This is a genomic window from Myxococcota bacterium (assembly GCA_039030075.1).
Classification (GTDB): domain Bacteria; phylum Myxococcota_A; class UBA9160; order UBA9160; family SMWR01; genus JAHEJV01.
Genome location: JBCCEW010000024.1, coordinates 1 through 57,212, shown reverse-complemented (window position 1 = coordinate 57,212; position 57,212 = coordinate 1). Strand labels below are relative to the sequence as shown.

Below are 57,212 nucleotides of genomic sequence, written 5' to 3'. Positions count from 1 at the left end.
CGCGGATGCTCTCGTCCTGCTGCACCCGCTCGATCAGGAGCGGCACGACGTCGAGCGTGGGCTCGCCCTCCTTGCAGCGATCGCAGCTGATCGAATGCACCGCGAAGAGACGCACCGCGCTCTTCGGGTCGCGCAGCAGCGGGATCAGGGCGGGCAGCGAGTCGGGATCGGCGTGGTGGTCGAACCAGATCGCGCACCAGCGCCGCACCTGCCAATGCCCGTGGCGGAGGCCCGCCCGAACCGCGTCGCGGGCGGCGGGGCCGGCCGCGTTCAAGGCGTCGAAGGCGGCTTCGCGCTCGGCGTCGTGGGCGAGTCGGGCGACCAGGGCGCGGTAGTGGATCTGCGGGTCGTTCTCGGTCATGGCTCCTCCGGCGAGCCCGGCCGAAGGTGTGGCGTCCCGGCGCTCGCTCCGTGGGACAGACCTCCGGTCTTGCAGCGCACGCGCGCTGCGCGGAGATCCGATGGAGTGAGCGCGGGGAGTTCCCGCGGATCACAGTGCAGTGCGCAGGATCCTGCGCGAAGCCGCAGACGTCAAGCGCGCGTCACAGGGGTGGCCTCGCGAGGCTCTGGCGGCTTGCCTCGGGTCAGGCCGCCTCTTGCTGCCGCCGCGCCCCGCAGGCCCGCTTCTCGCGATCGGTGCAGGGGCAGCCGGTGCCCGTTCCGCCGCAGGAGCCCTTGAGCGCCTTCCCCTGCACCATCACGCCGATCGCCATGGCGAACATCAGCCCACCGATGAAGAGCGCAGTGACCAGGATCGTCGTCATGAGTCGTCTCCGGAGCGAGGATCGGGGAGCAAGAGCGGTTCGAAGGCGGGGGTCCAGCGCGCCTCGAAGGCGCCGTCCGTGGGATGCGCATCGGCACTCCCGGGGTCGGACCCGAGCCCGGGTTCCGGGTCCTGCTCCCGCACCAGGAAGTACGCCGCCAGCCCCTCGGACTCGGCGCGAGCATAGCCGGCCTCCGGCCCGAGGACATTGAGCGCGGTGGCCCAGGCATCGGCCCAGGCCGCGCTCGGGTGCACCACGGTGACCGACGCCAACGGGTGCGCGATCGGCGATCCGGTCCGCGGGTCGATCGTGTGCGAGAAGCGGCGCCCGGCGTCGTCGGTGAAGAAGTTGCGGTAGTCGCCGGAGGTGGCCATCGCCGCATCCGACAACGCGACGATCCGGTGCACCTGGCGCCCTTCCTCGCGGGGTTCTTCGATCGCCACCCGCCAGGGGCCGCCCCCGGGACGTTCCCCGGCCCCGCGCAGCTCCCCGCCGATCTCCACCAGAAAGTTGGCGTGTCCCCGCTCGGACACGGTCTGGGCCAGGAGATCCACGGCGTAGCCCTTCGCGACCGCCGACAGATCGACCCGCACGCCCGCGCGGCGCTTCTCGACGCTGCGCTCGACGGCGTCGAGGCGCAGCCAGTGGCGTCCCACGTCGCGGCGCAGGGACGCGAGCTGTTCGGCCTCGGGCGCCGTGGCCCGGCGCGGTCTCGCACCAAACCCCCAGGCGTCCACCAGCGGCCCTACCGTGACGTCGAAGGCGCCGCCCGAACGCACCGCGACCTCCTCGGAGATGGCGAAGACCGCGAAGGCCTCGGGCGAGAACACGAAGGGCGCGTCCGCGCCGAGGAGGTTGAAACGCGAGAGCTCCGAGTCGTCGCGCCACGTCGACATCTGGGCGTCCACGCGCGCCAGTGCGTTCTCGAGCGCCGCCTGGAGCGAACGCTGGCGCTCGGGAGCCAGCTCGCCCGCGAGCTTCACGCTCCAGGTGGTGCCGAGGGCTTCGCCGCCGAGTTCGACCCGCAGCGTCGTGACCGCCACCTGGTAGCGGTGCACCGACACGACCAGCAGCACCAGCAACAAGACAGGCACGAGCCAGCGCGCCCGTCCGGACAGCAGCGGCTTCGGCTCGCTCACGTCCGCCTCGGGTGGGGGTTCGCGAAAGCGCGGACGCTTCGGCTCAGCCGAAGTCGTCGAAGGCGATGTTCTCGGGCTCGACGCCCAGGTCTTCGAGCATCTTCTGCACCGCCTCGTTCATCATCGGCGGCCCGCAGAGGTAGTACTCGCAGTCCTCGGGTGCCGGGTGGTCCTTCAGGTAGTTGTCGAGCAGCACCTGGTGGATGAACCCGGTGTGACCCTCCCAGTTGTCTTCCTCGAGGGGCTCGGAGAGCGCGAGGTGCCACTGGAAGTTGTCGTTCTCGGACTGGATCGTGTCGAAGTCCTCGACGTAGAACGCCTCGCGCAGGCTCCGTGCGCCGTACCAGAACGACACCTTGCGGTCGGTGTGGATGCGCCGGAACTGATCGAAGATATGGGAGCGCATCGGCGCCATGCCGGCGCCGCCACCCACGAAGATCATCTCGTTGTCGGTTTCCTTGGCGAAGAACTCGCCGTAGGGGCCCGAGATCGTCACTTCGTCGCCCGGCTTCAGGCCGAAGATGTAGGACGACATGATGCCCGGCGGCACGTCGGGCTGCCGCGGCGGCGGCGACGCGATGCGCACGTTGAGCATGATGATGCCCTTCTCTTCCGGGTAGTTCGCCATCGAGTAGGCGCGCTCTTCGGCGCTCGTCACCTTCGAGACGTACTTCCACTGGTCGTACTTGTCCCAGTCTTCCCGGTAGTCGTCGCCGATCTCGTATTCCTTGTAGGCGATCTCGTGGGGCGGGCACTCGATCTGGATGTAGCCGCCGGCGCGGAACGGGACGTCTTCGCCCTCGGGAAGCTCGAGGATGAGCTCCTTGATGAAGGTGGCCACGTTGTCGTTCGAGCGGACCTTGCACTTCCACTTCTTGACGTCGAGGACCTCGGGCGGGACCTCGATCTTCATGTCCTGCTTCACCTTCACCTGACAGGAGAGGCGCACGCCCTCACGGGCTTCCCCGCGGCTGATGTGGGAGAGCTCGGTGGGCAGGATGGCGCCCCCGCCCTCGCAGACCTTGACCGTACAGACGCCGCAACTGCCCTTCCCGCCGCACGCCGAGGGCAGGAAGATCTGCTGGGCCGAGAGGGTCCCGAGCAGGGTGCTGCCGGCCCGGGTCTTGATCGCCTTCTCGGGATCGCCGTTGATGTCGATGGTCACCTCGCCCGACGGGACGAGCTGGGCCTTCGCCACCATCAGCACGAGGACCAACGCCACCACCACGAAGGTGAAGCCGAGCACGCCGAAGAGAATCGTTTCCATGGTGCCATCCTGAGGGGCGCCGAGCCCCGCAAACCCTGTACCTGCTTTAGAGCTGGATTCCCGAGAACGCCATGAAGCCGACGCTCATCAGACCCACGACGATGAAGGTGATGCCCAGGCCGCGCAGGGGCTCCGGGACGTCGCTGTACTTCAGCTTCTCGCGGATCGCGGCCAGCGCGATGATCGCGAGCGCCCAACCGACGCCCGAGCCGAGCCCGAACACCGCGGCCTCGCCGAAGGTGTAGTCGCGCTCCTGCATGAAGAGCGATGCGCCGAGGATCGCGCAGTTCACCGCGATCAGCGGCAGGAACACGCCGAGCGCGTTGTAGAGCGCTGGCGCGTAGCGATCGAGGGTCATCTCCACGATCTGCACCGTCGCCGCAATCGTCCCGATCAAGGTCAGGAACGACAGGAACGAGAGATCGAGATCGGGCAGTCCCGCCCAGGCGAGCGAGCCGGGCTGCAGGAGCGCCTCGACGAGGAGCTGATTCAGAGGGGTCGTGACCGCCAACACGAAGATGACGGCGATCCCGAGGCCTACGGCTGTTTCTACCTTCTTCGAGACGGCCAGGAAGGAGCACATCCCGAGGAAGTAGGCCAAGGCCATGTTCTCAACGAATGTGGCCTTCGTGGCCAGGCTCAAGTAGTGCTCCAACATGGAACTCCTCCTCCACCTGTTCGGGTTTGTAGCTGCGGATCACCCAGATGAAGACGCCGATCAGGAAGAACGCCGCCGGGGCGAGAACCATCAAGCCATTGGGGACATACCAACCGCCTTCGGTCACGGGCTTGAGAAGCGTGTATCCGAAGAACGTGCCTGAACCGAAGATCTCGCGGAACGCCGCGACCACCAGCAGGATCAGGCCGTAGCCCAGACCGTTGCCGAGACCGTCGATCACCGAGAGGGACGGCTTGTTCTGCATGGCGAAGGCCTCGGCCCGCCCCATGATGATGCAGTTGGTGATGATCAGGCCTACGAACACCGACAGCTGCTTGCTGATGTCGTAGACGAAGGCCTTGAGCACCTGGTCCGCGATGATCACCAATGAGGCGATGATCGTCAGCTGCACGATGATGCGGATGCTCGAAGGGATCAGATTCCGGATCAGGCTGACCGAGAGATTCGAGAAGACCAGCACGAAGATGACGGCGAGCGTCATCACGAAGGCCGTCTCCATCTTCGTCGTCACGGCCAGTGCCGAGCAGATCCCGAGCACCTGCAGGGCGATCGGGTTGTTGTTGAAGAGCGGGTCGAGAAGCGCGTCCCGACTTTCGGATGCCACTAGATTCCCCTTTCGGAGCGGTACTGCTCGAGATACGACCCGTAGCCCTCCCGCCCGAGCCAGAACGACACCAGGCCGCTCACGCCGCGGCTGGTGATGGTGGCGCCCGAGAGGCCGTCCACCTGGTAGGGATCCGCTTCGACCGGGCCCGCGGCGCCCTTCTTGACCTTGAGCGCCACCTGCCACTGCTCGTCGAAGGCCTTGCGGCCCTTCCACAGCGCCTTCCAGCGCGGGTTGTCGACTTCACCGCCCAGGCCCGGCGTCTCGCCGTGCTCGTAGAAGGTGATGCCGGCGACCGTCCGGGCGTCGGACTCGAGGGCGAGGAAGCCGTAGAGAGTCGACCACAGTCCCTTCCCTTCGACCGGGAAGACGAGCGTCTTGATCTGACCATCCTCACGGAGCAGGTAGACCAGTCCCTGTTCGGGGACGCGGCGCACCTTCGCCTGGTTCGGTGGCGCCTCGCGGCTCGTGTCCGGGTCGGCCGCAGCAGCGCGCTGATCGAAGAGCGCCGGATCGACGTCCTCGACGATGCTGCCGGTCGCCAGGTTCACCACGCGGGCTTCGATGCTGTCGCGGTAGAGCGTCTGGATCTCCTCGGTCTCCAGGCTGGCGCCCGGCTCCATCAGACCGACCAACTCGAGCACCTTCTTCTGCACGTCGAGCTGAGCGTTGAGCTCCTGACGGTCCTTCAGGGACACGGCTGCCGTGGCCACGAAGATCGAACAGACCCCGCAGACGGCCGCCGCGAAGCCCACGATGTAGCGGGAACTATGCTCCACTGCGCGCGAGCCTCCGTTGCACGTTCGCGTTCTTGACGACGTGGTCGCAGAGCGGGGCGAACATGTTCATGAACAGGATCGCCAGCATCATGCCCTCGGGATACGCCGGGTTGACCACCCGGATCAGGATCACGAGCACGCCGATCCCGAGCCCGTAGACGAACTTCCCCTGCGAGGTGAAAGCCGAGGACACCGGGTCGGTAGCCATGTAGACCATCCCGAAGGCCCAGCCGCCCAGCACCATGTGCCACCAGAAAGGCACCTCGAACATCGGGTTCGTGCTCGAGCCGATGCCATTCAGCATCGAGGCCATCACGATCGTACCGAGGGTCACGCCGGTGATCGTCTGCCAGGACCCGATCCGGGTGACCAGCAGGATCCCCATGCCCAACAGGGCACCGAACGCCGAGGTCTCTCCCATCGAACCCGGGACGAAGCCCCAGAAGGCATCGGCAAAGCTCGCGTTCTCGAGGGCGCCCGGCGTCACCGCCGCCTGGGCCAGCCAGGTGGCGCCGCTGAACGAGTCGACGCTCAGGAAGTCGGCGGCGATCCAGGGCGCGTCGCCGCTCATCCACGCCGGGTAGGCGAAGAAGAGGAAGGCGCGCGCGGTGAGCGCCGGATTCAGGAAGTTGGTGCCCGTCCCGCCGAAGACCTCCTTCCCGAAGATCAGGCCGAAGGCCATGCCGAGCACGACCATCCAGAGCGGGATGGTGGGCGGCAGGGTCAGGGGCAGGAGCATGCCGGTGACGAGGAAGCCCTCGTTCACTTCGTGGCCGCGGATGATCGCGCCGCCGATCTCGACCACGGCGCCCACGATCATGCCCGCGATCCAGACCGGCAGGAAGTAGAGCGCGCCGAAGATCACGCAGAGGATCGGATAGGTGTGGTCGAAGGAGAGTCCGAGGCCCTGGTAGATCGCCATGCGCCAGTCGTCGAGCGGCGCGGCCCCCTCCGAGATGGCGAGCATCGCCTGGTAGCCCGTGTTGTACATGGCGAACACGATGCAGGGCACGAGCGCGACGACGACGGTGATCATCATGCGCTTCAGGTCGAGGCCGTCGCGAACGTGAGGGGCCGTGCGAGTGACTTCCCCCGGCGTGAACATCGCCGTGTCGTGGGCTTCCCAGAGCGGGTAGAGCTTCTCCAACGGCCCGCCCTTCGCGAAGAGCGGGTCGGCTTTGTCGTGGAGATCGCGGAGGATCTTCATCAGCCTTCTTTCTCGATCATTTCGAGGTTCTTCCGGAGCAGCGGACCGTAGTCGGTCTTTCCGGGACACACGAAGGAGCAGAGCGCGAGATCTTCTTCCTCGAGCTCGAGAGCGCCGAGCTTTTCGGCCTCTTCGATGTCGCCCACCACCAGAGACCGCAGCAGGAAGGTCGGCAGGATGTCCATGGGCATCACCTGCTCGTACATCCCGATCGGCACCATCGTCCGCGGCGAGCCGTTCGTCGTGGTGGTGAAGTCGAACTTCTTCTTCATCATCCGCGAGAGGTAGATCGGGATCGATGAGAAGGCGTTCCAACCCGGCGTGAGCCAGCCCAGGAAGACGCGTTCGCGTCCCTCGGCCAGCACGGACACCTGGTTGTGGTAGCGCCCGAGGTATCCGAACACCTCGCCCGACGCCGTCTTCCCGCTCCAGACCGAGCCTGCGATCGTGCGGACGTCCTGGCCGTTGCCCTCGTCGCCCGCCAGGTCATCGACCGAGGCGCCGAGCCGGGCCTCCACGAGGCGCGGGTCGGCGACGACCGGGCCGCCGATCGAGACCACCCGGGTCACGTCCAGTTCCCCAGTGGCGAAGAGGTGACCGATCGCGATCACGTCCTGGTAGCCGATCTGCCAGACGCACTTCTCGCGGTTCACCGGATCGAGCGTGTGGATGTGCATACCCGCGTTGCCCGCCGGGTGGGGGCCCGTGAACCGCTCGACCGTGATCTTCTCGGGAACACCCTCGTCGGCGTCGGAGTTCGGGCCGATGCACAGGTAGGTCTTGCTCGGGCTGAGCTTTGCGACGATCTCGAGTCCGCGGAGGAAATCCTCGCGGCGCTTCTCGATCACCACGTCGGGCAGCGGCGCCAGCGGATTCGTGTCGATCGCCGTCACGAAGACCGAGTGCGGCACCTCGCTGGGGTTCGGCACCTTCGCGAAGGGCCGCCGACGCAGCGCCGTCCACTGGCCCGACTCGACCAGCAGCGCCACGATCGAATCGCGACTGTCGGCGGCGTTCGGCGAGTAGGAGGAGAAACTCTCCTGCTCGGGCACCAGGGGCCAGCCCTTGCGCTCGGCTTCCGAGAGCGCGATCACGACGGACTGGAGCGCGCGCTTCGCCCCGCGGTTCACCGCGATGACACGACCGGCTCCGGGTGCGGTGTGGAGCACGCCCGGTGTCTTGCGGTCTTCGAAGAGAACCTGGCCGCGTTTGACCGTGTCGCCTTCGTTGACCCGCATCGCGGGCTTCATGCCGGGGAAGTCGTCCGCCATCACCGCCACGCGGTCGACGGACGCCGACCCGCTGATCCGCTGGATCGGAGATCCGGAGATCGGCAGGTCGAGCCCTTTTTCGATTTCGTGAATGGCCATTGGCTTCGTGGGTGGCTCGTTGCTTGGGATGTCGCAGCGCGACGCACGGACCGCTTCCGTCTCGCGCGAAACGCGAACCGTCGGCGGTCCTACCCTAGTTGTCGCTGTCGCCTTCGCCCGACGATCCGCCGGATCGCGGCCAAGGCACCGTGTGCCTCCGCGCTCGGCGCGGGTTCTGGCTTCGGCTCGCCAGTCGGGACCCCGCAGCCGATCCCCCCGGAGGCGGCCAAAGATTAGGGGGCCGGATGCGCCCTCTCAAGGTCCCGACCCCGGAAAAAGCCCAGATCCGGCGCGGATTTGGGCGTATGCCTGCTCGCCCGTGAGCGCCCCAATGGCGGCCCGCCCGGCGACGGCACGGCTCAGTCGGTGTGGCGCGCCGCGGCAGCGCCCGCGCGCCGCCCCGAGAAGGTCGCGTCGCCGAGGGAAAGCCCGCTGTTGTAGCCGTGGGCCGGCACACCCGAGGCGTTGCGCCCCGCCGCATAGAGCCCGGGCACCACCGCACCATCGGCGTCCAGCACTTCCCCGGTCGGGCGGGTGTGCAGGCCACCCAGCGTGAAGGCCGACCAGAACGGATACTTCTCGAGGGTGAGGTCGAGCACCACGTAGGGCGGCTTCGCCAGCGGTTGGAGCCAGCGCGCCTCCTTGCGGAAGTCCGGATCCTGGCCCTGGCTCGCCGCCGCGTTGTAGCGCTCGAGGGTGTGCACGAGGCTGCCCTTCGGAAAGCAGCCCGCCTCGGCCTCGAGCTCCTCGAAGCTCTCGGCGACCGCGGCGATCTCGGTGGGCAGCTGGGGCTGCTCGTAGAGGCTGTCGTCGAGCACCAGCCAGACCCGGCCCTCCTGGCGCCACATGCCGATCTCGCCGAGCAGCGACTGGTAGAGGTCCTCGGCACAGAAGCGCTGGCCCGCCTCATTGACGAGCACGCCCTTCACGAACTGCCGGTTCCGAGAGAACGGGACGACGATGCAGGCGGCCTCCATGCGGATCGCGTCGCCGCCGACGCCCATCCCCATGCGGATCCCGCGGCCGTCGTCGCCGTCGCAGCCGAGCCGGAAACGCACCTTGCGGGTCACCGGGGCGTAGCGCTCGAGCATCGCCTTGTTGTGGATGTAGCCGCCGGCGGTCAGCACGACCCCGCGGCGGGCCCGGATGCAGTGCTCGGTGCCGTCCACCGTCGCCACCACGCCGACGACCCGCCCCTCGTGGTCCTGGATCAGCGGCTCGACCACAGCGTCGGTGACGATCTCGGCGCCCGAACCGGCCACGCGCCCGAGCAGGGTCTCCATCATCATCAGCCCGGCGTTCTCCCCCTCTTGCTGGGCGGTGTGTCCGCGCGGTGCCGGCTTCGCGATCTCGCAGAAAGGATGGGCGAGCTCGCTGCCCGTGTAGGAGAGCCCGTCGTCGGTATAGGGATCGGTGCCCTCCTCGACCGGGAGATAGGTGCTCTTGAAAGGGACCCCCTGGCTCGTCACCCAGTCGAAGTGCTCGACGCTGCCCTCGCAGTAGGTGCGCACCTTGTCGGCGTCGGCGCCCGGGCCACACGAGGCCATCAGGTACTTGTACATCTCCTCCGGGTCGTCCTCGAAGCCGCAGGCCTTCTGCAGCGCGGTGCCGCCGCCGAGATAGAGCTGACCACTGGCCTGGGCCGAGGTGCCCCCGCCCTTCCAGGCACGTTCGAGCACCACGACGTCCGCGTCGGCGGCGCGCGCCTCGAGCGCCGCGCAGGCGCCCGCGCCGCCGGCCCCCACTACGACGACGTCGGTCTCGCGGTGCCAATGCGTGACGTCGCTCGCGTCGCGGGCCTGCGCCGGGTTGCCGAGATCGGGAGCCTGCTTCGCCACGTCGCGTCCTCTTTGCCGTGCCGGACGTTCAGTCCTGGGTGTTCTTCGCCGCGCCGAGGAAGCTCGGCGCCTCGCCGCCGCCGTGCAGCAGCAGGTGGGTTCCACTGACGTAGCTCGCCAGCGGCGACGACAGGAAGACACAGGCGTCGCCGATCTCGACGGGCTCGGCGAGGCGTCCCAACGGCACGGTCGCGCCCACCGCCGCCACGCCCTCGGCGTCGCCGTAGTGCAGCTCGCTCTGCTCCGTGCGCACCATCCCGGCCGCCACCGCCACCACGCGCACCTTCGGCGCCCACTCGACGGCGAGGCTCTGGGACAGGGACAACAGGCCCGCCTTCGCCGCACCGTAGGCCGACGTTCCCGGCGAGGCACGCAGCCCACTCACGCTCGAGATGTTGAGGATCACGCCGCCCGTGTCCTGCTGCTGCATGGTCTGGTTCGCGCGCTGGGCAAAGTGGAGCGGGCCGATCAGGTTCAGGCGGATGATCGACTCGTGGAAGCGCGGCGACACGGTTGCGGCGTCGACAGCCGGAGCGCCACCCGCGTTGTTCACCAGCACGTCGAGCCGCCCGAAGCGCTCCTCGGCCTGGCGGGCGATGCCGTCGATGGCTTCGACCTCGCGGACGTCGCCGGCCACGAAATGGGCCTCGCGGCCGCCGGCCGCGGGCAATGACTCGGGTTCGTTGCGCCCGCAGACGAGCACCTCGGCGCCCGCCTCGAGATACCGCTCGGCAATGCCGCGGCCGACGCCGCGGGTGCCGCCGGTGACGATCGCGACCTTGCCGGCGAGATCGATCTCGATCGCCATCGCTAGACCAGCCCGAGAAACCCGGCGACGCGCTCGCGATGCCAGTCGGGCGTCCCGAGCATGGCCTCCGAGGCGCGTGCCCGCTTGAAGTAGAGGTGCGGGTCGTACTCCCATGTGAAGCCGACCCCGCCGTGGATCTGGATGCTCTCCGCCGCGCAGCGGTAGTAGGCCTCGCTGCAATACGCCTTCGCGAGGGACGCGGCCCGGGCGACGGTGGCGTCGTCGCCGTCGTCGATGACACAGCCCGCGTAGTACACCGCGGAACGAGCGGTCTCGACGAGCACCATCATGTCGGCGCACTTGTGCTTGATCGACTGGAAGGAGCCGATCGGGCGTCCGAACTGCTCGCGCTCCTTCGCGTAGGCGACCGAGAGATCCAGGCAGCGCTGAGCACCACCCACCTGCTCGGCGGCGAGCGCGATCGCCGCTCGGTCGAGCGCGCGGCGCAACGCCGGGGCGCCGGGTGCGGCGCCCCCGAGTCGGGCATCGCCCGCGACGCGCACGCCGTCGAAGCGCAGCTCGGCCTGGCGGCGCGTCATGTCCATGGTGGCGAGGGGCGTGCGCGTCAGGCCGCCGGCATCCCCCGGCACGACGAAGAGCCCGATGCCGTCGTCGCCCGCGGATCCCGGCGACCGGCCACTCACGACGATCCAATCGGCGTGGTGTCCGTCGACCACGTAGCGCTTCGTCCCGTCGAGCACGAAGTCGTCGCCGTCGGCGCGAGCCACGAGCGTGACCTCGTCGAACGCCTGGCCCGCTTCGGTGGTGGCCAGCGTGGCGCGTACCTCACCCTCGGCGAGGGGGCCGAGGTAGCGCGCCTGCTGCTCCGCAGTGCCCGCGGCGATCACCGCCTGGGCCGCGAGGCCGACGGTCGCGAAGTACGGCGAGCACAGCAGTGTCTCGCCCATCGCTTCGAGGAGCGCCACCAGTTCGACGGCGCCGAGGCCGATCCCGCCGGCTTCTTCGGGGACGATCACAGCCGGCCAGCCGAGCTCGGTGCCGATCCGCTTCCAGACGTCGGCGTCGTAGCCGAGGTCGCTCTCCATGGCCGCCCGGATCTGCTCGGAGCCCGAGTGATCCGCCAGAAAAGCCCGCGCCGAGGCGCGCAGCTCCTCCTGTTCTTCGGTGAACGCGAATCTCAAGTGCCGTAGACCTTCTGGGGCGCGACGGCCTTGCCGAGCAGGTCGTGCACGACCGAACCGACTTCGTCCGGCGCCCAGCGGTTGCCCTTGTCCTGTTCGGGGCCCTTCCGCCAGCCGTCGGCGACCGAGATCTTGCCACCCTCGAGCTCGAAGACCTGCCCGCTCACGTCCTTCGACTCGGCACTGCCGAGCCAGACCACGAGCGGGGACACGTTCTCGGGCGCCATCGCGTCGAAGCCGGAGTCGGGCTTCGCCATCATCTCGGCGAAGACCTCCTCGGTCATGCGCGTGCGCGCCGAGGGCGCGATCGCGTTCGAGGTGATCCCGTAGCGCCCGAGCTCGGCCGCCTGCACGAGCGTCAGCGCCGCGATCCCGGCCTTCGCCGCCGAGTAGGCACTCTGGCCCACGCTGCCCTGCAGCCCGGCGCCGGAGCTGGTGTTGATGATGCGTGCGTCGACGGCCTCACCGGCCTTCGACTGGTTGCGCCAGTACGCGCAGGCATTGCTCGTGACCGCGTAGTGCCCTCGCAGGTGCACGCGGATCACGGCGTCCCACTCCTCTTCGGAGGTGCTCACGAACATCCGGTCGCGCACGATGCCCGCATTGTTCACCACCGCGTCGAGACCACCGAAGGTGTCGATCGCCGTCTTCACCAGCTGTCCCGCCTGGGTGAAGTCGGCGACGTCCGAGCCTTCGATGACGGCTTCGCCGCCATTCGCGCGGATCGTCTCGACGACTTCCTCGGCCGGCCCCTGAGAGCCCCCGTCGCCCGCCAGCGAGACGCCGATGTCGTTCACCACGACCTTGGCGCCTTCGGCGGCGAAGGCCAGCGCGTGGGCTCGGCCGATGCCGCGCCCCGCCCCGGTTACGATGACCACGCGTCCGTCACAGATGCCCATTCAAAGAGTTCCTTCTTGGCTTCGTTCGGCTTCGCCTCACGGCGCGCCGCCTGCGGCGGCTTGCGGACCCTTCTCTACAGCCGCTCGAGGATCGTGACGTTCGCCTGGCCGCCGCCCTCGCACATGGTCTGCAGGCCATAGCGGCCGCCGGTGCGCTCGAGCTCGGAGAGCAGGGTCGTCATCAACCGCGTCCCCGTGGCACCGATCGGGTGACCCAGGGCGATCGCGCCACCGTTCGGGTTCACCTTGCTCATGTCGGGGCGTAGCTCCTTCTCCCAGGCCAACACCACCGACGCGAAGGCCTCGTTGATCTCGACGACGTCGATGTCGTTCATCGTGAGGCCCGTCTTCTCGAGGGCATGGCGGGTCGCCGGAATCGGGGCCGTCAACATGTAGATCGGATCGTCGGCCCGCACGCTCACGTGGTGCACCCGCGCGCGCGGCTTGAGGCCGTGATCCTTCACCGCCTGCTCCGACGCGACGAGCACGCAGGAGGCGCCGTCCGAGATCTGACTCGCGACCGCGGCGGTGAGCTTCTTCGAGCCCTCGAGCAACGGGAGCTTCCCCATCTTCTCCAGGGTCGTGCCGCGCCGCGGCCCCTCGTCGATGGACAGGTCCCCGAGCGGCGCGATCTCGCCCTCGAACCGGCCCTCGTCGATCGCGCGCAGGGCGCGCTCGTGGCTTTCGAGCGCGAAGCGCTCCATGTCTTCCCGGGAGAGGTCCCACTTGTCCGCGATCATCTCGGCGCCGCGGAACTGGGAGACCTCCTGGGTACCGAAGCGATCCACCCAACCCTTCGAACCCGAGAAGGGATCGCTGAAGCCGAGGGGCTCGGCGCAGGTCATCGCCGACGAGATCGGGATCATGCTCATGTTCTGCACGCCGCCCGCGACGACGAGATCGGTGGTGCCACTCATGACGCCCTGAGCCCCGAAGTGCACCGACTGCTGGGACGAACCGCACTGACGGTCGATCGTCACGCCCGGCACGTGTTCGGGCAGCCCGGCCGCGAGCCAGCAGCTGCGGGCGATGTCGCCGGCCTGGGGCCCGATCGTGTCGCAGCAGCCGAAGATCACGTCTTCGACCGCGCCCGGGTCGACCCCGGTCCGGTCCATCAGCGCCTGGATCGCGTGAGCACCGAGGTCGGCGGGGTGCACCGAAGCAAGCGCGCCGCCGCGCTTGCCGACGGGCGTTCGAACGGCGTCGATGATGTAGGCCTCGGCCATGGGGTTCTCCTTGGAGCGCGTCCGGCGCGCGTGAAACGGGAAACGAAGAGAGGGCTGCGGCCGACGCTTCGGCCTTAGCCGCCGAAGGTGCCGCCCGCACCGATCGGTGCGGCATCGCCCAGGGCGAATTCTGCCATCCTTTCGCGGTGTCGCCGCGACAAGCCAAAGCTCTGGGCGAGGGTCCAGGAGCGGCGCATCCAGATGTGGAGGTCCTGCTCCCAGGTGTACCCGATGGCGCCGTGGGCCTGGAGCGCCTGGCGCGTCCCGACCTCGGCCGCCTCGGTGGCGGCGACCTTGGCCATCGACACGTGGACGCCGCGCTGCGGGTGCCCCTCGGCGACCGACGCCGCAGCCCGGTAGACCAGCGGTCGTGCGTATTCGAGCTTTACTTTCACATTCGCCAGCATGTGCTTGACCGCCTGAAAGGATCCGATCGGGACCCCGAACTGCTGGCGCTGGCTCGTGTAGTCGACGGCCTCGTTGATCAGGCGGTCACAGGCACCGAGCAGCTGGGCCGCACAGGCGAGGGCACCGCGGTCGAGGGACACGGCCTCGAGTTCGGCCGCGCGCGCGCCCTCGGCGACCCGGGTCTCGGCGCTCGGCTGCCAGGAGACCTTCGCGATGCGGCGGGCCGGATCGTTGGCGGGCTGGGCCTCGAGCGTGGCGTCCGAGGGTTGGAGCGCGTGGAGCTCTCCGTCCCGGAAGAGCAGGAGCAGGTCGGCGACGTGGGCATCGTCCACGAACGGGCTCCACGGATGGCCGACGGCCACGATCGCTTCCCCGACGGCGAGGGGCTTGAGCCAGCGCTCGGCGAGCTCCCCACCGAGGTCGCGCAGCAGGGGTGCGGCGACCGCCGCCGTGCTGACGACGGGTTCGGCCAGGCCGACACGCCCGGTCTCCTCGCAGAGCAACACGAAGTCGGTCTCGCCGAGCCCCATGCCTTCCTGAGACTCGGGCACGAGCAGACCCGCCAGTCCCACTTCGGCGAGCTGCTTCCAGAGCGCGGAGGAGCGCCCCGTGTCGGTCTCCCAGAGGGCGCGGATGGCCTCGGGCGTGCACTCGCCCTCGAGAAAACCGCGCACGGTTTCCTGGAGCAGTCGCTGGTCCTCGGTGAAATCAAAGTTCATGAACTTTGCTCGGCTTCGCCTCGCGGCGCGCGGCCCCAGAGGCCGCTTGCGGTCATGATCCTCGGTCGACGGTGTGAGTTCATCGTCAGGCCCGGGGCATGCCGAGGATGCGCTCGGCGATGATGTTGCGCTGGATCTCGTTGGTGCCCGCGTAGATCGGTCCCGACAGTGCGAACAGGTAGCCGTCGAGCCAGCTGCCCACGTCGCCCGCGGCCGGCGCGCCGGGCAAGAGCTGCCCGCGCTCTTCGAGGATCTGGAGCGCGATCTCGTGCATGCGCAGGTCGAGCTCGGACCAGAAGATCTTGTTGAGGCTCGCCTCGGAGCCGATCTTCGCACCCGCGAGCAGGCGCGACACGGTGCGGTAGGTCTCGAGCGTGTAGGCCTCGGCCTGGCTCCAACAGTCGACCACCGCCTCGCGGACGCCCGGCGCCGCCTCGGCCGCGTGATCGCGATAGAGATCGATCAAGCGCCGCGCGGTTTCCTGGAAGCGCGCGGGGCTGCGCAGCATCAGGCCGCGCTCGAAACCGGCCGTCGCCATCGCGACCTGCCAGCCCTTCCCTTCGTCGCCGAGCCGGTTCTCGACCGGCACCCGGACGTCGTCGAGGAACACCTCGGCGAAGCCCGGCAGACCGTCGAGCTGCGCGATCGGTCGCACCGTGACGCCGGGCAGGTCCAGCGGCACCAGGACGAAGGTCAGCCCGCGGTGTCGCTCGCTCTCGGGGTCGGTGCGGAACATCCCGAACAACCAGTCGGCGTAGGCACCGCGCGACGCCCAGGTCTTCTGACCGTTGATCACGTAGTGATCGCCGTCGCGGATCGCCGTGGCCTGGATGTTGGCCATGTCGCTGCCCGCGTTGGGCTCGGACCAGCCCTGGGCCCAGACCTCTTCGCTCGCGGCCATCTTCGGCAGGAAGCGTGCCTTCTGGTCCGGCGTCCCATACTCCATGATGGTGGGACCGAGCAGGAAGATCCCGTTCTGGTTCACCCGCTTCGGCGCACCCGCCCGGTAGTACTCCTCTTCGAAGATCAGCCACTCGAGGAGGTTCGCCCCACGCCCGCCATACTCGACGGGCCAGGGCACCATCGCGTAGCCGCCATCGTTGAGCACGTGCTCCCACTCACGGTGCGCCTCGAAGCCTTCCTTCGTGTCGAAGGACGCGAGGGGCTCCTTCGGGACGTGGGCACCGAGCCAGTCGCGCACCTCGGTGCGAAAGGCCTGCTGTGCGGGGGTGTAGGTGAGATCCACGGAGAGTCGCCTTCGCGGTGTTTTCGGGGAGCTACTCGTCGTCGAACTTCGCGTCGCGCTTCTCGACGAAGGCGTCGCGGGCTTCCTGGGAGTCGCCCATCGTGTACAGCTCGAGCGTGAAGCCCTGCTCGAACCGGTAGCTCTGTTTCGGATCGAGCAGTTCGATGCCGTTCAGCGAGGCCTTCGCCGCGCGCACGGCCACCGGGCTCTTGGTCGCGATCTTCGTCGCCAGCTCCAGCGCGGCATCGCGCAGCTTCTCTGCCGGGACCACCGAGAGCAGGCCGCCCAGGCGCAGCGCTTCGGCCGCGTCGATCGGCTCGCCGGTGAGCAGCATGCGGCGGGCCTCCTGGACCCCGAACATGCGCATCGCATGGGTCGCGGCTCCCATCGCGCCCCGATCGATCTCGGGCAGGCCGAAGGTGGCGTCCTCGGACGCGAGCACGAAGTCACTCGACCCGGCGATCCCGATTCCGCCGCCCAGGCAGTAGCCGTGCACGGCCGAGATCACCGGTACCGGGCAGTCGTAGATGTTGCCGAAGGTCTCGTAGCAGCCCCGGTTCGCGTCGACGATCTTCGAGCCGTCCGCCGCGAGCTCCTTCACGTCGACCCCGCACTGGAAGCCTCGCCCATCGGCGCGGATCAGCAGCACCCGCACGTCGGAGCTCTCGCCCAGGCGTGCGATCTCGCGAGCGAAGTCGAGCCACCCCTGGGTGGTCAGGGCATTCACCGGCGGGTTGTCGATGACGAGTTCGGCGATGCCGTCCTGGACGTCGGAGCGGAAAGCCATGGTCTTCCCCTCAGGCGCGGACTTCGCCGTTCGCGAGTCCGCCCGGGTCGATCACTTCGCGCAAGAGCCGCAGCTCTTCCGCGGTCGGTTCGCGCGTCGTGGGGACGTCGCTCGGCACCACCAGCTCGAAGCCGGTGTTGTCGACGACGTCCTGCACCGAGACACCGGGGTGCACCGACGCGATGCGCATGCGCTGGTCGTCGGTCTGGAAGTCGAAGACGCCCAGGCTCGAGACGACGCGACGAATCTCGTGGAAGCGGGTGGCGCGCTCGCCGAGCTCGCGGGCGCGGTCGTAGCCGATGCCCGTGACTACATCGACCTTCGGCACGAAGACCCGGTCCGAGTGGCCGGGCACCCAGTAGCTGGTGGTGTGGTTGATGGTGTTGCCCGGCGCGCCGCGCATGCCCAGCAGCTGGGCCTTCGGCTTCGCGTAGTCTCCGATGCAGGCGATGTTCTGGTTGCCGTAGCGATCGATCTGGGTGGCGCCCATCATCACGTGCCGGCGTCCCGACCAGAGGTTGTCGAAGACCCTCCGGTAGGGGAGCCAGCCTTCGACGACCGGGTCGGGCCGATCGCTCCCGCTCACTGGCAGCACGTTGGCGAGCAGCGGCGCCACGCCGTCGGTCATCAACAGGTCCGGTGCGAAGGTCGAACGCGCCAGGCGCGCCCCGATCTGGGGCAGGTTCCCGATCGGAGAGACCAGGATCTCGCCGTCGTCGCGAAAGCACTCGGCAATCGCGATCGCACACACTTCGGCTCGGGTTGCGTCGCTCATTTCGCCGCCACCGCCTTCTGGTACTCGGCCTCGCTGTCGAGGGCCAGGTATTTCGCGTAGAAGCTCTCCCAGGCCGACGGATCCTTCGCCGTCGCGGCGTACTCCTTCTGGAAGGGCTCGTCGCGACCGTAGTCGGGCGGGCACTCGGTGAAGTGCGCGCCGTTCGGCGTCTCGATCACGCCGTCGACCATCGTGCGGTTGAGCAGCAGGGTGTGAACGCTGCCTTCCGTGAGGAAGTCCTCGGTGCGGATCAGCTGCTCGCAGGTCAGGAAGCGCTGCTTCGCCGCCATACAGAAGAGGTCGTCGAAGAACGGGTCGGGCCCCAGGAACTGGCCGTTTCCCTGGGCATCGGCCCGGTTCATGTGGACGAAGGCGACGTCGAGCTCGAGGGCGGGCATCGCTACCAGCGTCTCGCCGTCGTCGTAGGGCGACTGAACCGTCTCGAGCTCGGGGTTCAGGGTCAGCACGTCGGAGCCGAGGCCCGCGCGCGTGGGCAGGAAGGGCAGCCGGGTCGCCGCCGCGTACAGGCCCCACTGGAACATGCCCTCGTCGAGCTCGAAGGTCTCGATCGAGCCTTCCTGTCGCGCCTTCCGGAAATGGGGCTCCAGGGGAATCGAATCGAGGGAGACGAAGCCGAAGCAGGCCTTCCGGACCCGGCCCGCGGCACACAGGATCCCGATGTCGGGCCCACCGTAGGAGACGATCGTGAGGTCCTTCAGGTCGGTGCGCAGGATCTCGCGCACGACCGCCATCGGCTTGCGACGCGAACCCCAACCACCGATCCCGATGGTCATGCCGTCGCGAAGCTCGCCGACCGCCTCGGTGAGCGAGGTGCGTTTGTCCATCGGGTCTCCTGGCTCCGGACCCGTCGCGTCCCCGAGGCCCTCGGCAATGCGCGGGGCCTGGCACGCGGGGGAGTCGCGGCGCGGTTCCGGGTCGGTTCCGCGATCCGTTTTCGGGGCGCAGCGCTGCGGCAGCGCCGAGCGGCGAGTAAGATAACGAGACGTTCCGTTTCTGTAAACGGCCGTCCCCGCAAGGGAAACCCGTCACGCTCGGGTGACCAACGCGCTCTCCGGCAGCGAGGCCCCCTCCCCCATGCTCTTCGACGCCCAGTGCGACTCCGATCCCCAGGGTCTGGCCCTCGACGACGGCCACCTGCAGCGCAGCTGGGCCGAGCTCGCCGATCGCACCACGCGCCTCGCGCGCTGGATCCACGAACTCGGCGCGAGACCGGGCGACCGCATCGCCACCCTGATGGGCAACCGCGCCGAGTGCGTGGAGCTGATGCTCGCCTCGATCCAGGCCGGGGTGTGGCTCACGCCGATCAACTGGCACCTGTCCCAGGAGGAGGTCGCCTACGTGGTGGCCGACTCCGACGCCCGGGTGCTGTTCACCGACCCGGACTACGCCGCGCTCGCGCAGGCCGTGTTCGACGGCCCGGTCGTCAGCACGGGAGACGGCTTCGAGGCGGGCCTCGCCGACGCCTCGGACACGCCCTTCCGTGCGGAAGATCCCGCCGGCGGCCCGATGATCTACACGAGCGGCACCACCGGCCGGCCCAAAGGCGTGCAGCGGCACCGGCCCCCGAGCCTCGGCGCAGCGCGCGAGGGCCAGCGCGCCTACGCGCGCAACACCGGGCTCGACGGACCGGGTCCCCACCTGATCACGGGCCCCTGCTACCACGCCTCGCCGTTGATGTTCGCGATCTACGGCCAGTCGACGGGCGCGCCGATCCTGGTCATGCCGCGCTGGGACGCCGGCGAAGCGCTTCGGCTCCTCCAGGAGCGCGAGGTCGGTCAGACCCACCTCGTCCCGACGATGTTCGTGCGCCTGCTCGACCTGCCCGAGGACGAGCGAGCGCGCTTCTCGGCGCCGGCGCTGCACCTCGTGCTCCACGGCGCCGCGCCGATCGCCCGTCCGGTGAAGGAGCGCATGATCGACTGGTGGGGCCCGATCCTGGTCGAGTACTGGGGGTCCACCGAGAGCGGCGTGATGACCCTCGCGAACTCGAAGGAATGGATGGAGCACCCGTCCACAGTGGGAAAGATGCTGCCGGCCTTCGATCTCTTCGCCGCCGACGACGCCGGCAAACGCCTGCCGCCGGGCGAGAACGGGCTGCTCTACGCCCGTCACAAGACGACGCCCCACTGGTTCGCGTACCACGGCGCGCCCGAGAAGACGGCCGAGAGCTTCCTCGACGACTACACCTTCACGATCGGCGACATCGGTCGCGTCGACGAAGACGGCTGGGTCTACCTCGCGGACCGTAAGTCGCACATGATCATCTCGGGCGGCGTGAACATCTATCCCGCCGAGGTCGAAGCCGCGCTGCAAGAGCACCCGGCGATCGCCGACGTCGCGGTGTTCGGGATCCCGGACGACGAATGGGGTGAGAGCGTGAAGGCCGCCGTCGAGCTGATGCCGGGCGAGACCGCGAGTGAGGCGCTCGAGACGGCGATCCTCGACTGGGCCCGCGAGCGCATCGCCCGCTACAAGGTGCCCCGCAGCATCGACTTCGAGACCACCCTGCCCCGCCACGCCTCGGGGAAGCTCTACGTGCGCAAGCTGCGCGATCCATACTGGAAGGACCGGGAGCGCGCGATCTAGGCCCCGGGCAAGACGCGCCCCGTGCTACACCTCTCCCCCGACGCCAAACCGAAGGACCGACCCATGCCCCCCGAGAAGACCCGCATTCCCGCCATCGAGAACTGGTTCACGATGGACGACGAACCCCGGCTGCTCGGCCTGCACGATCCCCAGAGCGGCAGCTACTTCTTCCCGAAGGACGTCGCCATCTCCGCCGCCCCGGGCTACGCGGGCGCGGAGCTGCAGGAGGCGCCGCTGTCGCGTCGCGGCAAGCTGTGGTCCTACACGACGAATCACTACCAGCCGCCGGCGCCCTACGTGTCAGCCGAGCCCTTCGAGCCCTACACCGTCGCCGCGGTCGAGCTGCCCGAGGAGCGCATGGTTGTACTGGGGCAGCTGGCTCCCGGCGTCGACCCGGAATCGCTCGAAGTGGGGATGGAGATGGAACTCATCCTCGACACCCTCTTCGAGGACGACGAGCACGAACACATCATCTGGAAGTGGAAGCCCGTCGCGGCCTGACCCACCCCACCCAGCTCACCCTACCCCGTGCGGTGGTGCCCGCCGCGGCGACCCCGCTCTCGCAGGAGAATCCGAATGGCCAATCATGAAGTCGCGATCCTCGGGGTCGGCATGCATCCCTGGGGCAAGTGGGGGCGCAACTTCGTCGAGTACGGCGTGCACGCGGCGAAGGCCGCGCTGGACGACGCCGGCGTCGACTACCGCCGGGTCGAGTTCCTCGCCGCCGGTGAGACGGTCCGCAACGGCTATCCGGGCTATGTCGCCGCTTCGAGCTTCGCCCAGGCCCTCGGCTACACGGGCATTCCGATCTCGAGCAACTACGCGGCCTGCGCCAGCGGCACCCAGGCCCTCGAAGCCGCGCGCACGCGGATCCTGGCCGGCATGTGTGACGTCGCGCTCGTGGTCGGCGCCGACACCACGCCGAAGGGCTTCCTCGCGCCGAACAAGGGCGAGCGCACCCTCGACCCCGACTGGCTGCGCTTCCGCCTGCTCGGCGCGACCAACCCCACCTACTTCGGCCTCTACGCGCGCCGCCGCATGGACCTCTTCGGCGCCACCGAGCAGGACTTCGCCCACATCAAGGTGAAGAACAGCAAGCACGGGCACGCGAACCCGAATGCTCGCTACAAGAAGGTCTTCACCGAAGAAGAGGTGCTCGGCTCACCGCTGGTGGCCGACCCGCTCCGCCTCTTCGAGATCTGCGCCACCAGCGACGGCGGCGCCGCGATCGTCCTCAGCTCGCTCGACTTCGCGCGCAAGCACGCGACCGACTTCCCGAAGATCGCGGCGATCTCGACGATCACGCCCACCTACCCGGACGTCGTGATCGACATGCCGAAGTTCGCCACCGACTCGGCCGCCGGGATCCAGGCGCCCGACAAGGGCTTCAAGGACTCGATCGCCTACGCCGCCTACGAAGAGTGCGGCCTCGGGCCGGAAGACATGTCGATGGCCGAGGTCTACGACCTCTCCTCGGCCCTCGAGCTCGACTGGTACGAGAACGTCGGTCTCTGCAAGCCCGGCGAAGCCGAGCGCCTGCTGCGCGACGGCGACACCACCCTCGGCGGCAAGATCCCGGTGAATCCCTCGGGCGGCCTCGGCTGCTTCGGCGAGGCGGTGCCGGCCCAGGCGATCGCCCAGGTCTGCGAGCTCGCCTGGCAGATCCGTGGACAGGCAAGCGGCCGGCAAGTCGAGGGCGCGAAGGCCGGAATCACGGCGAATCAGGGCCTGTTCGGCCACGGCTCCTCGGTGATCGTCACGCGCTGACACACCAGGGCGTCGGCCCCGTTCTTCAGGCTGCGCCGCGAACCTCCGAAAAGAGAGGCTCCACCCGAGGAGCCCTCCATGTCGACCTCCCCCGACTTCGCGGCCGGAACCGGCCGCGCTCCGAACCCCGTGGCCGTGGTCCTGTGCGGCATCGCCAGCTCCGCCCTGGCGCTCGGCGGCGTCCAGGGGGCCGCCTTCCACTTCGACGACTTCCAGGTGATGGGCTGGTACTGGCTCTACGCGGTACCGGTTGGCGCCATCCTGGTCGGCGCCATCGCGTCGAGCGGATACGCGCTCGGCTCCTGGTGGAGCGGCGTGAAGATCTCGGGCGGCCTGCTCGCGGCGATCGTCGTGCTCCAGACTGGTGCCTACTTCGCCGGTCAGTATCTCGAGTTCCGGATGTTGGAACTCGTGTGGGAAGACGGGTCGCAGGTCTCGTTCTGGGCCTACTTCGATCTGCTCACCCGCTCCTACGCGTTCAACGAGGACGACGGCAGCGCCGGGTTCGCCCTGGGCGGCTATGGGTACGTGCTGCGCGTCCTGGAAGTCGTGGGCTTCGCGGGTGCGAGTCTCTTCGGGCCGATCGCCTTGCGCGACAAGCCCTACTGCGAGCCGTGCGCGCTCTACATGCGCGACCGTCAGTCCCTGTGGTTCGCGGCCAGCCTGCCGGCCCAGAAGCTCCGCAAGCTCGATGCCGCAGAACGCGAGAACTACGAGGCGAGTCAGCAGAGCTGCCTGCAAGAGTCCCTCGATCACGCTCAGGCACTCACCGAGCTCGCGACCGATGGCGATGCCGCCGGTTTCGCCGCGTCCGCGACCGAACGCGCGATCGCGATGCGGGAGGCCGAGAAGCTCCCGGTGCGGATGCGGATCCGCCTCTCCGAATGTCCCGGCTGCGAGGCCGGACAGCTCGGCGCGTGGATTCGGACCGGCGACGGTCAGGAGATGCGCGAGGAGGCCGTGGCCCGGCTCCCGCTCACGCGCCACTTCGTCCGGCGCGCCCTTCAGAACGGGAACTGAACCGTGACGCGACACCCGGTCGCGTCCCCCGACCCGCTCGACATTCGCCGCCATCCAGCCCAAGCTGTGCCCGCCTCGATCCGGGGCGAAGCCAGGAGGGTTGCGGGTGCGGAACGGCAAGCGGCGGGGAATGGGTCTCGGGAACGGCTGGCTGGTCGCGTTGGCACTCGCGGCCAGCGTGCCAGCCACGGCAGAGAAACAGCTGCTGTGGGGCGACACCCACCTCCACACGAACAACTCCTTCGACGCCTACCTGAATCAGAACGACACCGCCGACCCGGCCACCGCGTACCGCTACGCCCAGGGCTTGCCGGTGATCCACCCCTTCCACCGCGCGCGCATCCAGATCGAGACGCCGCTCGACTTCCTGGTGATCGCCGACCACGCCGAGCTGCTCGGCGTGATGCGCACGACGGTCGAGCACGGGATCCCGCGCGAGGGCCTGGGCTTCGGCGAACGCATCCGCGCCCGACTCGCCGAGGGATGGCTGCGTGGCGTCGTCGAAGACGGGGAAGGCGCCGCAGCGTTCACGAGCTTCCTCCCCCAGCCCGGCGATCCGCGGGAAGCCGCTGCGAACTCGCGCCTCCCCTCTCCGATTCCGAACTCGGAACGGATCGAGCGGTCGGTATGGGTGAATGCGACGAACACGGCCGACGCCTTCAATGACCCTGGGCGCTTCACCACCCTGATCGGATGGGAGTGGAGTTCGCTTCCCGCCGGCGCGAACCTGCACCGCGTGGTGTTCACGAGCGCCTCGGCAGAGCTGGCGCAGCAGTTCCGTCCGATGAGCTCGGCGGACAGCATGTACCCGGAAGATCTGTGGAGCTGGCTCGACGAGACCACCCAGGCGACCGGTGCCGAGTTCGTGGCGATCCCCCACAACTCGAACATCTCGAAGGGCATCATGTTCGCCGAGACGACCCTGCGCGGGAACGCCTACGACGAAGCCATGGCCGCGAAGCGCATGCGCTGGGAGCCCGTCGCCGAGATCACTCAGTTCAAGGGCGACTCCGAGACCCACCCCGCTCTTTCACCCGACGATCCCTTCGCCGACTACGAGGAATACCCGTACTACATCCAGCAGACGCCCGAGCCCTACGCAGCGCAGCCCGGCGACTACCTGCGCACGGCCTGGCTCCGCGGCCTCGAACTCGAAGGCAAGAGCGGGGGCAACCCCTATCGGATGGGTGTGATCGGGGCGACCGACGCGCACACCGGCGTGGCGTCGGCGGAAGAGCCGAACTTCTGGGGGAAGATGGCGACCGACTCGATCCCCGAGAACAAGGGGCTCTCGCGTCGCGGACCGGGTCTGACGGGCTGGTCAATGGGCGCAGCCGGCCTCGCCGGCGTGTGGGCCACCGAGAATACCCGGGAAGCGCTCCTGGAAGCGTTCCGTCGCAAGGAGGTGTACGGCACGACGGGGCCGCGCATCGCGGTCCGCGTCGCAGGCGGCTTCGACCTCGACGGCGACGACCTCGAAGCCCTGCTCGCGGGCGATGCCGTGCCGATGGGCGGAGACCTGCGCGATGCCCCCTCCGGCGCCACTCCCCAGTTCCGCGTCCAGGCGCTGCAGGACCCGAAGAGCGCACCGCTCGATCGCGTGCAGATCATCAAGGGCTGGGTGGATGCGTCGGGCAAAGCGCACGAGCGCATCCATGACGTCGTGTGGTCGGGCGATCGCACCCCCGCCGCCGACGGCGTCGTCCCCGCGTTGGCGAACACCGTCGACCCGACGACGGGCCGCTACGACGCGGCGACCGGTGCCGGTGAACTCGCCGCCCTGTGGAGCGATCCCGACTTCGACGCGAGCCAGGACGCCTTCTACTACGTGCGGGTGCTCGAGATCCCGACACCGCGCCATTCGCTCCTCGACGCGATCGCCCTGGGCATCGATCCGGCCGAGACCGGGCACCCGACTACGCTCCAGGAGCGCGCCTACACCTCGCCGATCTGGTATCGGGCGCCGCGCCCCTAGTCTTCCGCGCGACCGGCAGCGACGTCGTTGATCTCTGCGCGAATCGTGGCGATCGCGCCCTCGATGTCTTCGTTGTGCGCCGACGACTCGAGGCCGCGAAGGTGGCGTTCCGCTTCGGCGACCCGCCCACGCCGCACGTAGGCCCGCGCCAGGTAGAGCCGCGCCCCGACGTAGCCCGGGAGCAGGTTCGTAGCCCGCTCCAGATGCTCGATCGCCTCGTCCGGTCGGCGCTCGGCCAACAGGAAGTACCCGCGGAAGAAGTGCGCTTCTGCCGAGTCGGGATCGAGGCGCAGCGCCTTCTTCGCGGCGACGTTCGCGCGGTCCCAACCCGCGGGTCGCGCCTCCAGGTTTCCGTAGTCCACCCCGGCGAGGAGCACCCGCGCCAGATCGACGTGGAGACGGGCGTCCTCGGGTTCGGCCGCGAGCGCCTCCTCGACGGCTTCGAGACCCGCCTGCTCCCGCCCCCGATAGGCCTCGGCGACGCCGTAAGACGCCCGTAGACGGGCGTTCGTCGGGTCCGCTTCGAGGGCTGCGGCGAGGTAGTACGAGGCGCTCCGGTAATCCTGGAGGCTGGTCTCCAGCTCTCCGAGCGCCTCGGCCACGGCCCCCCGCGCCGCCGCAGTCACGCGCACCGGGGGCGGCTCGGGCAGCGCTCGCACCGGGATTTCGAGATAGGGGATGCGCCGGAGATCCGCGAGATGTTCCCGGATCGCGGGTTCGAGCGCGTCCACCTCGATCCCGAAGGCGACCTCGAACGCCTCGACGTCGTCCTCCCCGCTGCGAACCGCGGCCAGATAGTCTGCGAACTGGTCGGTGAAGAAACGACGCTCGTCGCGCCCCACGCGCAGGTAGTGCACCAGCGCCCAGGACTGAGCGTAGAGCATCAGGACATCGTTGTTCCCACTCGGACCACGCTCCGCTCGCAGGACGTCCCCCATGTCGAGCCAATCCAAGCCGGCGTGGAGGTGCTGCCAGCGCAGAACGGCTGCCTCACCGACCGTGACGACGTCGCCGCGCTGCCGCACGGTCCCCAGGAACTCGGCCCAGCCCTCGTTGTACCAGTACGGAAGCTCGTCCTGGTTCCCCTGGTTCGCGACCAGGAAGTGCACGTACTCGTGGAAGAGCACGTGGCGCGTCATGAACGCATGCTCCTCGTCGGCCTGCATGAGCAGCGTGTTGCGACGGGCATCCGCGGTGAAGAGTCCCGTCGCACGCGACTCGACGAGCTCATCCCACGTCTCCTCGGCAAATACGAAGAGCCGCGTGGGGCGCTCGGACGTGACCCGCTGCAGCCCGGTGACGCGCCGGACCACCTCCGCGAAGAACTGGAGTTCGCGCGCGATCTCCAGCGTCTCTTCCTCGGAGACCTCGCTCCAGATCTCGAGGTGAGCCGTCTCGACCCGGATCCACGACGAGGCGAGCGACGGGGTCCGGATGGAGGCGCAGCCCAGCGAGACGCCGACAGCGAGTGCGAGGGCGACGCTGACGACTCGGTGGCGAGGGCACACGGTCCGCATCGGACCAGCTTACCCTTTGCGAGCGGCCTTGCGTTCGCGAAGCAGTGCGTTCGACGCCTTCTCGTGTTCGATCGCCGCGGCCATGTCGCTGGTCGCGCCCCGCTGGAGCGCGGTCTTCGCGATCGCCAGCGCGTCCGGATCGCAGGCGGCGGCGGCCGCCGCGAGCTCGTAGGCTGCGTCGAGCAGCTGGTCGGCCGGTACCACGCGGTTCACGAGCCCCATCTCGCAGGCCTCTTCGGCCTGGACGATGCGCGCGGTCAAGACGAGCTCCTGGGCCCGACCGAGGCCAACGAGTTGCGGCAGCAGATGGGTGCTCCCGAGCCCCGGCAGGATGCCCAGCTTCGTGAACGTCAGGCCGAGCTTCGCCCCTTCGGCCGCGATGCGGATGTCACAGGGCAGGATCATCGTCACGCCCACCCCGATCGCCGCACCGTGCACGGCAGCGATCACCGGCTTCGGGAACGAGAGCAGCTCGAGGGGGAAGCCGTTGATGAACTCCTCTTCCCCGAGCTTCGGTCCCTTTCCCGTGTCCTGTCCGGCATTCGCGGCCTGCAGCACCTCGAGATCGACGCCGCCGCAGAAGCCCTTGCCGGCGCCAGTGAGCACGACGACGCGCACTTCCGGGTCTTCGCGCGCGTCACGAAACGCGGCCACCAGCTCCTCGCCCATCAGCGGCGTGTACGCGTTGCGTTTCTCGGGCCGGTTCAGCGTGAAGGTGGCAATGCCATCGGCAACGGCGGTCGTGATCGTCTCGGTCATCGGGTTCGCGCCGCGCTGCGGCTACTCCTCGTGGTCGGCCCAGCGGGGCGCGCGTTTCTCCATGAAGGCGGTGGCGCCTTCCATCGGGTCCGGGTGCGCGGTCTGAGCTCCGATCAGGTCCCAGGCGTGGCGCAGGCCGGCGTCGAGCCCTCCATCGAGACTCTCCCAGATCGCCCGCTTCGAGCGCTGCAGCGCCGAGGGCGAGTGTTCGGCGATCATCGCCGCGAGCGCCTGGGCGCGCGGCAAGAGCTCCGCAGCCGGCACGACCTCTCCGACGAGACCGATCGCCTTCGCTTCGGCGGCCGAGAGGCGCTCGCTCCCACCGAGGAAGGCCATGCGCAGCACCGCTTCGAGCGGAATCCGCCGGGCCAGACCCACCGGCTCGAGCCCGGCCACGAGCCCGAGCTTCACGTGGGTATCGAAGAAGGTGGCGTGCTCGGCGGCGACGATGAGATCGCTGTCGGCCAGGAAGTGATGCCCGCCGCCATTGACCATGCCGTTCACTGCGGTGATCACCGGCTTCCAGCAGCGGTTGTGGATGGCCGTCAGCTTGAGCAGCGGTGACGCCTCGTAGCTGGCGTCGGCCTCCTTCGCGCTCTCGCCCGACGCCATGTCCGAGACGTCGAAGCCGGTGCAGAAGGCCTTCTCGCCGGCGCCGGTGACGACCACCGCGACCACCGACGCATCCTGTTTGATCTGCTGCCAGGCCTGCCGCAGCTCGCCCGCCATGTGCATGTTGAAGGCGTTGCGCTTCTCGGGGCGGTTCAGGGTGAGGGTCACCACCTTCCCCGCGTGGTCGTAGCCGAGCGTGTCGAACCCCATCTCAGTCGCCGACCGCGATGCGCTCGGCCACGCGCTCGGCGTGCTCGCCGACGGTTCCGAACTGGTTCTCGAGCACCCAGATCCGCTTCAGGTAGTAGTGCGCCGGCACCTCCCAGGTGTATCCCATGCCGCCGTGGATCTGGACGCAGGCCCGGGCATTCTCCATGGCCGCATCGCCGGTGAGCACCTTCGCCGTCGAGACGGCGCGCAACACGTCCCCGACCTCGGGATCGTCCAGGGTCGCCCCGGCCGCATAGGCCGCGGCGCGGGCCAGTTCCTGGCGCGTGTAGCAGTCGGCGAGCTTGTGCTTCAGCGCCTGGAAGCCGCCGATCGGACGCCCGAACTGCTCGCGTTTCTTCGCGTAGTCCGTCGCGAGCTCCTGGCTCGCTTCGGCGATGCCGAGCAGCATCCCCGATGCCAGCGCCGCCCCCTCCAGACGGAAGCGCGCGGCCGCCTCGGCGTCGCCGAGACGCTCCCCGGCCGGGAGCTCCGCCACTTCGTGCACCGGTGTGAACGGGTCGAGGGGTCGCTCGATCGCCCGGCCCGAGAGCGCCTTCGGATCGATCCGCTCGATGCCATCGGGACGCAGCACCAACAGCGCATCGATGTGTTCGAGATGCTCGATCAGGAGCGGATCCGAGTTCGTTCGCGAGAGATCGATTCCGCCGACGACGCATTCGCCCGTCGCCGCGCCGTCCACGAGGTCCGCGGCCAGATGCGACCAGGTGACCGGGCCGGGCGCGAGGCAGCGCCCGAGTTCCTCGAAGACGAGCACCGCATCGGCGCTCCCGAGGCCCACGCCCCCGGCGTCCTCGCTCTGGCGCAGGGAGAACACACCCATCTCGGCGAGTTCGCCCCAGAGTTCGCGGTCGAAGCCGGTCTTCTCGAGTTCGCGCAGGGCGTCGATCGAGACCCGTCCCTCGCAGAACGAGCGGACGCCGTCGCGCAGCGCTTCCTGATCTTCGGTCAGCTGAAAGTCCACGGCCGTCCCTCTAGCGCGGTTCCCGGGGCAGCCCCAGGACCCGCTCGGAAATGATGTTGCGCTGGATCTGCGACGTGCCGCCCGCGATCGTCATGGACAGCGACTGCAGCGCCTCGTACACGATCGTCTCGCTCGCCATGCCGCCGACGTCGTCGCGTGACAGCGACGCGCGCCCGAGCAGCCGCAGCGAGAGATCTCCGAGCCGCTGCTTCAGCTCGGTGTAGTAGAGCTTGACGCAGGAGCCCGTCAGGCCGGGCACGCCGGTCTTCCCCGCCTCCGAGACCATGTACTTCACGAGGGCCCAGAGCCCGTCCAGCTCGGCGGCCAGGTGCCCGACGTCCCGGCGCAGCGTGCGATCTTCCCAGGCCACGGCGTCGTCGCGCGTCAGCACCTTCGCCAGCCGGGTGAGCTCGCGGAGCGACTCCTGCAGCTGGTAGATGTCACTCGCGAAGGCCGTGCCGCGTTCGAAGGAGAGGGTCACGTTCGTCACGCGCCAGCCGTCGTTCTCCTTGCCGATGCGGCAGGACACCGGCACCCGCACGTTCTCGAGGAAGAGTTCGCTGAACTCACTCGACCCCACGATCGTCGGCAGCGGCCGGATCTCGATGCCCTCGAGGTCCATGGGCATGGCGAGCCAGGTGATCCCGCGGTGCTTCTCCTCCGGGTTCGTGCGGACGAGCAGCTCGCAGTAGTCCGACACCTGGGCGAAGGACGTCCAGATCTTGTGGCCGCTCACGACGTAGTGATCGCCGTCGAGCTCGGCCTTCGTCTTCAGCGCAGCCAGGTCCGAACCCGCCGACGGCTCGGAGAAGCCCTGACACCAGACCTCCTCGCCGCGGATGATCGGCCCGATGTGCTTCTCCCTCTGCTCGGGCGTGCCCTCGGACATCAGGGTCGGGCCGCCGTGGAGCAGGCCCACGAAGTTGACCCCGACGTAGGGCGCGTTCGCCCGCGCGATCTCTTCGTAGTAGACGAGCTGTTCGGTCAGCGACGCATCGCGCCCGCCGAACTCCTTCGGCCAGTTGATGCCCGCGTAGCCCGCCTCGTAGAGCTTCCGCTGCCAGGCCGTGTCGTACTCGCGTCGTGCGGGCCAGTCGTGCTCCGAAGGCGGACGCCCGTGGGCCGGCACCTCGCTGTCGAGCCAGCTGCGCAGCTCCTTGCGAAAGGCTTCGTCGGATTCCGAGTAGCGAAGATCCAAGGGGAACTCCTAAGGGCGACCCGGGAACGGGCCGGAAGACGGGGGTGCGGAGAGCGGGGCAGCGCGCCAGAGCGACGCGACGAGGAACCCATCCTGGGTGCCGACGGTGGCGGGCGTGCGCTCGGGGACGATAGGAGCCGCGTCTCGCACTGCCAAGCAACCGTCCGGCGCTCTGGACGAACCTGCGATCCTGGTCGAACCGGCGACTCCGAACGAACCACCGAGCCCTGGGGCGGCTCCGCCGCCCGAGGGGGGTATGCTGCGCCGATGCGCTTTTCCGTCCAGCTCCCGACCGACCGGGTCGACGCCGGCGACGAGTTCGTTTCCGCCGCGGCGATTCGCGAGATGGCGCAGGCCGTCGAGGCCGCCGGCTTCGACGCCTGTTACGTCACCGATCACCCGTTCCCCGGCGACCGTTGGCTGGCGAGTGGCGGGCACCATGCCCTCGATCCGTGGATCGCGCTCTCTTTCGCCGCCGCCGCCACCGAGCGACTGCGGCTCCAGACGAACATCATCGTGATCGGGTACCGCAACCCGTTCCTCACCGCGAAGGCGGTCAGCAGCCTCGACGTCCTGTCCGAAGGCCGCGTGATCCTGGGCGTCGCGGCGGGCTACTTGAAGCCCGAGTTCCGCGCCCTCGGAGCGGATTTCGACAACCGCAACGACATCGCCGACGAGGCCCTGCGCGCGATGAAGCGCGCCTTCACCGAAGACGGCGTCGAACTGATCGGCCGCGAATGGGCGGCGACGGGCAACACCATGCGCCCGCGTCCCGTCCAGCAGCCCCACCCCCCGATCTGGGTGGGCGGCAACAGCCGCCGCGCGATCCGACGCGCGGTAGAACTCGCCGACGGCTGGGTACCCTTCCCGACCCCGGGCATTCCGAGCGATCGCGTCCGCACCGCCTCCATCGAGAACCTCGACGATCTCGACGCGCGCATTGCCTACGCCCGCGAGCACGCCCAGGCGGTCGGTCGCGAAGCGCCCCTCGACATCAGCTTCATTCCCTTCGGCGTCACCATGCACCGCAAGGAGCCCGTCGAACCCTCGCGATTCGCCGAGGTGGTCGACTCGTTGGGCGCGCGCGGCGTCACCTGGCTGACGCTCGCCATGCCCGCCGAGTCTCGCGCGGAGTACTGCGAGGCCGTCGCCCGGTTCGGCGAAGAGGTGCTGCGGCCCCTGCGCTGAGCCCACCTAGGCCTCGACGTACTGAGCGGCGAAGGCGTCGAGGACCGGCAACACCTCGTCTCGCGGTCCGCCGGGCACGCGCAGCACCGACTCGGTGACACCGAGATCGCGGTAGTAGGCGATCTTCTCGGGCGTCGGCAGCACGCCCATCGGCATGATCTCGAGCTCCTCGAAGCGCCGACCGGCGCTCTCCACCACCCGACGCAGCTCGTCGAGCGAGGCCTTCATCCCTGCCCCGCCGATCGGGAGCCAGCCGTCCCCGTACTCGGCGATGTGCCGGAAGAGCGTGGGCCCGGCAGCGCCCCCGAGCAGCACCGGCGGCCGCGGCTGCTGGAGAGGCTTCGGCCACTGCCAGCTCTCCTCGAACTGGATGAACTCGCCGTCGAAGGAGGCGCGCTCCTCGGTCCAGAGCACCTGCATCGCCAGCAGGGTCTCGCGCACCCGGGCCCGACGCCGCTTCACGTCGATCCCGTGGTTCTCCATCTCTTCGTGGTTCCAGCCGTAGCCGATGCCCAGGACCAGCCGGCCCTCGGAGAGCAGATCCAGGGTGGCGAGCTCCTTCGCGTAGGTGATCGGGTCGTGTTGGGCGACCAGCGCGATGCCCGTCCCCAACCGGATGCGCTCGGTGACCGACGCCGCGGCCGCCAAGGCGATGTAGGGATCGAGGGTGCGCTTGTACTCCTCGGCCAGCACCTCGTCGCCGGTGGGCGGCGGGGTGCGTCGACTGGTCGGGATGTGGGTGTGCTCGGGCAGGAAGAGCGACGTGAATCCGCGCTGCTCCGCCTCGCGCGCGAGCTCGACCGGGTTCATCGCCTGGTCGGTCGCGAACATGGTGATCCCGAACTTCATGCTCGCCCCGGTCCGGGCGCCTCCGGGACGCCCGGCGTGGTCACCGATCAGCTGTCGAGGACGTCCGCCGCCACCAGCTCCTCCAGGTAGGGGGTATCCCACCAGGAGAGCTGCAGGTGCTTCGCGCGCCGGAAGAAGAGCTGGATGTCGTACTCGATCGTGAAGCCGACACCGCCCCAGATCTGCTCGCAGACCCGGGTGCCTTCGCGGTAGGTCTCGCAGGCGAAGAGCTTCGCCATCGGTGCGAGCCGCGAGATCGAGCGGCCCTGGGCGTCGTTCCACGCCGCCTCGTAGACCAGCGTGCGGCCACCATCGATGCGGGTCGAGGTGTCGGCCATGTAGTGGGCCAGCGACTGGAAAGCGCCGAGGGGCTTGTCGAACTGCTTGCGCTCCTTCGCGTACTCGACCGTGATCTCGAGTGCGCGGTCTGCTCCGCCGATCGCCTGGGCCGCGAGCAGGATGATCCCCTGGTGCAGGACACGGCTCCAGGTTTTCCAACCGCTGCCCGCCGCGCCGATGCGCGCCGAGGCCGGCACCCGCACGTTGCGGAAGGCCACGTGGTACTGGCAGTCCGAGCCGAGGGTGAGCTCCTGGGTCAGGGCCATGCCCTCGCTTGTCGGATCCACCAGGAAGAGGTCGATGCCGTCGGTCGAGCGCGCGAGCACGATCAGCTGATCCGCCGCCCGCGCGAAGCCCACGTGGCGCTTCTCGCCGTTCAGCACGAAGCCGTCCCCGTCTACCTTCGCATCGAGCTGCACGCCGACCGGGCCGTAGCCGCGCTCAGGCTCCAGCCATGCCGGGCTGACGATCGCCGAGCCGTTCGCGATCCGCTCGAGCCAGGCGCCCTTCTGGGCGTCGTCCCCGGCGGCGAGCAGGATGCCCGCCGACATCACCGCGCTCTCGAAGTGCGGGATCGGCGCCATCGTGCGGCCGAACTCTTCGTAGACGAGCGCCGCTTCGAGGAGCGTCTGCCCCGATCCACCGAAGTCTTCGGGGATCAGCATGCCGGTGAGACCGAGCTCGCTGACCTGCTTCCAGAGCCCGTCGGGATAACCCTTCGGGTCGTCTTCCATCTGGCGCACCACGTCGACCGGGCAATGCTCGCTGAGCATGGTGCGCGTCATGTCGCGCATGAGCTGCTGTTCTTCGGTGAACTCGAGATCCATGGGATGTCCTCTCTGTCGCGGCGCGCGAACTGGCGCCGCCGAAGCTGGGGTGGGCGTTCTCGCCGGTATCTAGGCCGCCGCGCGCGGGCGCCAGTCGTCGCCCTGACGCTTCCAGGGGTTGTCGCCCGCGTCCTGGGGAATCGCGACGCGCGCGGTGCAGACGGTGGTCACGCGACCGCCCGCCTTGAGTTCGAGCTCCACTTCGGCCCAGGCGCAGCCCTGATCGTCGGTGTCGACGCCGAGCACCTTGCCGCCGAACACCATCGACTCGCCCGGGAAGACCGAATCCTTCATGCGGAAGCGGATCCAACCCATGCGGCCGAAGGGGCCGGTCCAGTCGGTGACGTAGCGCTCGAACCACGCGGCCAGGTTCGGCGTGTTCATGAAGATGTCCTGCACGCCGTTGTTGCCGGTCGCGAACTTGTAGTCGTGGTGCTGGGGCCGCCAATCGCGGCTCGCCATCGCGCCGAGCACGATCGTCACGGGCTCCACGTCGATCGCGAGCTCGGGGAGGCTGTCGCCCGCCTTCACATCGGATGCCACGATGCCTTCGTACGCCATTACGAATCCCTCCGATAACCGAAGCCGGTGTAGCTCTCGGTGCCGACCCATTCGCCGCGCTGGTTCTGATACTCGACGTCGATGTCCCAGAAGCGACCCTTGCCGAGCTTCGTGGTCTTGGGGCTGCTGACGTTGCGCAGCACCTGCCAGGTCTTCAGCCGGTCGCCGAGGCGCACGGGAGCGCCGAAGGTGACCGTGTTGTCGCTCATCACCGCCTCGGGCAGTTCGAAGACGCGCTTCAGGTCGAAGTGCACCTGCAACGGGAGCGCCTGCTCCTCCGCGCGATTCGGCGCCCAGTGGTGCGGCCGGAACCACACCGAGATCATCGCCGGCGGCGCAATGAAGCCATCGGTGATGTCGTTCGCCGCCTTCTCGTCCCAGAAGATGGGATTACCGTTCTGGACCGACGAGCAGGTGGTGAAGATGTAGCCGCGCTCGACATCGAACTCGCCTTCGATCTCGTAGCGCTTCTCGCCGATCCATCCCTGGACCTCGGCCGGCAAATCAGACATGGAGGCTCCTCCTTCTGAGCTCAGGCGATGACGCCTGCGCCCCGCATCCGCTCGATCGCCTCTGCGGCCACTCCGGCCTCGGCGAGCAAACGGTCGGTATCGGTCTTCGCGCCGTCGGGGACCGGAGTCACCTCGGCACGCGGCATTCCGGCGAGCGGCGGCGCCACCTGGCGGAAGCGTCCCTCGGTCGGGTGCTCGGCATCGACGAACATGCCCCGCGCGTGGAACTGGGGGTCCTGGGCGAGCTCGTCGATCGCATACACGGGAGCCACGCAGGTGTTCGCCGGCGCGAGTTCGGCGACCCAGGCGTCTCGATCGCGGGTGCGGAACGCCGCCGCAAAGTCGTCGCGGATCTTCTCCTGCACCGCATCGTCGTGCTGGTGCTCGAGCCACTGCTCGCAGCCCAGGAGCTTGCAGAGGTTCGCGTAGAACGGCCCCTCGATCGCGCCCACCGACACCCACTTCCCGTCCGCGCACTCATAGGTGCTGTAGCAGGCGTAGCGGCCGGTGAGGATGTCGTGGCCGGGCCCGGGCTTGGCACCGGTCGCGAGATACTGATCGACGTAGAGCGAGGTCAGGAGCAGCACCCCATCGGCGACGCTGACGTCCAGGTACTCGCCTTCGCCCGTCTTCTCCCGACGCATCAGCGCGGCCAGGATCGCGATCGCCGCGTGCATCCCGCCCGCCGCGCTGTCGGCGACCGTGGCGCCGGGCAGCGGCGGACCGCCGTCGCCCCGGCGCCCGCTCGTGTGGAGAAAGCCGCCCACGGCCAGGTAGTTGATGTCGTGCCCGGCGTACTGGGAAGCGGGCCCCGCCTGGCCATAGCCGCTGGTCGAGCACACGATGATGCGCGGGTTGAGGGCGCGCAGCTGCTCGTAATCGATGCCGAGGCGCGCCATCACACCCGGGCGATAGCTCTCGAGCACGACGTCGGCCTTGCGGACCAGCGCCTCGAAGGCCGCCTTCCCATCGGCGTCCTTCAGATCGATACGCACCTGGCGCATGCCGCGGTTCGCGGAGTACGACCAGAAGGCCGGCTGGGTCTGCAGGCCCGACTTCTTCGGCGGCACCCCGACCTTCACGACCTCCGCGCCGTAGTCGGCGAGGATGCGCGTACAACGGGTCCCGGGCCCGACCGTCGAAAGGTCGAGCACCGTGACGCCGTCGAGCGGTGCGGGGGTCGCGGCCACAGGGTGCCCCTAGAAGTTCTTCGGGAGGCCCAGGTGACGCCGGGCGATGATGTTCTTCTGGATCTCCGAGGAACCTCCGCCCACGGTCTCGTTGACCGTGGCCCGATAGGCGCCCTCGAAGCGGCCCGAAACCGGCGCGACGTCCTGATCGACCCGCAGCGTTCCCGAGGCGCCGCAGATGTCGAGCGCGTCCTTGCAGACGCGCTGGGACAGGGACGTCGTAAACAGCTTGTACTGGGACGACGGGATCGTCGGCGGTTTGCCTCCGGACTGGGCCGCGGAGACGAAGCGGGTAGAGAGCGCCTTCGCGACGGCGGTGTCGGTCGCGATGTGGGCGATCAGCCGGCGGACGGTCGGGTCGTCCTTCAGGGGCTGACCGTCGCGCTTCGCCTGCTTGACGTGGTCGATCAGCACGCGGGTGCGCTCGGTGATCGGCGACAGGGTGAACATCGTGAAGCGCTCGAGGTCGAGGGCTTCGGAGATGTACTGGAAGCCGCGACCGCGCTCGCCGACCAGGTAGTCGTCGGGCACGAACACGTCCTCGAAGAACACCTGGTTCGTGGTGTCCTTGCCGATCGTCGGCAAGCTCTGCACCTCGAGACCCGGGTGGTCCATCGGGATCAGGAAGAGCGAGAGGCCATCGTGCTTCCGCTTGTCCGGGTCGGTGCGGGCGCCGACCCAGTACCAGTCGGCGAAGTGCGCCGAGGTGGTCCACATCTTCTGGCCGTTCAGGTTCCAGCCGCCGTCGACCTTCTCGGCCTTGAGCTGCATGTTCGCGGCGTCCGAACCGGCCTCGGGCTCGCTGTAGCCCACCGCGAACTCGATCTCGGCCTTCAGGATCTTCGGCAGGAACTCCCGCTTGAGCTTCTCGCTGCCGTGGCGGATCAAGGTCTTGCCGATGATGCCGACACCCTTGCCGATCTGGGGCGCAGCGTGCTTCGAGAGCGCCTCGTTCAGAATGAACTCGTAGATGCCCTCGATCTCCTGTCCGCCGTACTCCTTCGGCCAGGACATGCCGAGCCAACCCTTCGCCGCCAGCTTCTTCATGAAGTCGCGACGCTCCGGCGTGTCGGCGAGCTGGGTGAAGTTCTCGCGGGTCGGGTCCATCACGACCGGGTCGTGATTCTCGACGAGCCACTTCTCCACTTCTTCGGCGAAGGCCTGTTCCTGGGAATCGAAATCGAAGTCCACGAGACACTCCTCTGCGCTCTGGGCGCTTGCCTGAGGCGACGGGAAATCGCGAGATCGGGGACACGCTGGTGCGGGGGCAGACCTCCCGCCGGCGCTCGCTCAGAATATATACGATACGGAGCGTATTGGAAATCGCCAATCGACGCGCCACCGGCAAGTGCGCCCGCCAAGCCGGCGACCTTGCGCTGCAAAGTCCGCCCGCGGTCGCACCGGAGGCCGGGAATTCGCTTCCCGCACTATGGCTTCCACTGGTAGCCTCGTCCGACGCTCGAAACCCGACCGGGATCCCTTCGCCGACGCCCATGCCGCCCCGCCACCGCACCGCTTCCCGACTCGTGCGCCTGCTCGCCCTCGCCAGCGTCGCGCTGGGCGCCACCGCGTGCCAGCTCGAACAGGAGTGGATCCTGGCGCTCGAGGAAGACGCGGCCGCCTACGACATCCTGATCCCGCCGGCGAACTTCCAGACGACCGCGCTCTCGGGCAGCCTGACCGCGCGGGCGACCCTCGAAATCTCCATCTGGCACCTGCTCTTCGGGCTTCCCCTCGAAGGGGATTTCGAGGTGCAGGAGGTCGCCATCGCCGGCGCCCCGATCCGGATCGCCCCGCCCTTCCCGCTCGAATCCGGTTTCTGCCAATCCCTGGACACGGAGGTTGCGGGCTCCGGCCGCTTCGAGATCTCTCTCGAGCGCCGCGAGATCGCGCTGCGGGCCGAGGTGCCGACCCGCGTGGCGACGATCCACCCGGTGGCCGAGATGATCCTCGGCGGCGAGCCCTTCCCGGTGCCGATCACGATCGACGCAGCCGGGGACTTCACGCTCTACGACCTGCTGCGCTGGCTCGGCGGCGAAGCGCCGCCGCTCTCGCTGGTCACGCCGGTCTTCTTCGAGCTCGAGACGGACATCCGCACCATCGACGGACTGACCCTCGAAGGCGACCTGCCCTTCCGCACGGTCGGCGAGGTCCCGACGGGTCCCGACCTCGACGCCTGCGCCGCCGTCCTCGCTCCGCCTGTCATGGTGACCGAGCCGCCTCCCAGCAGCGGCGGCCCGGCGCCGGGCGTCGGCGGCGCGATGCCCATACCCTGACCCCATGTCCGACGCCCTCGCCCTCGCCCGCCGCTTCATGGACGCCGTGGAAGCCGGCGACATCGAGGCCGCCCGCGCCTGCTTCCAGCCCGACGCCGGGATCTGGCACAACTACGACGGCAAGACCCAGAGCGTCGACGAGAACCTGGCCCTGCTCGGCTGGATGGCGAAGCGCTGTCGCGCGCGGCGCTACCAGATCCGCCGGCTCGAAGCCGTCGAGGGCGGCTATCTCCAGCAGCACAGCCTCGTGCTCGAGCTGAATGACGGGAAGACGGTTTCGACCGAGGCGATCGCGCTCGTCAGCGTCCGAGACGGCCGTATCGCGCGCATCGAGGAGTACCTCGACCCGGGCCCGATCGGCGCCATCGCCCAGCAGTAGCGCGTCTCACCTCGCGCGTTCGGGACCCCGAGTCGCGCGCGCGAACCTCATCGGGGCCGCGCCCGTGAACTTCAGCGAGACAGCGACCGCACGCGGCCGAAGGCGGCGCGCGTGAACCTCAGTGGGACCCAACCGCAAGCGGCCGAAGGCCGCGCGCCGTGAGGCGCAGCCGAACGAAGTTCAAAAGTTCGCCGGAAGTCCCAGCCCGCGCCGCGCGATGATGTTCTTCTGCACTTCGGAGGTCCCGCCCCCGATCGTGTCGACGACCGTGTAGCGATAGGAGCGCTCGAAGCGCCCGCCCATCGGCGCCGACGCGTTCGCCTTCTTCAGGAGGCCCTCGGAGCCGAGCAGGTCGAGGGTCGCGTTCGTCATGCGCTGGCCGGTCTCGTTCATGTAGAGCTTGTACTGGGACGACTCCACGGTGGGGACGCGGTCCTTCAGCGCCTCGCTGATCACCCGTCGTTGGAGCATGCGCGCCACTTCCAGCTGGGTCACGGTCTGGGCCACGGCCCGCCGCGCGCCGGGATCCTCGCGCAGGGGGCGATCGTCGCGTTTCGTGGTGGCCACGTGCTCGCAGAGCGCCTCGACCTTCTTCTCGAGACAGCCGACCGGCATCATCGCGAAGCGCTCGAGGTCGAGGGCTTCACAGATATAGGTCCAGCCGTGATTGACCTCGCCCACGACGAAGTCGTCGCTGACGAACACGTCGTCGAAGAACACCTCGTTGGTCCGCTCGTCGCCGATCGTCCAGGTCGGGCTAAGGGTCAGACCCGGGTGGTTCATCTCGATCAGAAAGAGGGTGATGCCCTTGTGCTTGTGGCTCGTATCCGTGCGGGCGCCCACCCAGTACCAGTCGGCGAAGTGCGCCGAGGTGGTCCAGATCTTCTTGCCGTCGAGCTTCCAGCCGCCGTCGACCTTCTGGGCCTTCAGCTGCATGTTCGCCGCGTCGGATCCGGCCTGGGGCTCGCTGTAACCGATCGCGAACTCGACCTCGCCACGCATGATCTTCGGCAGGAAGGTCTTCTTCAGCTTCTCGTTGCCGTGGCGAATGATCGTCTTGCCGACGATCCCGACGCCCTTCCCCGGCTGGGGTGCACCCCAGCGCGAGAGCGCCTCGGTGAGCAGGAAGTCGTAGATGCCACTCCGCTCCTGACCGCCGTACTCCTTCGGCCAGGACATCCCGAGCCAGCCCCGCTCGGCCAGCTTGCGCATGAAGGCCCGCTTCGGCGGCGTATCCACGGTCTGGGAGAGTTGCTCCGGATGCGCGTCCATCACGTCGGGCGACGCTTCGGCGGCGAGGAAGGCCTCGACCTCCTTCTGGAACGCCTTCTCTTCGTCGCTGAAGTCGAAATCCATGCAAGCCTCCGCACCGCCCGGCGAACCGCGGGCTCCCAAATACGATACGCCCCGTTCCACAAATGGCAAATGAGAAATCGCTTCATGGGCGCCGGGCGTGGCGGGCCGCTCACTCCGCGCCCGGGTCCTGCCCCAGGTCCGGCTGGATCCCGAACCAGTCCGGCGCCTGGGCCGCGAAGGCCAGCGCCTGGGCCTCGCTCTGGTCGTCGACGCGCGCCAGGTGGGCCAGGGTCATGGCCACCCCGCGTGGGTCGAGCGTCGCGATCTCGCGTGCGAGCGAGAGCGCCGTCTCGAAGAGCGACGCGGAAGGTACGAGCCGGCTCGCGAAGCCGATCCGCAGCGCTTCTTCGCCATCGATCTCGCGGCCGGTGAGAAACAGCTCCCGCGTGCGCGCCGCGCCCACCAGCCGCGCCCAGCGCGTGGACGCTCCCCAGGCACCGAGGCCGGTGCCGAGCTTCCTCAGGTGCCAGTCGGAGATGCGTGCGGTCGGGGCCACGAGCCGGAGGTGGCAAGCGACCGCCAGCTCCGCGCCGCCGGTGGTGCAAACCCCGTCGATCACCGCGATCGTCGGCTTCGGCAGCGCGGCCAGGGTGTCGGTGATCCGGATCCCCGGCTGGAAGCCCACGCCCTGCCCCTCGGCGAAGGCCTTCAGGTCGACCCCCGCGCTGAAGCACGGCGTGCCGTTCGTGCGCGGCGCGCCGCGCAGCAGACACACCCGCAGGTCGGCATCGTCCCGCACGCGCCCGAGCGCGGCGTCGAGCTGCTCCATCAGCGGGGCGTTCAGCGCATTCAGGCGTTCGGGCCGGTGCAGGGTGAGCACCGCAATCCCCGGCTCGGGGGTCTCGAAGCGAAGTTCATCGGCCATCGCAGGTCTCCGTCACGACCGGGCCGAACGACGACGCTCGTCGCGCAACGCCCAGAGCGCGAGGAAGGATACGACGTTCAGCGCCGCCAACAGGCCGAACCCGGGCGCATAGCTCCCGGTGGCATCGCGGATGGCTCCGGCGACCACGGGCCCGGGACCCGCCAACAGAATCGTCAGCATCATCACGCCGTAGATCTGGGCGAGATGCCGACCCCCGAAGGCGTAGGCGATCGCCAGGGGCGTCGCGACATCGCGCGCGGTGTACGCGAACCCGAAGACCACGACGAAGGCCCAGCCGCCCCAGGCTCCCCAGGCCGAGATCCACAGGAGCGAACCGATCGCGACCGAGAGCAGCGCGTAGTCGAGCAGGATGGCCGCCTTCGCCGGCAGGCGATCGGCGACGAAACCGAACGCCACCTTGCTGAGCAAGCCCATCAGCACCGCGTTCTTCCAGTAGAACGCGGCCTGTTCCGCCGCGAACCCGGCATCGACGGCGGCCAGGCCGAAGTGGTGCAGCAGGATATAGAGATCGCACCAATACACGCCGAGTCCGAAGGCGAGGATCCAGAAGCTGCGCGTGCGGACGGCTTCGCCGAGGGAGAGATCGGTCTCCTCGCCCACGGCGTCCACGTCTTCCACCCGGGCCACGCTGCCGCGCTCGCGCACCGCGAAGAGCGCCACGGGCAGGAGCACGCAGAACGCCACGCCCGCCATCGCGCCCACACCGTCGCGCCAGCTGCCACCGGCGGCGAGCGCCACCATCAGGGTGGTGGCGAGATAGCCGCCGACGTTCGAACCGGTGTACGCCATGCCCAGAGCCAGGCCCCGGCGCTCGCGAAACCACTGGGCCATCACCGCGCCCACCGTGATGTCGCCGAGGCCCGTGACGGCGAGCCCCACCAGCGCCCAGGCGAAGGCGAACTCCCACCACGCATCCATGCCCGCGACGATCACGTAGGCCGACCCGAGCAGCACCGCCGACAAGGCGAACAGGCCGCGCGCGCCGAGCCGCAGGAGCACCCACCAGACCAGCGGGCTCGCCCCGGCGATGAAGAACACCTGGGGCGCCTGTGCCGACGAGAAGGTGGCACGCGACCAGCCGAGGTCTTCCACCAGGGCCGGGGCCAGAGCCGTCATGCCGTAGCCGAAGCCCAGGCCCATCTGACAGACAAAGCAGCCCAGCACCACCCAGAAGGCGCGCCCGCGAAACTCGGCGAAGCTCAACGCGTCCTCAGCGATGTCCCGATGCGTGGCCCCACCGGCCACCCGGCAGGCCGAACGGCACTAGGCGTCCTGGGGCGCCTTCGCCCCGAGGTGGTTCAGGGTGTCCTCGGCCTCGGCCACGATCCGGCCGATCAGCTCGGCACAGCTCGGGAGATCTTCGATCAGGCCAGTCACCTGCCCGCTCGCCATGACACCCGCGTCTACCTTGCCTTCGACCATCGTGCCCTTGAGCAGCATCGGTGCGTTCGCGGCCATGATCACCTGGCTCCAGGAGAGCTCCTGGCTGCGCTTCATGGAGATCGCCTCGCGGATCAGATCCCACCACGAGGCACCCGACATCTGCTGGAACGCGAGCGCGTTCTGAGCCGCCCGGGGCAGGCTCGTCACCGCGTTGGTCTTGAGCAGACGCTCCACCAGCGGCGTGCGCAGCACGCGATGCGGGTGACCGTCGACCTGGGTCGTGACCACCGTGTCCGTGACCTTCCCCTGCAGGTAGACCTGCTTGATCGCGTCGGGTACGGGCGAGTCGCTCGTCAGCAGGAAGCGTGTGCCCATCGCGATGCCCGCCGCGCCATAAGCCAGCGCCGCGACCAGTCCGCGTCCGTCGAAGAAGCCGCCCGCCGCGATCACAGGGATGTCGACCGCATCGACCACCTGCGGCAAGAGCACCGTGGTCGGCACGCTGCCCGTGTGACCGCCGGCCTCACCCCCCTGCACGATCACCGCGTCGGCTCCCCAGCCCGCCACCTTCTCGGCGTGGCGCTTCGCGCCGATCGACGGGATGCACACCAGCCCCTCGTCCTTCAGCGAGCGCATCAGCTTCTCACTGGGGGCCAGGGCGAAGGACGCCACCTTCACGCCTTCGCGCACCATCAGCGCCGCGCGGTCCATGACGTCCGGGGCATCCGAGCGCAGGTTCACGCCGAAGGGCTTGTCGGTGCGGCTCTTCGTCTCGGCGATCGCCGCCTCGAGCTGGCGCAGGTCCATCGTGGCCGACGCGATGATGCCGAGGCCGCCCGCGTTCGCCGTGGCAGAGACGAGCTTCGCGCTCGCCACCCAGCCCATACCGGTCTGGACGATCGGGTACTCGACGCCAGTGAGTTCGCACAGGACGGTGCGCAGGGTGGGATGGCTCATGACGGGGTCTCCTTCGGGTCGAGGTCCAGGGTAGCTTCGCTTCGCGCGGCCGCGTGGCTAGGCCGCTCCGCGTCGCGTGTCGGGCAAGGCACTCGGCGCACCGAACCCGGCGACCAGGAACGGCATCAGCTCGCTCAACACCTGCTCCCAGGACGCGGGACGCTTGCGCGCACCCACCACCAGCTGCCAGCTGGCGTCGCTGCCCAGGGTGTAGGCGAGCGCGCCCAGCGCGAAGTGGAACCGCACGAAGAGCTGCTCTTCGGGGAGCTCGGGCAGCGCGCGCGCCAGCGCGTCGCGAAAGCGCTCGACGGTGGCGCCGTGGTCCCGGCGCAGCATGCGCACGAGATCGCGGTCGGGCTCGTTGTAGGTGCGCCCCAGCAGACGCAGGAAGCCGGCGCCGCTCCGCTGCTGGGTGAGCAATTCGAGCATCGGCGCCACCAGCGCTTCGAGCACGCCCTCGAGCGGAACCGCCTCGGGGGCGTGCTCCTTCTCGGCCGCCTCGAGCCGGCGCAACCGCTCCGCGTCGAGCGGGCCCAGGCGCCGCGCAAACACCTCGCGCACCAGCTCGGCCTTGGTCTTCCAGTGGAAGTAGATCGAGCCCGGGTTCGCCCGGGCTCGCGCCCCGATCTCACGCAGCGAAGCCGCCCGCACGCCTTTTTCCGCGAACAGGGACTCGGCTGCATTCAAGATGCGCTCGCGCGAGTCGGTGCGGGCCAAGGAGCCTCCAGGCAGTCCACGCGCGGTGACCGGCGGGCGAGATGCCTCACGGACACGACGCTGGGCGCGAACTTGGTCGCGCGACCAAGTGGAGTATCGGGGGCGCCCCTGAGAGCGTCAACGGCCGGCACCGCCAGGCAGCCGGCCCGCCTCTAGCGCGGCTGCCAGGCCGCGATGCGAAGCTCGTTCCGCTCGCCCGGCACCCCGACGACATCGCAGAAGCCTGCGCCGAGCAGCACCGCGCGCGCCGCGGAGAAGCGCGGGAGAGCGTCCCCCGACCCCAGTCGCAGCTCGACGCTGCCGCCGGGCGCGAGCGCCCGTCGTACCTGACCCAGCTGCGCGGTCAGCCTCTCACGCTCGCTCGGATCGGCGAATTCGCGGCTCGCGAAGTGCCCCACGGCGCCGGGCCCGAGCCCCGCCAGATCGCCCAGCGGCATACCCGCCAAACGGACCCCGTCCGCACGCGACGCCTCGGCCAGGCCGATGCGTTCGTATACCTGGACCCAGAACTGGGGTGTCTCGAGGTCGTCGCGCAAACCCATCGCCGGCTCGTCGAGAAGTCCACTCACGCGGTTGCCCGTCAGTCGGTAGCAGTCCTGGCCCAGCGTCAAACGCGGTGCGAGCCCGCGGAGGCCAGCGAGGTCCTCGATCTCGCGCTGGGTGTAGTGACGACAGTGGTGCCCGAAGTAGTCCGCGTTCGTCTGGAAGGGCAGCGCGGCCTCGTTCGGCGTCGAGAGGAAGAGCAGACCGCCCGGACGCAGGGCGTCGGCGAGCATTCGCACGAACTCGGTGTCCGCTTCGACGTGCTCCACCGACTCGAAGGACACGGCGAAGTCCAGCGAACGCTCGGGCAGCGCGAAGGGGAAGCAGGCGTGGTCATAGCGAGCGCGCGGGTGGGCGAAGCGATCCGCCGCGACGGCCACCGCCTCGGCACTCCCATCGATGCCCTGCAGCTTGGCGCTGCTCCCTTCGGCGAGATACCGGGTGCCGTAGCCGTTGCCGCAGAAGACGTCGGCGCCTTCGAGCGTCCGGTTCCCGCCGATCGAACGCAGGGCCTCGGCCGCGAACTCGTAGCGCGCCCGGTGGTCGTAACGGATCTCGTCGTAGCGCAGCGCCGTCTGACGTTCGCCACTCTCGTACGCGAAGTCCTTGCCCACCGGTTCGGGCTTCTCGTTCGGCACGAGCGATAGGCCGGCGCACAGCACGTCCGCGACGCTCTCTGGCGTCTTCGCCACACACTGCTGCTCGAGGTAGTGCCGGAAGAACGCGCGCACCGTCGCGGGATCGTTGCGCTGTCCGTCGCGACGCAGGGCCCGGTCCAGGCAACCCGCCAGGGTCTCGGGTCCGTCGGCCTCGTGGGTGAATCCGAGCCCGCCGTAGAACGCGCGGCCGCACAGGACCACCTCGCGCCCCGCCAGCAGCGCTTCGAGGCCCGCCTGGGAGGTGATCGTGACGCACGCATCCGCGGCTTCGATCGCGGCATAGGTGTCCCAGCCGTTGTCGGCATCCACCTCGAGGACTCCTTGCCCCATCCAACGCGAGAGCTCCGGGTCGGCTGTCACCTGCCGCCAGGTGAGCCGGTCGTAGGGAAGCTCGAGGGGGTTGTCGCCTCCGGCCTCCTTCGGGTGCAGCTTTGCGCGCACCCGCAGGCCTCGATCGGCGGCGTACGCGGTGAGGGATCGCAGCACGTCGACCTGGCGATCGAAGCCCGGCGAGAGCCCCCACAGCACCGCCGAGTCGGTGGAGACCTGGCCGAGGTAGAGCAGCGTCTGTCCGGCCGGGGGCGCCGAGGGAACCGGGGTCACCGCGGACGCAGAAGGAGTCTGGGCCGGGCCCGCGTGCTCCTCGCTCTTCAGCCCCCGCACGTCGCGCAGGAACGCTTCGGCGTAGGCCGTGTCCTGCGCCGGGTCCGCGGCGCTTCGGCACCACCAGCTCGCGCGCACCGGATTGTGCACAACAGGGAGCGCTGCGCCGTCGTCCCACAGCAGCCGTTCCCGGTGCATCGTGTTCTCGAGCGCCACCACACGCACGCCGCGCGCCTGGGCCAGTGCGCGCAGTGCCGCGCTCGCCAGCACGTGCCCCTGGGCAATGGCCACTACCGCGGGCGTGAAGACTTCCAGGAAGGCGTCGGCGCGGTCGAGCATCCGCACCGCGCGATCGAACTCGGCCGCGATGGCGGGGAGCGCGAGGGCGCCCGCTTCGAGCTCGGCGAGGGTCCGCTCGTGCCGCACGCAGAGGTCGTAGGCTGCGACGTCCCGGAGCGAGACGCCCCGGTGGCGGAGCGTGCGCCAGTTCTCGGCGTTCACGTCCGGCAGCGCGCCGCCGAGGGCCACCTCGGGACTCATCACGACCGGGAGACAACCGCGTTCCGCGAGCGCCGCGACCAGCTCGACGTTCGGGTAGCCGCACCAGGGCTGATCCAAGAGCAGCGCCACCGGGCGTTCGCTCTCGCACCGCCAGCCCCCGCGCTGTCCCTCGCGAGCAGCGCAGGCAAAGGCGTCCGCCGCCTGGTCCAGATCGCCCTGTCCGAGCGTGGCGATCCCCTGGGCGAGAGCGTGCTCGAAGCTCGAGCTGTCGTGCATGAATGGGTCTCCTCGTCGCGTCCTGCGTCTCCTTCGCGTTTCGGGAGCGTCCTCGATCGTCCGGAGGCAAGAGCGACGCCAAGCCCGCCTCGGACCTGCCGAAGCGTCCGGGCGATCGGCGCTTCGAACCAGCGGGCGTCGTGGAAAACGCGCACACCACCGCGAAATCCGACCCCGGCTCGCCGACCTCGGCGATTCTCTGCACGAGAGACTCAAGCGCGTGAAAAGCGCCGGCGATCGAAGACGATATGGCCGCACCCGAGATGTCGCTGATCGTTCCGATCTATGGGCCCAGCACGCGCCTCGAGAATCTCCTCGAGGGGCTGCGCCAGCAGACCGTCGCGCCCGACCGCTTCGAGGTGGTGGTGGTGGACGACGGGAGCCCGGAGCCCATCCGGATCGATACCGACCCCCTGCCCTACGCGTGCTCGGTACACCGCCAGGAGAACGCCGGGCCTGCGGCCGCCCGCAACCGCGCGCTCACCCACGCGCGTGCCGACCTCGTGCTGATCCTGAACGACGACGCCCTGCCCGACCCGCGTTTGCTCGAGATCCATCTCGCGAAGCACCGCACCGCGGCGCCGAAGACGGCCGTGATGGGGAGCTTCCCGTTCGCCCCACGGGCTTTGCGCGGACCGTTCACCCAGCTGCTGTCGACCAGCGACCTGCTCTTCGACTTCCAGCGGCTCTCGCCCGGACGCCTCCACGACTGGCACTACTTCTGGACGTGCAATCTCAGCCTGTCACGACAGGCCATTCTCGACGTCGGCGGCTTCGACGAGCAGTTTGCGGAACCGGTGATGGAAGACACCGAGCTCGGCTACCGGCTGGACAAGCAGGGCTGGAGCGTCCTCTACGTGCCGGAGGCCATCTGCGAGCACGATCACCGGCTCAGTCCCGAGCGCTATTTCCATCGCATGGAGCGCTACGGCGCGAACCTGCTGCGGATGTACCACAAGCACCGCGACCCGCTGCTCTTCGGGATCTCGGACGACAACCGCGTCGAACCTTCCCTGCAGCGGCTGCAGCTGATCTTCGAGAACCTGTACCCGACCTACCGGAACAGCCTGGCGAGCTTCGCCCGGCTCGAAGCCGAGTGCGAAGGGCAGTCGCTTCCCGAGGCGACTCGTCAGAGCGCGATCCGGGTCGTGGGCGACATGCGCCACGTCTCGATGGTGCGCGGCATCAATGTCGAGCGTGGCGGACTGGATCCCGCAGAGGTCGTCGAGACCGGCCCGCCGCGCGGCGAAGAGACCCACGTCGTGGTGGTCTCCTACAACGCCGAAGCCAAGACACGTGACTGCCTCGAAGCGCTCCGCAAGACCGAAGACCCGGACTTCCCGATCACGATCACGGTCGTCGACAACGGATCGAGCGACGGAAGCCTGCGCTTCCTGCGCAGCCAGCGCGACATCCGCCTGATCGAGAACACCGAGAACCGGGGCGCTCCGCGCGCGCGCAACCAGGCCCTCGAGAGCGCCGCGCCGAGCGACGTCGTGTTCCTGGACAACGACGTGATCGTCTACCCGGGCTGGCTCGAGCGACTCCGCTACCACGCCGCGATCGACCCGCTGGTGGGCTGCGTGGTGCCCTGCGCCGATCGCGCCGCCCACGGCCAGCAGGTCGAAACCCAGGCCGCCTCGACCCCCGAAGCCCTGCGCGCCTTCGCCGCCCGCCACGCCGAGCAGCACCATCGCAAGGGCGAATATCAGATCCTGTTCACTTCGCTGTGCGTGTTCGTCCGGGCAGAGGTGCTCACGGCGATCGGTGGCTTCGACGAGCGCTTCTCGCCGTGGGGATTCGAGGACGACGACTTTTCCCTGCGGGCCCGGCTCGCGGGATACCGGACGCGGCTTGCAAACGACGTGTTCGTCCACCACGCCCACTACGAAGACGCGGCGAAGGCCGACCGGCACCGGGGCCACTTGCAGGCGAACTGGCGCCGCTTCGCGCTGAAATGGGGCGGGCCGAAGCGCGCCCCCTACGGCCGCTACGACTTTCTCGACCGACTCCTGCAGGGCGACGTCCCGATGTCGCCGCTGCGGGTCCCCCTCGAGCGGCACTCCGACTCTTTCCTGGGAGACCACCAATGACCACCCGACTCACGCTCTGCATGATCGTTCGCGACGAAGCCGAGAACCTGCCCGCCTGCCTCGAGTCCGTGCAGGGCCTGTGCGACGCGATGGTGATCGTCGATACCGGGAGCCGCGACGACACGCCCGCCATCGCCCGCTCCTTCGGTGCCCAGGTGATCGAACACCCGTGGAACGACGACTTCTCGGCCGCGCGCAACGCAGCGCTGCCCTTCGTCGAGACCGAGTTCCTGCTGGTGCTCGATGCGGACGAACGACTCGGCGGCGATGCCCAGCGAGTGATCCGCGAGGCGATCGCCGCGAACGATTTCGACCTCGGACAGCTGCCCCTCTCCCACGCGAAGCGGCTCGAGGCGGTGCCGGCGAAGGTCCTCTCCGGCGAGGAGCGCCTGGGCGAGCCCGTGCGTGTGCCCCGCCTCATCCGTCGCGACGCGGACTTCCGTTGGGAGGGGCGCGTGCACGAGTCGGTCGATGAATGGGCGAAGCCGCGCGTCGTGCGGGACGTCGAAGCACCGATCGTCCACTACGGCGCCTGCGAGGCGGCGCGTACGGCGCGCGACAAAAACGGGCGCAACCTGCGATTGCTCGAACGACGCGCCGCCGAAGAACCGCGCCACCCGAGCGTGCAGGCCTACTACGCCCTCGAGCTGCAACGGGCGGGCCGGATCGAAGACGCGCTCTCCCGGGCCGAGATCGCCTGGGGAGCCCTGCGCGACGCTCGCACCGCCGGCGATCGCACGTGTGACGTGGTCCTGCCCGGAACCGTCTTCACGCACCTGCTGATCGTGCGCGGTCGGCTCGAGGAAGTGCCCGAGGTGCTGTCACGCGCCCGCGATTGGAGTGGTGATCACAGCAACTTCTGTTTCCTCTCCGGCGTGCTCGCCGAGCAGCATTCGCTGCGCGAGCGCGACCCCAAGCCCTGGCTCGAAGAGGCGGAAGGCTTCTACCGCACCTGCCTCTCGCGAGCGAACGAACGCGAGCACGGCGAGCCCATTCCCGGCGGCCGCGGCTGGCAGGCCTGGACGCGCCTGGGCACGCTCCACCTGCGTCGCGGCCAGGGCCCCGAAGCGCGCGCCGCATTCGAAACCGCGCTCTCCTCCGAACCCGGCAGCACCGAAGCCGAGCTCGGCCTCGCCGAAGCCCTGATGCTGTGTGGACGCGAAGACGATGCGCTCGCGCGGCTGCTGCCCCTGGCCGAGGGTGGCTCCCTCGACGCCTGGCTGCTGGCTGTAGTCGGCGCGCTCTCGATGGGCTCCCGTCAGGACGCCGCCCTGTTCGCCAACCGCGCGATCGCCTGTGCGGCCACCCCGCTGGTGGCGCCGCATCGGGCGCTGATCCTCGAAGACCTCACGACTCCCCCGGAGGCCGCCGGCTCCGAGAGCCTGAGCGCGGGGCCGCCGGCGGGCTAGCGGGGCAGCGCCCTTCCCACGACACGCTTCGCCGGACGACCGGCCGGGTAGCGCTCGCCGGCGTCGAGCTCGTTGATGCGCGCGAGCTCCTCGGCCTCGACCGGCCCGGGATAGGTCCGCGCGAAGTCGGCGATGCTGAGCGAGCGCTTCGGACGCACGATGTCGATCCGCCACGGCTTCGCGTTGAGCACCGCGCGGCTCGTTTCGCGCCGGAAGCTCCCGAGCGACGCGCGCAGTGCGCCTTCCCGGGCCTCGAACGCATTCGCGGCGGCGTAGCCGAGCAGCTGGTAGATGTGGTCGCCCAGGGCGACGAAGTGGGCCACGCCGCGCAGGTTCGCCTGAGCGGTGGCCACGGCGAAGTCGCCCGTCACCGCAGAGAGTCCATTCACCTTCGTGGTCTGGATGTTTCCGGACTGCAGCCCCTGCTGGGCGAAGAAGGCATCGGATGCCTCCTTCACCGTCTCGCCCTGGGCCAGCGTGAGCTGGAGCATCGCGTCCTGCTCGCCGCTGATGCCGAGCACGGCCTGGGTCTGGTTGGCCGTGTTCCAGCCTTCCGGGAAGTCGAGTCGGAACCTCAGATCCGGGTGGTGAAAGCGCTGATCCGCGAAGTAGCCGGCCCGCGGGTCGGGCCCGTAGACCACACCGTCGATCGCCCGCATGAACACGTCGCGACCGACCTTCGGGTCGGCGGGCACACGCTCGAGTTCGAGGATCGCCGCTTCGATGCGCGCCTCGCGATTCTCCGGGTTCGGGTGGGTCGACAGCCATTCGGGCACCCGCGCGCCTTCCGAGGGCGAGCTGCGGCCGAGGGTGCGGAACATCTCGACCATCTGATGCGGGTCGTAGCCCGCCTCGGTCATGTAGCGGAGGCCCAGATCATCGGACTGGCGTTCGTCGTCGCGCCCGTGACTCAGGAACAGGAGCTGCATGCCCTGACTGGCGATCGGGACGAGCAGGCCCGCGGCTTCCCCGAGCGCGATGGATCCCACCACCAGTCCGATCGACGCCAATTGCTGCTTCGAGATCTGCGACACCGAGTGACGGGCCGTGACATGACCGACTTCGTGTCCGAGCACGCTGGCGAGCTCCGCCTCCGAGCCCATGTGAGCCAGGATCCCGCGCGTCACGTAGATGAAACCGCCGGGCACGGCGAAGGCGTTGATGGCCGCGTCGTCGACCACGCGAAACTGCCAGGGAAGATCCGGGCGTTCGGAGCCCTGGGCCATCGGCATGCCGATCGACTCGACGTAGCGCTGGAGCTCCTCGTCTTCGTAGAGACCCATCGAGGCTGCGATCTGGGGCGCGTAGCTCTTGCCGAGCTCGATCTCCTGGGCCTCGCTCACCAGCACGAACATGGGCCGGCCCGTGACGGGGTTCATCGCGCAGCCCCCGAGCAGCGCGGCCACCCCGACGATCATTCCCACCCGAAACCATCGTGACTTCATGACCGGGATTCTAGTCGCACCGACGGAACTCGTCTTCCGACGGGGGCGAACCGCCGATCCCGCTCCGTGGACAGCCGGTGCGCGAACGTGGCCCGCGCCCGGGCGAGGGCTAGCCTCCGAGTTTCGAGTGCGAGGCAGGCCGTGTCCGAACCCGACATTCCGAGCGTCGAGCCCGAGGGCACCTTCGACGGGCTGCGGCCCTTCGCGATCCTGCTCGGCGCCGGCGTCGACATGCTCGCGACGATGATCGGGCTCACGACCCTCGCGATCTGGCTGACCCCCGAACTCGCCGACACCGCGGCGGCACGCGAGGCCGCCCAGGAGGCCCTCAGCACCGACACCGCCATTCTCGCGAGCCTCGCGATGGGCGGGGCCTGCACAGTGCTCGGCGCCTTCTTCGGCGCGCGCTTCGCGGGTCAGCTCCACGTGCGCCACGGCGGTTGGGTCGCCGTCGTGAGCACCGCGATCTCGGCACTCGTGTTGGTGACGTCGCCCCCGAGCGCCGAAGCCGCCGCCACCCAGGCGAGCTACCCGCTCTGGGCCGAGATCACGGGCTGGCTCATGATCATTCCGACCGGCATGCTGGGTGGGGCCCTCGCCGCCATCGCGGCGCGCCGCGACCCGCCCACGCCCACGCTCTAGACCACCGCGTGCTACCCCTGGCCCGGGAGGCAACCCATGGGTCGTCGCATCGCGTTCATCACCGGAGCGAGTCGAGGAATCGGCAAGTCCACCGCCCTCGCCCTGGCCGGCGCGGGCTACGACGTGGTGGTCACCGCGCGCACCCTCGCCAAGGGCGAGGTCCATGATCACGGCAACAAGGCCGGGCAACCCGACCTGACCCCGCTGCCCGGCAGCCTCGAGGAGACCGCCGAGGCCGTGCGCGAACGCGGCCGGGAGGCGCTTCCGCTCCGCCTCGATCTGCTCGAGCCCGCTAGCCTCGAGGCCGCGGTCGCGGAAACCGAGCGCCAGTGGGGCCCGATCGACGTCCTCGTGAACAACGGCATCGTACAGACCGCCGGCGCGATGGACTGGGTGCGCGATCTCACCGAAGAGAACCTGCTGCGCATCTACCGGGGCAACATCCTCTCGCCGATCGCGCTCATCCAGCGCGTGCTCCCGGGCATGGTCGAGCGCGGCCGCGGCGCGATCGTGAACCTGGTCTCCGAGTCGGGCCTGATCGACCCGCCCGCTCCCGCCGGCGAGGGCGGCTGGGGCTTCGCGTACTCCTCGTCGAAGGCGGCGCTGGGCCGGCTGGTCGGCGTGCTCGCGGCGGAGCATCGCAAGGACGCCCCCGACCTGCGCTTCTTCAACGTCGAGCCGGGCTTCATCACCACCGAGTTGGTGATCGCCACCGGCTTGCTGGAGGAGTTCGGCGACAATTGGAAGGGCGCGCCGCCCGAGGTGCCCGCGGCCGTGATTCGCTGGCTCGTGCACGAAGAAGCCGCCGCCGAGTTCCACGGCACGACGGTCTTCGCCCAGCGCTTCTGCAAGGACCGCGGGCTCGTACCGGGCTGGCCGCCGCCGCGCCCGTCCCGCTGAATCCGGTGGACTAGGCCGTGCGCTCGACCGGGAAGCGGTCCATGCCGCGCACGATCAGGCTCTGACGCCACTCGATGGCGTCGGCGTCGTAGCGAAGCTCGGCGATCCAGGGAAGGAGCTTGCCCAGCACCAGGCTCCCCTCGCGGCGCGCCAGGCGCGAGCCCAGGCACGAGTGACGTCCCTTGCCGAACACGATCGTGTCGCGGTGATCGCGGTCGAGGTCGAAGCGTGCCGGATCGGGGAAGCGCGCCGGGTCCCGGTGGGCCGCACCGATCCCGCACATCGCGAGCGCGCCCTTCGGCAAGACGAACCCGCCCGGCAGGGTGAAGTCTTCCTTCGCGACCCGCGTGAGGAACTTGCCCGGGTGATCGAAGCGCAGAGCCTCTTCCACGACGTCGGCGATCCGCTCGGGCGCCGCCTCGACCTGACGCCGGACGTCCGGGAACTCGATGAGCGCCTTCACGCCGAGGTCGATCAGGTTCGAGGTGGTCTCGGACCCGGCGACGAGCAACGCCATGCAGAGCGCCTGGATCTCGGGGAGCGTGAGCCTTTCCGAGCCGTCCTCGGCCGCGACCAACGAGGACAACAGGTCGTCCGCCGGCGCGCCGCGCCGCTCCGCTACCAGCGCTGCCACGTAGGCTTCGAGTTCGTGGATGGCATCGGAGCCCGCCTGGGCCGTGGCATCGCTGGCGAACGGATCGGCCGCTTGCACGAGGGCATCCGCCCAGGCCACGAAGCGTGCTTCGTCGGCCTCGGGAACACCGAGCAGGCGCGAGATCGCGATGATCGGGACGCGCTGGGCGAGGTCGCCGTGGAGGTCGAAGCGCTCGCGCTCGGCCACGCGACCGATCCACGCGTCGACGAGCGCGACGAGGTTCGCGTCGAAGGCTCTCATCGCGCGGGGCGTGAAGCCCTGGTTCACCAACCGGCGCAGCCGCGTGTGCTCGGCACCGTCTTTCGCGGGCATGGCGTCCTGGGAGATCGTCATCAGCTTCGCCCGCGGATCGTCCGGGCTCGCCGCCACGAAGCCCTCCCAGGAGGTCATCGACATCTGTAAGCGCTCATCCGAGATCAGCGCGTCGACGTCCTCGAAGCGCGTGAAGAACACGGCCATGGCGCCGCCGAACGGCATCTCGTAGATCGGGGCTTCCCGACGCATGGCGTCGTAGACCGGGTGCGGGTCCGCGTGGAACGCGGGCGACAACAGGTCGTACGCGGCGGCGAGACGCGAAGCCGATTCACTCAAGAGCAGGCACCCCCCGCGTGCGCGCCGGACGCGGCCGGCGTCACGCTCAGCTCTGGATCTGCAGGGTCGGGCTCGGACGCTTCTCCATCAGCCCGGCGTAGAAGTCGTTGCCCTTGTCGTCGGTGACGATGAACGCCGGGAAGTCCTCGACCTCGATGCGCCAGATCGCCTCCATCCCGAGCTCTTCGTACTCCTGCACTTCGACCTTGCGGATGCTGTGGTCGGCCAGACGTGCCGCCGGGCCGCCGATCGACCCCAGATAGAAGCCGCCGTGGCGACCACACGCGTCGCTCACCTGCTTCGAGCGGTTCCCCTTCGCCAGCATCACCATGCTGCCGCCCTTGCTCTGGAAGAGATCGACGTAGGAATCCATGCGGCCGGCCGTGGTCGGACCGAAGGAACCCGACGCGCGGCCCTCGGGCGTCTTCGCCGGGCCCGCGTAGTAGACCATGTGGTCCTGGAAGTACTGGGGTAGGTCCTCGCCCGCGTCCAGCCGTTCCTTGAGCTTCGCGTGGGCGATGTCGCGTGCCACGATCATCGGACCGGTGAGCGAGAGACGCGTGGCGACCGGGTGCTGGGACAGCTCGGCCAGGATGTCGGCCATCGGGCGTCGCAGGTCGATCTTCACGACCTCGCCGCCCAGCTCCTCGGGGGTAATGTCGGGCAGGTACTTCGCCGGATTCGTTTCGAGCTGTTCGAGGAAGACGCCCTCGGCCGTGATCTTCGCCTTCGCCTGACGGTCGGCGGAACACGAAACGCCGATCCCCACCGGGCACGACGCGCCGTGACGCGGGAGCCGCACGACGCGCACGTCGTGGGCGAAATACTTCCCGCCGAACTGGGCGCCGATGCCGATCTCGTTGCAGAGCTTCTGGACCTGCTCTTCGAGGACGACGTCGCGGAAGGCGCGACCGCCTTCGTTGCCGGTGGTCGGCAGGTCGTCCAGCGCCTTGCAGCTCGCGAGCTTCACGCTCTTCAGCGTGTACTCGGCTGAGGTGCCGCCGATGGCGATGGCCAGGTGATAGGGCGGACACGCCGACGTGCCGATCGAGCGGATCTTCTCCTCGAGGAAGCTCATCAGCGAGTCGGGGTTCAGGAGCGCCTTCGTCTCCTGATAGAGGAAGGTCTTGTTCGCCGAGCCACCGCCCTTCGCGATGAAGAGCAGTTCGTAGTCGCTGCCGGGCGTGGCGTAGACCTCGACCTGGGCCGGAAGGTTCGTGCCCGTGTTCTTCTCCGTGTAGAGATCGAGAGGCGCCATCTGCGAGTAGCGCAGGTTGCGCGTCTGATAGGTGTCGAAGATGCCGTGAGAGAGCGCCTCGGCGTCGTCGGTGCCGGTAAAGACCTGCTCGCCCTTGTAGCCGACCACGATCGCGGTGCCCGTGTCCTGACACCCCGGCAGCTCGCGACCGGAGGCGATGTTCGCGTTGGTCAAGAGCTCGAGCGCGACGAAGCGGTCGTTGTCGCTCGCTTCCGGGTCGTCGAGGATCTTGCGCAGCTGGGCCAGGTGGGCCGGGCGCAGCAGGTGGGAGATGTCGTCCAGCGCTGCCGCCGCCAGACCTCGCAAGACCTCGGCCGGGACCTCGAGGAGCGTGCGGTCCCCGACCCGCTGGGTCTTCACCAGGTCGGAGAGGGCGTCGAGACGTCGATAGCTGGTCTCGTCGTGTCCATGCTCGATGAGCGGCTGATAGTCGAAATCCGGCATCACGGCTCTCCGTGGGGGGCCCGCACGAGGGACGCCGGAGGATCCTTCTCCGGGTGGCGGCGGGACACTCGCGAACGAGATGGGCCCCGCAGAGCGGGGCCCGGCGGCAGAGTATCCCATCGCTGCTCTAGAATCCGCGGCCGATGGACGCTCCCGAACCGAAACCCTCGGGCACGGTGGTCGTGTTGCGCGACGCGCCGCACCTCGAAGTGCTCCTCTTACAACGCTGCCCGCGCGACGGAAAAGAAGGCGCCTGGGTCTTCCCGGGCGGCAAGCTCGAGCGCATCGACCGGGTTCCCGGTGCGAGCGACAGCGACCGGGCGCGACGCGCCGCCGTGCGCGAAGCCCAGGAAGAAGCGGGGCTCCTACTCGAGTCCGACGCGCTCGTCGAGATCGCGCGTTGGATCACGCCGCCGGTCTCCCCGAAGCGCTTCGACACCTGGTTCTTCGCCACCGCGATCGAGCCGGACACCGAGATCCAGGTCGACGGCGACGAGATGTGCGGCCACGGCTGGCAGCGACCTTCTGACGCCCTGGCCGCCCACCACGCCGGGGAGCGGCGCCTCGCGCCGCCCACCTTCGTGACCGTCACCTGGCTCGACGCGTTCCAGCAGGCGTCGCAGGCCCTGGAAACCCTTCCCGATCGCAAACCCCTGCCCTTCCGACCGCGCATCCAGCGCATCGAGGAAGGCGCTTGCATCCTCTACCCCGGTGACGCGGGCTACGAGAGCGATGACCACGACGCCCCGGGCGCGCGCCACCGACTCTGGACGCTGAAGTCGGGCTGGCGGTACGAGCGAGACGACTAGTGCCGGAGCTGGCCACGCTGATCGACCCGCAGCACACCGCCCTGATCACCCAGGAGTGCCAGCAGGGCGTCGTCGGGGTCGGATCCGCCCTTCCCGACCTCGCCGCGGGCGTCGCGCGCGTCGACATGCTCGGCCACATCGCCCAGCTGATGCGCGCCGCACGCACGGCCGGCGTACGTATCGTCCACTGCGTGGCGGAGCGACGTCCCGACGGGTTCGGCGCGAACCGCAACGCACGCCTGTTCGGCTACATGGCGAAGGCCGAGCGGCCCCTGCACCCGGGCTCCGAGGCGGCGGCGCTGGTCCCGGAGATCGGCGCCCAACCCGACGACGTGATCTCCACGCGGTTGCACGGGCTCTCTCCGTTCCAGGGCACCGAGCTCGATTCGTGGCTGCGCAACGAGGGCATCACCACGATCGTGGGCGTCGGCGTCTCGGTGAACGTCGCCATCCAGAACTTCTGCTTCGACGCGGTGAACGCGAGCTACCAGATGGTCGTGCCCACCGATGCGGTCGCGGGCTTTCCCGCCGAGTACGTCGACCAGGTCTTCGCCCATACCCTGGGCGCCATCGCGACGCTCACCGATACGCGCGCCGTCGAAGCGGCCTGGGCGGCTTCCGCCCGCTAGCACGCCCGCTTCCCGCGGACCGTTGCGAGCG

53 protein-coding genes (1 of these 53 running past the window's edge) are annotated in these 57,212 nt (G+C 69.1%); 14 read left to right on the top strand and 39 right to left on the bottom strand.

Features of this window, described 5'->3' with window-relative positions; genetic code table 11:
• The 19 genes from AAF430_21215 to AAF430_21125 all read right to left on the bottom strand — a co-directional run.
• Positions 1–361, bottom strand: the 5' portion of a protein-coding gene (locus AAF430_21215; GenBank protein MEM7412766.1) for a HEAT repeat domain-containing protein. Its footprint begins 170 nt before the window's first position; only the first 361 of its 531 coding nucleotides appear in the window; its start codon is at positions 359–361; its stop codon lies off the left edge, out of view.
• 223 nt (positions 362–584) lie between these two features.
• Positions 585–764 carry a DUF539 domain-containing protein gene (locus AAF430_21210; GenBank protein ID MEM7412765.1) on the bottom strand — a complete coding sequence of 60 codons (180 nt, stop codon included), beginning with the start codon at positions 762–764 and terminating at the stop codon, positions 585–587.
• Positions 761–1,903, bottom strand: coding sequence for an FAD:protein FMN transferase (locus tag AAF430_21205; GenBank protein MEM7412764.1), 1,143 nt, complete (start codon positions 1,901–1,903; stop codon positions 761–763). Before AAF430_21205 ends, AAF430_21210 begins: the two co-directional genes overlap by 4 nt.
• A 43-nt stretch (positions 1,904–1,946) precedes the next feature.
• The gene (nqrF, locus tag AAF430_21200; protein ID MEM7412763.1) at positions 1,947–3,170 is read right to left on the bottom strand and encodes an NADH:ubiquinone reductase (Na(+)-transporting) subunit F; all 1,224 of its coding nucleotides are present in this window, start codon (positions 3,168–3,170) and stop codon (positions 1,947–1,949) included.
• Positions 3,171–3,216: 46 nt separating this feature from the next.
• Complete coding sequence (gene nqrE, locus AAF430_21195) at positions 3,217–3,828, bottom strand: NADH:ubiquinone reductase (Na(+)-transporting) subunit E (protein MEM7412762.1); 612 nt, start codon at positions 3,826–3,828, stop codon at positions 3,217–3,219.
• Positions 3,782–4,453 carry an NADH:ubiquinone reductase (Na(+)-transporting) subunit D gene (locus AAF430_21190; protein MEM7412761.1) on the bottom strand — a complete coding sequence of 224 codons (672 nt, stop codon included), beginning with the start codon at positions 4,451–4,453 and terminating at the stop codon, positions 3,782–3,784. Before AAF430_21190 ends, nqrE begins: the two co-directional genes overlap by 47 nt.
• Positions 4,453–5,232 carry a Na(+)-translocating NADH-quinone reductase subunit C gene (locus AAF430_21185; protein ID MEM7412760.1) on the bottom strand — a complete coding sequence of 260 codons (780 nt, stop codon included), beginning with the start codon at positions 5,230–5,232 and terminating at the stop codon, positions 4,453–4,455. Before AAF430_21185 ends, AAF430_21190 begins: the two co-directional genes overlap by 1 nt.
• Entirely contained in the window at positions 5,222–6,439 is a 1,218-nt protein-coding gene (locus AAF430_21180; protein ID MEM7412759.1) for an NADH:ubiquinone reductase (Na(+)-transporting) subunit B, read from the bottom strand. Before AAF430_21180 ends, AAF430_21185 begins: the two co-directional genes overlap by 11 nt.
• Positions 6,439–7,803 (bottom strand): Na(+)-translocating NADH-quinone reductase subunit A, encoded by a 1,365-nt coding sequence (locus tag AAF430_21175; GenBank protein ID MEM7412758.1) that lies wholly within the window; start codon positions 7,801–7,803, stop codon positions 6,439–6,441. Before AAF430_21175 ends, AAF430_21180 begins: the two co-directional genes overlap by 1 nt.
• A 365-nt stretch (positions 7,804–8,168) precedes the next feature.
• The gene (locus AAF430_21170; protein ID MEM7412757.1) at positions 8,169–9,647 is read right to left on the bottom strand and encodes an FAD-dependent oxidoreductase; all 1,479 of its coding nucleotides are present in this window, start codon (positions 9,645–9,647) and stop codon (positions 8,169–8,171) included.
• Positions 9,648–9,675: 28 nt separating this feature from the next.
• Positions 9,676–10,455, bottom strand: a complete 780-nt coding sequence (locus AAF430_21165; protein ID MEM7412756.1) for an SDR family oxidoreductase — start codon at positions 10,453–10,455, stop codon at positions 9,676–9,678.
• A 2-nt stretch (positions 10,456–10,457) separates the two neighbouring features.
• A complete protein-coding gene (locus AAF430_21160) occupies positions 10,458–11,597 on the bottom strand; it encodes an acyl-CoA dehydrogenase family protein (GenBank protein MEM7412755.1) in 1,140 nt (379 codons plus the stop codon).
• Positions 11,594–12,496: an SDR family oxidoreductase gene (locus AAF430_21155; protein ID MEM7412754.1), complete on the bottom strand. Its 903-nt coding sequence runs from the start codon at positions 12,494–12,496 to the stop codon at positions 11,594–11,596. The genes AAF430_21160 and AAF430_21155 overlap by 4 nt, the downstream gene beginning before the upstream one ends.
• A 74-nt stretch (positions 12,497–12,570) precedes the next feature.
• Positions 12,571–13,722 (bottom strand): acetyl-CoA C-acetyltransferase, encoded by a 1,152-nt coding sequence (locus AAF430_21150; protein MEM7412753.1) that lies wholly within the window; start codon positions 13,720–13,722, stop codon positions 12,571–12,573.
• Positions 13,723–13,796: 74 nt separating this feature from the next.
• Entirely contained in the window at positions 13,797–14,849 is a 1,053-nt protein-coding gene (locus tag AAF430_21145) for an acyl-CoA dehydrogenase family protein (GenBank protein MEM7412752.1), read from the bottom strand.
• 85 nt (positions 14,850–14,934) lie between these two features.
• Positions 14,935–16,095 carry an acyl-CoA dehydrogenase family protein gene (locus tag AAF430_21140; protein ID MEM7412751.1) on the bottom strand — a complete coding sequence of 387 codons (1,161 nt, stop codon included), beginning with the start codon at positions 16,093–16,095 and terminating at the stop codon, positions 14,935–14,937.
• A gap of 31 nt (positions 16,096–16,126) precedes the next feature.
• A complete protein-coding gene (locus AAF430_21135; GenBank protein ID MEM7412750.1) occupies positions 16,127–16,882 on the bottom strand; it encodes an enoyl-CoA hydratase family protein in 756 nt (251 codons plus the stop codon).
• 10 nt (positions 16,883–16,892) lie between these two features.
• Complete coding sequence (locus tag AAF430_21130; protein ID MEM7412749.1) at positions 16,893–17,657, bottom strand: CoA-transferase; 765 nt, start codon at positions 17,655–17,657, stop codon at positions 16,893–16,895.
• Complete coding sequence (locus AAF430_21125) at positions 17,654–18,502, bottom strand: CoA-transferase (GenBank protein MEM7412748.1); 849 nt, start codon at positions 18,500–18,502, stop codon at positions 17,654–17,656. Before AAF430_21125 ends, AAF430_21130 begins: the two co-directional genes overlap by 4 nt.
• Before the next feature lie 211 nt (positions 18,503–18,713).
• On the opposite strand from AAF430_21125, the gene AAF430_21120 reads away from it, so the two are divergent.
• From AAF430_21120 to AAF430_21100, 5 genes are all read left to right on the top strand, one after another.
• The gene (locus AAF430_21120) at positions 18,714–20,264 is read left to right on the top strand and encodes an AMP-binding protein (GenBank protein MEM7412747.1); all 1,551 of its coding nucleotides are present in this window, start codon (positions 18,714–18,716) and stop codon (positions 20,262–20,264) included.
• A 63-nt stretch (positions 20,265–20,327) separates the two neighbouring features.
• Positions 20,328–20,765: an OB-fold domain-containing protein gene (locus tag AAF430_21115; protein MEM7412746.1), complete on the top strand. Its 438-nt coding sequence runs from the start codon at positions 20,328–20,330 to the stop codon at positions 20,763–20,765.
• A 75-nt stretch (positions 20,766–20,840) separates the two neighbouring features.
• A complete protein-coding gene (locus AAF430_21110; protein MEM7412745.1) occupies positions 20,841–22,031 on the top strand; it encodes a lipid-transfer protein in 1,191 nt (396 codons plus the stop codon).
• A 78-nt stretch (positions 22,032–22,109) separates the two neighbouring features.
• Positions 22,110–23,051 carry a hypothetical protein gene (locus AAF430_21105; GenBank protein ID MEM7412744.1) on the top strand — a complete coding sequence of 314 codons (942 nt, stop codon included), beginning with the start codon at positions 22,110–22,112 and terminating at the stop codon, positions 23,049–23,051.
• 106 nt (positions 23,052–23,157) lie between these two features.
• Positions 23,158–25,026: a DUF3604 domain-containing protein gene (locus AAF430_21100; protein MEM7412743.1), complete on the top strand. Its 1,869-nt coding sequence runs from the start codon at positions 23,158–23,160 to the stop codon at positions 25,024–25,026.
• Here AAF430_21100 and AAF430_21095 read toward each other — a convergent pair.
• Genes AAF430_21095 through AAF430_21075 form a run of 5 tightly spaced genes read right to left on the bottom strand, consistent with a single transcriptional unit; the run spans position 25,023 to position 30,304 of the window.
• Positions 25,023–26,543, bottom strand: coding sequence for a tetratricopeptide repeat protein (locus tag AAF430_21095; GenBank protein MEM7412742.1), 1,521 nt, complete (start codon positions 26,541–26,543; stop codon positions 25,023–25,025). The two genes, AAF430_21100 and AAF430_21095, sit on opposite strands and share 4 nt — an antisense overlap.
• A gap of 9 nt (positions 26,544–26,552) precedes the next feature.
• Positions 26,553–27,302 (bottom strand): enoyl-CoA hydratase/isomerase family protein, encoded by a 750-nt coding sequence (locus AAF430_21090; protein MEM7412741.1) that lies wholly within the window; start codon positions 27,300–27,302, stop codon positions 26,553–26,555.
• Between the two features lie 21 nt (positions 27,303–27,323).
• Positions 27,324–28,124 (bottom strand): enoyl-CoA hydratase-related protein, encoded by an 801-nt coding sequence (locus AAF430_21085; GenBank protein MEM7412740.1) that lies wholly within the window; start codon positions 28,122–28,124, stop codon positions 27,324–27,326.
• Between the two features lies 1 nt (position 28,125).
• A complete protein-coding gene (locus AAF430_21080; protein MEM7412739.1) occupies positions 28,126–29,106 on the bottom strand; it encodes an acyl-CoA dehydrogenase family protein in 981 nt (326 codons plus the stop codon).
• A 10-nt stretch (positions 29,107–29,116) separates the two neighbouring features.
• Entirely contained in the window at positions 29,117–30,304 is a 1,188-nt protein-coding gene (locus tag AAF430_21075) for an acyl-CoA dehydrogenase family protein (GenBank protein ID MEM7412738.1), read from the bottom strand.
• A 267-nt stretch (positions 30,305–30,571) separates the two neighbouring features.
• Between AAF430_21075 and AAF430_21070 the strand changes: the two genes are divergently transcribed.
• Positions 30,572–31,492, top strand: coding sequence for an LLM class F420-dependent oxidoreductase (locus tag AAF430_21070; protein MEM7412737.1), 921 nt, complete (start codon positions 30,572–30,574; stop codon positions 31,490–31,492).
• Positions 31,493–31,498: 6 nt separating this feature from the next.
• Here the strand turns inward: AAF430_21070 and AAF430_21065 are convergent, their stop codons facing one another.
• From AAF430_21065 to AAF430_21040, 6 genes are all read right to left on the bottom strand, one after another.
• The gene (locus AAF430_21065) at positions 31,499–32,341 is read right to left on the bottom strand and encodes an LLM class F420-dependent oxidoreductase (protein ID MEM7412736.1); all 843 of its coding nucleotides are present in this window, start codon (positions 32,339–32,341) and stop codon (positions 31,499–31,501) included.
• A 47-nt stretch (positions 32,342–32,388) separates the two neighbouring features.
• Entirely contained in the window at positions 32,389–33,507 is a 1,119-nt protein-coding gene (locus tag AAF430_21060; GenBank protein ID MEM7412735.1) for an acyl-CoA dehydrogenase family protein, read from the bottom strand.
• A 69-nt stretch (positions 33,508–33,576) separates the two neighbouring features.
• Positions 33,577–34,068 carry a hypothetical protein gene (locus AAF430_21055; protein ID MEM7412734.1) on the bottom strand — a complete coding sequence of 164 codons (492 nt, stop codon included), beginning with the start codon at positions 34,066–34,068 and terminating at the stop codon, positions 33,577–33,579.
• Positions 34,068–34,580: a MaoC family dehydratase N-terminal domain-containing protein gene (locus AAF430_21050; protein MEM7412733.1), complete on the bottom strand. Its 513-nt coding sequence runs from the start codon at positions 34,578–34,580 to the stop codon at positions 34,068–34,070. The genes AAF430_21055 and AAF430_21050 overlap by 1 nt, the downstream gene beginning before the upstream one ends.
• Positions 34,581–34,600: 20 nt before the next feature.
• Positions 34,601–35,770, bottom strand: a complete 1,170-nt coding sequence (locus AAF430_21045; protein ID MEM7412732.1) for a CaiB/BaiF CoA-transferase family protein — start codon at positions 35,768–35,770, stop codon at positions 34,601–34,603.
• A 9-nt stretch (positions 35,771–35,779) separates the two neighbouring features.
• A complete protein-coding gene (locus tag AAF430_21040) occupies positions 35,780–36,961 on the bottom strand; it encodes an acyl-CoA dehydrogenase family protein (protein ID MEM7412731.1) in 1,182 nt (393 codons plus the stop codon).
• Positions 36,962–37,263: 302 nt separating this feature from the next.
• On the opposite strand from AAF430_21040, the gene AAF430_21035 reads away from it, so the two are divergent.
• Positions 37,264–38,046 (top strand): hypothetical protein, encoded by a 783-nt coding sequence (locus tag AAF430_21035; protein MEM7412730.1) that lies wholly within the window; start codon positions 37,264–37,266, stop codon positions 38,044–38,046.
• Between the two features lie 4 nt (positions 38,047–38,050).
• Positions 38,051–38,425 (top strand): nuclear transport factor 2 family protein, encoded by a 375-nt coding sequence (locus AAF430_21030; protein MEM7412729.1) that lies wholly within the window; start codon positions 38,051–38,053, stop codon positions 38,423–38,425.
• A 180-nt stretch (positions 38,426–38,605) separates the two neighbouring features.
• Here the strand turns inward: AAF430_21030 and AAF430_21025 are convergent, their stop codons facing one another.
• From AAF430_21025 to AAF430_21000, 6 genes are all read right to left on the bottom strand, one after another.
• Positions 38,606–39,781: an acyl-CoA dehydrogenase family protein gene (locus AAF430_21025; protein MEM7412728.1), complete on the bottom strand. Its 1,176-nt coding sequence runs from the start codon at positions 39,779–39,781 to the stop codon at positions 38,606–38,608.
• A gap of 109 nt (positions 39,782–39,890) precedes the next feature.
• Entirely contained in the window at positions 39,891–40,646 is a 756-nt protein-coding gene (locus AAF430_21020) for an enoyl-CoA hydratase/isomerase family protein (protein MEM7412727.1), read from the bottom strand.
• 12 nt (positions 40,647–40,658) lie between these two features.
• Positions 40,659–41,870 (bottom strand): MFS transporter, encoded by a 1,212-nt coding sequence (locus AAF430_21015; GenBank protein MEM7412726.1) that lies wholly within the window; start codon positions 41,868–41,870, stop codon positions 40,659–40,661.
• A 60-nt stretch (positions 41,871–41,930) separates the two neighbouring features.
• Positions 41,931–43,007 carry a nitronate monooxygenase gene (locus AAF430_21010; protein ID MEM7412725.1) on the bottom strand — a complete coding sequence of 359 codons (1,077 nt, stop codon included), beginning with the start codon at positions 43,005–43,007 and terminating at the stop codon, positions 41,931–41,933.
• A gap of 57 nt (positions 43,008–43,064) precedes the next feature.
• Positions 43,065–43,724, bottom strand: coding sequence for a TetR/AcrR family transcriptional regulator (locus AAF430_21005; protein ID MEM7412724.1), 660 nt, complete (start codon positions 43,722–43,724; stop codon positions 43,065–43,067).
• A gap of 152 nt (positions 43,725–43,876) precedes the next feature.
• Positions 43,877–46,306 (bottom strand): methyltransferase domain-containing protein, encoded by a 2,430-nt coding sequence (locus AAF430_21000; protein MEM7412723.1) that lies wholly within the window; start codon positions 46,304–46,306, stop codon positions 43,877–43,879.
• Between the two features lie 248 nt (positions 46,307–46,554).
• On the opposite strand from AAF430_21000, the gene AAF430_20995 reads away from it, so the two are divergent.
• Positions 46,555–48,399, top strand: coding sequence for a glycosyltransferase family 2 protein (locus AAF430_20995; GenBank protein MEM7412722.1), 1,845 nt, complete (start codon positions 46,555–46,557; stop codon positions 48,397–48,399).
• Complete coding sequence (locus tag AAF430_20990) at positions 48,396–49,808, top strand: glycosyltransferase (GenBank protein ID MEM7412721.1); 1,413 nt, start codon at positions 48,396–48,398, stop codon at positions 49,806–49,808. The genes AAF430_20995 and AAF430_20990 overlap by 4 nt, the downstream gene beginning before the upstream one ends.
• Here AAF430_20990 and AAF430_20985 read toward each other — a convergent pair.
• Positions 49,805–51,253: a M48 family metalloprotease gene (locus AAF430_20985; protein ID MEM7412720.1), complete on the bottom strand. Its 1,449-nt coding sequence runs from the start codon at positions 51,251–51,253 to the stop codon at positions 49,805–49,807. The two genes, AAF430_20990 and AAF430_20985, sit on opposite strands and share 4 nt — an antisense overlap.
• A 141-nt stretch (positions 51,254–51,394) precedes the next feature.
• Here AAF430_20985 and AAF430_20980 point away from each other — a divergent pair, with 141 nt between their 5' ends.
• Together AAF430_20980 and AAF430_20975 are read left to right on the top strand one after the other, a co-directional pair.
• Entirely contained in the window at positions 51,395–51,895 is a 501-nt protein-coding gene (locus tag AAF430_20980) for a hypothetical protein (protein MEM7412719.1), read from the top strand.
• A 36-nt stretch (positions 51,896–51,931) separates the two neighbouring features.
• Entirely contained in the window at positions 51,932–52,795 is an 864-nt protein-coding gene (locus tag AAF430_20975) for an SDR family oxidoreductase (protein ID MEM7412718.1), read from the top strand.
• A gap of 10 nt (positions 52,796–52,805) precedes the next feature.
• Here the strand turns inward: AAF430_20975 and AAF430_20970 are convergent, their stop codons facing one another.
• The gene (locus AAF430_20970; protein MEM7412717.1) at positions 52,806–54,041 is read right to left on the bottom strand and encodes a cytochrome P450; all 1,236 of its coding nucleotides are present in this window, start codon (positions 54,039–54,041) and stop codon (positions 52,806–52,808) included.
• 46 nt (positions 54,042–54,087) lie between these two features.
• Complete coding sequence (locus tag AAF430_20965; GenBank protein ID MEM7412716.1) at positions 54,088–55,743, bottom strand: fumarate hydratase; 1,656 nt, start codon at positions 55,741–55,743, stop codon at positions 54,088–54,090.
• A gap of 143 nt (positions 55,744–55,886) precedes the next feature.
• Between AAF430_20965 and AAF430_20960 the strand changes: the two genes are divergently transcribed.
• Together AAF430_20960 and AAF430_20955 are read left to right on the top strand one after the other, a co-directional pair.
• Positions 55,887–56,552: an NUDIX hydrolase gene (locus AAF430_20960; GenBank protein MEM7412715.1), complete on the top strand. Its 666-nt coding sequence runs from the start codon at positions 55,887–55,889 to the stop codon at positions 56,550–56,552.
• Positions 56,552–57,181, top strand: a complete 630-nt coding sequence (locus tag AAF430_20955) for a cysteine hydrolase (protein MEM7412714.1) — start codon at positions 56,552–56,554, stop codon at positions 57,179–57,181. The genes AAF430_20960 and AAF430_20955 overlap by 1 nt, the downstream gene beginning before the upstream one ends.
• Positions 57,182–57,212: the final 31 nt, after the last annotated feature.

Excerpts from the sequence above, each read along its gene's own strand:
- AAF430_21095 (MEM7412742.1), bottom strand. The coding sequence starts at position 26,543 with ATGCGGACCGTGTGCCCTCGCCACCGAGTCGTCAGCGTCGCCCTCGCA.
- AAF430_21105 (MEM7412744.1), top strand. The coding sequence starts at position 22,110 with ATGTCGACCTCCCCCGACTTCGCGGCCGGAACCGGCCGCGCTCCGAAC.
- AAF430_21090 (MEM7412741.1), bottom strand. The coding sequence starts at position 27,302 with ATGACCGAGACGATCACGACCGCCGTTGCCGATGGCATTGCCACCTTC.
- AAF430_21210 (MEM7412765.1), bottom strand. The coding sequence starts at position 764 with ATGACGACGATCCTGGTCACTGCGCTCTTCATCGGTGGGCTGATGTTC.
- AAF430_20990 (MEM7412721.1), top strand. The coding sequence starts at position 48,396 with ATGACCACCCGACTCACGCTCTGCATGATCGTTCGCGACGAAGCCGAG.
- AAF430_21035 (MEM7412730.1), top strand. The coding sequence starts at position 37,264 with ATGCCGCCCCGCCACCGCACCGCTTCCCGACTCGTGCGCCTGCTCGCC.
- nqrE (MEM7412762.1), bottom strand. The coding sequence starts at position 3,828 with ATGTTGGAGCACTACTTGAGCCTGGCCACGAAGGCCACATTCGTTGAG.
- AAF430_21060 (MEM7412735.1), bottom strand. The coding sequence starts at position 33,507 with ATGGATCTCGAGTTCACCGAAGAACAGCAGCTCATGCGCGACATGACG.
- AAF430_20975 (MEM7412718.1), top strand. The coding sequence starts at position 51,932 with ATGGGTCGTCGCATCGCGTTCATCACCGGAGCGAGTCGAGGAATCGGC.
- AAF430_21085 (MEM7412740.1), bottom strand. The coding sequence starts at position 28,124 with ATGGGGTTCGACACGCTCGGCTACGACCACGCGGGGAAGGTGGTGACC.
- AAF430_21055 (MEM7412734.1), bottom strand. The coding sequence starts at position 34,068 with ATGGCGTACGAAGGCATCGTGGCATCCGATGTGAAGGCGGGCGACAGC.
- AAF430_20965 (MEM7412716.1), bottom strand. The coding sequence starts at position 55,743 with ATGCCGGATTTCGACTATCAGCCGCTCATCGAGCATGGACACGACGAG.
- nqrF (MEM7412763.1), bottom strand. The coding sequence starts at position 3,170 with ATGGAAACGATTCTCTTCGGCGTGCTCGGCTTCACCTTCGTGGTGGTG.
- AAF430_21150 (MEM7412753.1), bottom strand. The coding sequence starts at position 13,722 with ATGGCCGAGGCCTACATCATCGACGCCGTTCGAACGCCCGTCGGCAAG.
- AAF430_21165 (MEM7412756.1), bottom strand. The coding sequence starts at position 10,455 with ATGGCGATCGAGATCGATCTCGCCGGCAAGGTCGCGATCGTCACCGGC.
- AAF430_21145 (MEM7412752.1), bottom strand. The coding sequence starts at position 14,849 with ATGAACTTTGATTTCACCGAGGACCAGCGACTGCTCCAGGAAACCGTG.
- AAF430_21010 (MEM7412725.1), bottom strand. The coding sequence starts at position 43,007 with ATGAGCCATCCCACCCTGCGCACCGTCCTGTGCGAACTCACTGGCGTC.
- AAF430_21155 (MEM7412754.1), bottom strand. The coding sequence starts at position 12,496 with ATGGGCATCTGTGACGGACGCGTGGTCATCGTAACCGGGGCGGGGCGC.
- AAF430_21070 (MEM7412737.1), top strand. The coding sequence starts at position 30,572 with ATGCGCTTTTCCGTCCAGCTCCCGACCGACCGGGTCGACGCCGGCGAC.
- AAF430_21110 (MEM7412745.1), top strand. The coding sequence starts at position 20,841 with ATGGCCAATCATGAAGTCGCGATCCTCGGGGTCGGCATGCATCCCTGG.
- AAF430_21025 (MEM7412728.1), bottom strand. The coding sequence starts at position 39,781 with ATGGATTTCGACTTCAGCGACGAAGAGAAGGCGTTCCAGAAGGAGGTC.
- AAF430_20995 (MEM7412722.1), top strand. The coding sequence starts at position 46,555 with ATGGCCGCACCCGAGATGTCGCTGATCGTTCCGATCTATGGGCCCAGC.
- AAF430_21130 (MEM7412749.1), bottom strand. The coding sequence starts at position 17,657 with ATGAGCGACGCAACCCGAGCCGAAGTGTGTGCGATCGCGATTGCCGAG.
- AAF430_21000 (MEM7412723.1), bottom strand. The coding sequence starts at position 46,306 with ATGCACGACAGCTCGAGCTTCGAGCACGCTCTCGCCCAGGGGATCGCC.
- AAF430_21050 (MEM7412733.1), bottom strand. The coding sequence starts at position 34,580 with ATGTCTGATTTGCCGGCCGAGGTCCAGGGATGGATCGGCGAGAAGCGC.
- AAF430_21135 (MEM7412750.1), bottom strand. The coding sequence starts at position 16,882 with ATGGCTTTCCGCTCCGACGTCCAGGACGGCATCGCCGAACTCGTCATC.
- AAF430_21115 (MEM7412746.1), top strand. The coding sequence starts at position 20,328 with ATGCCCCCCGAGAAGACCCGCATTCCCGCCATCGAGAACTGGTTCACG.
- AAF430_21065 (MEM7412736.1), bottom strand. The coding sequence starts at position 32,341 with ATGAAGTTCGGGATCACCATGTTCGCGACCGACCAGGCGATGAACCCG.
- AAF430_21030 (MEM7412729.1), top strand. The coding sequence starts at position 38,051 with ATGTCCGACGCCCTCGCCCTCGCCCGCCGCTTCATGGACGCCGTGGAA.
- AAF430_21020 (MEM7412727.1), bottom strand. The coding sequence starts at position 40,646 with ATGGCCGATGAACTTCGCTTCGAGACCCCCGAGCCGGGGATTGCGGTG.
- AAF430_21125 (MEM7412748.1), bottom strand. The coding sequence starts at position 18,502 with ATGGACAAACGCACCTCGCTCACCGAGGCGGTCGGCGAGCTTCGCGAC.
- AAF430_20960 (MEM7412715.1), top strand. The coding sequence starts at position 55,887 with ATGGACGCTCCCGAACCGAAACCCTCGGGCACGGTGGTCGTGTTGCGC.
- AAF430_21180 (MEM7412759.1), bottom strand. The coding sequence starts at position 6,439 with ATGAAGATCCTCCGCGATCTCCACGACAAAGCCGACCCGCTCTTCGCG.
- AAF430_20985 (MEM7412720.1), bottom strand. The coding sequence starts at position 51,253 with ATGAAGTCACGATGGTTTCGGGTGGGAATGATCGTCGGGGTGGCCGCG.